The organism is Pedobacter humicola (assembly GCF_056490705.1).
The window spans coordinates 1-57,671 of the sequence record NZ_JBWJIG010000014.1 but is presented as its reverse complement, the minus strand read 5'-3'; the positions used below and the strand labels follow the sequence as shown (position 1 = coordinate 57,671).

Below are 57,671 nucleotides of genomic sequence, written 5' to 3'. Positions count from 1 at the left end.
TTCTAAGTTTTCCAACAGGATAATTACACCGTGTTTCCTGGCTACCTGACCCAGTTTTTTGCCCAGGGCTATGAAATCGGCTGTTGCCTTATTCACATCGTAATCGGTAGGAATACTACGTGCGCCCGAACTGCCCAAAACAATATATTTCACTCCGGCCTCCTTAGCCCTCGACAATACCGTTTCGGTATAGCTTAAAACCTTTGCTTCATCTACACTTGGTCCGGCAATTTTTAAGCTAGCCGGAAAAAACAGATTACAGCTAAGCACCTTACATTTAGAGGCTTTTATTTTTTTCAGGCTGGCACGAAACGCTTCATCGCCCATTGTTGGTACAAGTACATTTGGCACCGATTCGCCGATCAGTTTAAAACCAGCCGAATAGGCCAAACTGTCCTGAGCTAAACCGGAAACTATGCCCAACTGTGGATATTCCCGTTTATTTGAAATGAAACCAGAAAAAGACAAAACAACCAGGAAAGCAAAAAAAACTAAAGACCTATTTCTCATCATGACCATTATTTGAAAAGCAATTTAAGAATTTTAAGCCAACAAATATTTGGGACCTTGGAAAATGATCGCTCCAAGATCCCAAAAAACGGTTTATATCTAATTTATTACCAAATAGATTTCACCGAATAAACCTTTAGTTCTTTAACATCGATATTATTTCCCCAAAAGTGAAAACCTTCAGTATTTTTGGTATCCAACTTGCGTTCCATCGAATATGAATAGGCTCCGCCGTCAATAAATACCTCTATAGAAGTGCGGTCGATATAGATATCAGCCGAAATCTCCATACTCGTCATATCTTCTGGCGAATAAAAAACACCGTTTACCAGATTAAAATTCATGTCATAATCCAATAATTTCTGTCCGAAAAGATTTAAACCTGCACCTGTAGCATGAGAAAGTTTAATTTTTGTTTTGATCCGGATCCTATCGGTATTGTTATACGCTTTGAGCTTTTCGTTCGCATCTTTCGCATTCAGATTATTCCATTCTCCTACACTTTCAAAAAGCTGATCGGCTTCTTTTATAGGTTCGCTAAACAGGCGTATACCATCCTTTGTGGTTTTAAGTTTAAGTTCGGTGGGCAAAAGCATCATGCCGTTAAAAGGCATATCAGGATGGCCCACCCTGCCCCAACCAATCTGGATTCTCCTTCCGTCAGATTCTGGAATATTGGTAAAAGTTTGCGCAGCGTAAATGGTTCCGGTTACATAATAATGTTTGCCAGATTCGGGCGTGAATTTTTTACCGTCAAAGGTACCTGTCATATAAGTATTGGAAGCGCCATACATCACCCATTTGGTTTTACTTTTATCGCCATCAACAGGCAGTTCAAATAAATCAGGACATTCCCAAAAACCCGTCGTATGGCTTTCGAAAGTCCAATCCTTTAAATTTTTAGAGTTGTAGATCGAATGCCCATCTCTTTCATTTAACACCAATACCCAATGATTACCAGGCTTATACCAAAATACCCTCGGATCGCGGGTATCATTACTGTTCCATTTTGCCTTCGAATCGATAATCGGGTTTTTGCTGTATTTTGTCCAGGTACGTCCCTTATCTAAGCTATAAGCCACACACTGAACTTGTTTTTCATCCGAATTAGCAGTATAAGTAGCCACCATTGCAGGTACATTGCCTTTATTAAAACCTGCAGTATTATTGTAATCGATTACGGCTGACCCGGAGAACATAGTGCCAATAGGATCAGGGCTTAAAGCCGTTGGAAGCTCTTCCCAATGGATCATGTCTTTACTTACCGCATGGCCCCACGACATGTTTTCCCATTCCTTTTCGTAAGGATTGTGCTGATAAAAAAGATGGTATTCACCTTCGTAAAAAATAAGTCCGTTTGGATCATTTATCCATCCTCTTTTTGTGGTGAAATGAAACTGAGGGCGGTTCTTTTCTTTATATATCGTTTTTTGTCCTTCAATCTCATCGTTCTGATAAATTTTATCCAGTCCTGAACCATCGCCATCATAGCTGATTTTGATCGTTTTTCCTTTTAACGCGCTTACATCACAGAAAACCCAATATTCAGGTTCATCTTTAGCAAGCCTGATTTTAAAAACACGTTCCTGTTTGCCTGCAATTTCAAATTTCATATTTGCCCTATTCTGTTTTTGTGAAACAGGTAAATTGAGGTATCGCTTGTTTATTTTGATCACAATATCAGCTGCATTGGCAACTTGAAAAAGAACCAATAAGGCCCCGATGCCGAGCATCATTTTGAGTGTTGTTTTCATATCTTTTCAATAATAATAATTAATCTGTTGAGTAAATCGTTTATCCCTTTACTTTGGCAAAATAGTTTTGGCTTCTTCTTCCATCCCTGTAATATGATCGATGGCTTTTGCAAAACCATACCAATAGGTGGTGGCAGCAAAATCGGCAGTTCCGTTTTGCCAGCCCAGCATTTCCATATCCATTTTAAAAAAATTCGTAAATGGAATACGGTCGAGGTTGCGGGTTCTGGTAAAGGTATTGTAGCCAAATGAATCTTCATGATCGGCGCGGGGTGCATTTGCAAATGGTGTTTGGTATAACACCACAGGCGCCCAGGAAGTATTGTAATAATCTTCGGTTCCTGTTCCAAATTCGGAAGGGAATTTATCCTGATCGACCCATATTTTCTGATCGCCTTCACCATACCAGGTATGCATGTGGTTAAATACCGACATGCTATTGCCCAGGTAAACTCCTTTTCCGTTAATGGTGATGAAATTTAGTTCCTGTGCTTTGGGTGTATCAAATTTAAAAATGGCTTCCTCCCTTTTTTGTTTCCAGCTGGCATGAAAGTACATGCTCGATTTTGTCCACTGGTATTTACTGACCTGCGCAGATAAATCGGTTTCAACCGGTATATCACTTAAATTGATGAGAGAAATCACTGCCGATTTCTGATAAGGCATTATCCAACGGCTAATGATCTGCCCATCGGGGCTTACTGTTCTGTACCAACTTTGAAGCGCCTTTCCACCTACTCCACTACCCGAAAAATCGCCCACAGGGCACCATACGGTTTGCTCGCCATCAAACACAATCTTAATAATGGTAGAACGCAAGGCCTGATCCTGAAGCGCAGGTTGCTGTGCCGCTATTTTTAAGCGCATCACATCTATGGATGATGGTCCCTTGGGCAGGGTGATGGAAACTGTTTTTCCCGGCTGGATCAACTTTTTCAGTAAACTGGCAGTTATGCGATTTGCAACCGGTGGATTCCACAACAGCTTTTCTGTTTCGCCGATCAGATTTTTTGCCGCAGCAAGTTCTTTAAAATCAAACGTTTTGACTTTGGTTTTTGGCAGGTAAGTACGGTAATTGATCTGATAATACCTTGGCTGTTTTACCTGAATATCTTTTTCTTCCCAGGTAACCTTGCAATGTTTGGCATAAGGCAAAGGCAGATAAAGTGTGCTGCCACCTTTTTCATTTGGCTGATAGGAAGAATGCGGATTTAACAAGGCAGGCCCGAGCTTTAAACCACTCTTCAGCAGATCGTAAGCGGGAATCTTCAATGTTGCACTATCCTGATGATCAAAGTAAATCCGTAATATCCCATTTCGTTTAAAAGTGGTCAGCCAGAACCGTACAATTACACCCGGACCATCTACATCCAGCATCACCTGCTCAGCATGCCCCGATTTTTGTTCCGATTTTTGTTCCGTTCTGATGTACTGAGAAAAATCGGCATTATTGTACCATCCCGGCTGATCAGGTGATACAGATCCCCGGTCGTAACTGCTGGCCTGGTGGGTGGTAAAGTTATCCGCGGGCCAATAACTCATCGTTTTGCTGGCCGTCATTTCTTTGAGCAGGCCAGATAACGAAACCACTTCCTGGCTAATCGCATCAAAGCCCATTAGCAAAAACACAAAGCTGATCGCAACCGAATTAATAGCTCTTCTCATATGATTAAATTTAATAAATATTCCGGGGCAAAATATCAGCCCAGAATGATGATTACCAACCAGTATTTTGTTTGTACAATCCTTTGCTAAAATTGATCTGATTTAATGGGATTGGCAAATATTCATCTCTATTCTTTTTAAAAAAGGCATCCCGAAGGTGTGAAGCCCTGTTTTTCTCAATCGAAAAATAAGCATTGAGATAATCGGCAGCTATGCCCCACCTTACCAGGTCGAAAAAGCGGTACCCTTCCATGGCAAACTCCATTCTACGTTCGTACCTCAAGGCTTCACGCGCATAGGCCTGTGTCCAGGTGCAGTTTACCCCAGGCTGATAGGTTTCTATTTTGTAATTAGAGGTACTTGAACCATCAGCCTGCTTTAATAGCGTGGTACTGTTTCTTGCTCTTGTTCTAATCGAATTGATAATGGGAACAGCGTCATTAAACCTTCCGAGTTCGATTAATGCTTCTGCCTTAAACAGCAGTACATCTGCATAACGGATAATATCCCAGTTTTTAGCACTCGACATAAAAGGCGGAAACTTTTTAAAAGCCGGATCATCGGGCAGAACCGTTTCTTTCAAACTCATAAAGCGGCCATAAATCTGCGGCGCCCTGGTCCACGATACCTGAAAAATGAATGTGGGTTTATATTTGTAAGGATGACCCGGTATGGCCACGGAGTGATCTAAACGCGGATCGAAACTATTGGTTTTGAAATCATCGCCAGCGGCCGTATTAATGGTATTGTAAGAATCGAACAATGGTAATCCTGTTGAAGAGGTTTTAAAGGCATTTACTAAATTCTGACTTGGGGTATGAAAACCGCAGCAGCCATATTCTACATTCATAGGATAATTGAGCGAATGGCCGTTATCCGTTCTTCCATTGGGCGTGCCATCATCTTTAGAGTATTGGATTGCAAAAACCGATTCAGGCCCATTTTCAAATCTGGAAAGAAAGTTATTTGCATAATCGGCACTCAGGCTATATTTCCCTGAATTGATTACTTCGTCGGTAAGACTTACCACTTCATTTAATTTTGCCTGATTGATTGAGGTTACATTATTCTGGTTATCCTGCACATAAGCCTGGTATAACAATGCCTTGGCCAGATAAGATTTTGCGGCAAATTTGGTAATCCTGCCTTTATCTGCCTGATCTACGGGCAGGTTATCGCCGGCGAAACGGAAATCAGCAGTAATTTTATCCCAAAGCTGTTCATCTGTTAAATCCACATTTGAGATTTTATCATACTCTGTTTTAGGAATGGTTTCGTCGATATAAGGCACACGTTTGAATAGAATTTTTAACAGGAAATAAAAATGTCCTCTTAAAAACCGCAGTTCAGCCTGTCTCGAGAGCCTGGTAGAAAGCTGCGCAGCAGTTAAGTTATTTACTCGCGCTAAAGCGTCGTTAACCCTGCCAATGGCTAAATATAGTCTAAACCAGGTACCATCGGCATTGCCAATATCCACGCGGTTAAGGTTGAAGGTTTCGTAAGCATTAAAGTCACCTACATCGCCCGGGCCATCGCCGCCTTTATAGGCATCGCCACTGCGGATGCTGCCATAAGCCCACATGTTGCTGTAAGGTGTTGCCCAATAATCGTTACCCAAAGCGGAATAAGCGGCGATAACCATTTTTTCTGCATTTTCAGGTGTATTCAGGTCTTCGGATGATACTACCCCCTGAGGTTTTTCATCAAGTGTATTTGTGCAGGATACCAAAATCAGGCAGATTGCAGTTAAGATATATTGTGTAGTCTTTTTCATCTTTTTTGTTGATTTAGAATGAAACATTGATGCCCAAAGTGGTAATTAAAGGTATTGGATAGGCATTACCGGGATTCTCCGGATCGGTAGCGGTATAACTTTTACTTTTGAGGGTAAATACATTGCTCGCCTGTACAAAAACCCTTGCACGCTGAACCTTAAGATTCTTTAACACAGGTTGTAAATTATAGCCCAACTGAATATTCCTAAGTTTGAGGTATGAGCCGCTTTCCAGAAAATAAGTTGAGGTTCTTCCTTCATTATTCCGGTCTACCAGCGTAAGTGAAGGGATATCAGAACCGCTGTTTTGTGGTGTAAAAGCGTCTAACGTGCGGCTTCCGAAATTTGCTCCCGGAGCCAGCGAAGAAAAATCGGTCAGGTATTTATATCCATTGTTCACGTCAGATCCCTGTACGCCTTGCAAAAAGAAAGAAAGGTCGAAATTTTTATAACTGATGGATGTATTAAAACCGTAGATCCATTTAGGTGCAGTATTGCCTATATAATCTCTATCAAGCGCATCTATAGTGCCATCGCCATTCAAATCTTTGTATCGAATCCTTCCGATTCCTTTTCCAGGCTGTATGGCATGGTTATTTACATCCTCAGCAGTTTTAAAGATCCCATCGGCTACGTAGCCAAAGATGGAAGTGACCGGCCGGCCCAAAATGTTCTTGTCAGTGCCGTTCCCCGGGTAAGAAGTAAGGATTTCAGGAGGAAGAACCGTCACCTTATTGCTGTAGGAGGATGCATTTCCTGTTAAAGTAATGTTCCAGTCTTTACCCACCTGTTTCGACCATGAAAGCAGGAATTCGATCCCTTTATTCTGCATCGATGCACCGTTTGCAAATCTTGATCCGCCTTCGCCAATTACAGCCAGATAGGCCGGATTGATTAAAATATCAGAAGTTTTCTTGATAAAATAATCTACCGATCCCGAAAGTTCATTGTTAAAAAGCGCAAAATCCAAACCCACGTTGTGTTGGGCCGTTTCTTCCCATTTAAGGCTATTGTTGCCTTGTTGGATGAGCGCAAAACCCGATGGCAACTGTCCGGTATTGGCACCTGAAATATCATATGCGGTACCACCATCATAATTGCCAACAGCATTGGTTCCATAAATGGCAGAGTATAAGGTATAAGTGGCATTGTTGGCAATTTCCTGGTTTCCGTTTTTACCCCAACCGTAACGCAGTTTCAGATCGGAAACTACCGGAACAGCTTCTTTGATAAACTTTTCTTCACTGATCCGCCAGCCCGCAGAGAAGGCAGGAAAATAACCGAACTGGTTTTCTTTCCCAAACCGCGAAGAACCATCACGCCTGATGGTTGCCGAAAGCAGATACCTGTCGTTATAGCTGTAATTGGCTTTGGCGAAATAAGATAACAATGAACTTGCCGTACCATTTCCCGAGTTGTCTTTGGTGGTAGATCCGGCATCGAGGTAGGCATAATCTAAATTCTCGAGGGCTAAACCCTGCCTGCTTCCGCTAAAGCCCTGATAAATGGTACTGATCTGCTCCTGTCCGATTAAAAAGTCGGCCTGATGTTTATCTTTTTTTATTGCATAACTAAGGGTGTTTTGCCAGATGCGGTTTCCATCGTAATTACTATTGGTGTTTACTGCATTGGAAGGATCCGAAAGGAAACCAGAAGTGTATGATTTGCGTAGAGTCCTGGCGTAGTTCCCATTATAATCAATGGCATAACTGGTTTTTAAGAATAATTTTGGGATGATCTGCAATTCTGCATATGCATTACCAAATACCCGCCAAAAGTTATTGTAATTCTGTTTGTTATCCTCAATGAGGCGCACAGGGTTTTGCCTGTCGGCCATACCAGCTGCCGGACCGCCCCAACCGCCTGTTACGGTATAAATCGGCACAACCGAAAATACAATCTGCGATAATCCGGTAACATCTCCGGTTGGGATGAGTACATCCTTCATGTATGTACCCGAAAAATTTTCACCAATTCTTAATTTTCCGTTAAGTAGTGTATAATCCGAATTGATCCTGCCTGTTAGTTTTTTATCTCTTGTTTCTTTAATAATCCCTTTGCTATCATAATAGCTCAAAGAAAACAGACTGTTGCCCTTTTCATTTCCATTGGCGATGGAAACGTTATACGACTGTAATAAAGATTGCTGAGAAATTTCGTCGTACCAATCTGTGTCGGCCGACCGCATCGTTTTAGCCCCATCTATAAACTCGGGAATGATGACGCGGTTTAAAACAGGGTTATCAAAATTATTGTTCCAATCGTACTGATAAATCTGGTTTACATTCGGGTTCGAACGGTCGTTTACGGCCGCTTGCCAGTAGGCCCTTCCCCTCTCTTCAGCGTTAAGCGTTTTAATTTTTGAGGTGTAAAACTGCAGGGATGCCGAAGCGTCGAAATCGATGCGGCTATATCCGGCCTTGGCTCTTTTGGTGGTTACAATAATTACCCCATTGGCTGCCCTTGATCCGTAAATGGTGGCAGATGAAGCGTCTTTTAAGACCTGAATCGATTCGATATCGTTTTGGTTTAACTCCTGTAGCCCTCTTTTGGTCGGAATACCGTCAATCACATATAAAGGATCGTTATTGCCCAAAGTACCAATACCGCGTATACGGACACTCGCACCTCCATTTGGCGAACCATCGGCACTGATCAACACACCCGGAACCCTGCCCTGTAGCGCTTTAACAGGGTTGCCTAATGGGATATCCTTGATATCTTTAACATTAACAACAGCTACGGCACCGGTAAGGTCTTTTTTCCTTTCCTTCTGATAACCGGTTACCACCACATCATTTAAAGAATTTGTTAAATCGAGCTGCACGCTAATCACTGCATTTGCGCCAAGCTTTAAACTGTATGGGTTTGCCCCCACATAACTAAACTTTAAAGTTTGTCCGGCTTCGGCCTGAATGCTAAATTTCCCTTTAGCATCTGTTTGGCTCACCCTTCCAGATTCGACAACGCCAACAGAAACACCTTCAAGTGCATTATTCTGCTGATCGGTTACCGTGCCGGTTATTGTTTTAGCCTGGGCCACACTGTTTAGCGCTGCTATGAGCATCAAACAGCAATAAAAAATAACTTTTTTCATCATCTCATAATTGGTTTTATTGGTTAGTATTTGTTCGACCGATAATGCCCTTACCGGGAATATTGGCTCATTTTTGTAGAAAAAATCGTTTTAGCACCTAAGCATCAAAAAGCAGGTATTGGTCTAACTGATAATTTGGACAGGCACCTTTTTGGGTAGCAATAAATGCCCCCATCGCAATGGCATTTTTTAAAATTTCATTCGGATGTTTCTTTTGTTTGTGACCAGCAATGAAAGCGGCCAGGAATGCATCACCGCTTCCGATGGTATCTTCTACCTTAACCTCAGCACCGAAGTGATAAAACCGATCATCAGCCCTGTAGTATGCCGCTCCCGATTCGCCTTTGGTAATCAGGACTTCGGCCACACCAAAGCGATCCTGAATGAACTTTACTTTCTCCCTTTCTGTTCCGTACAATCCACCGAAAAGTGTCTGAACCACATCAAGCTCCGCCTCATTAAATTTAATGATATCGGCCTTTTCCATTAAAGTTTGCAGCACGGCACGTTTTACAAATGGATACCGAAGATTAATATCGAGCACTTTAATGACATCCAGTTCGAGAAAACGGTGCAAGGCCTCTTGCGTAGGTCCGTTTCGGGAAGATAAAGAGCCATAAATAAAATAGTCAGACGCAGCCACCTGTTCTATGGTCTTTTGTTCTACTTCGATAAAATCCCAGGCTACCGGGAATACAATTTCGTAACACACTTCATTTCCATTGTTCAAACTGGCCAGTACTTCACTGGTTGGGTATTTTTCATCCACCTGAAGATAATGGTGATCAATAGCCCATTCTTCCATCAGTTCCTGTAGCCATTTGCCGTTTTCATCATTGCCTATACGGCTGATAATACCAGCTGCTACACCCAATTTATTTAAGTGGTAGGCCACATTCAGTGGCGCTCCACCAGGTTGCGGACCATCGGGCAGGATATCCCAAAGTACTTCGCCAAAGCAGATTACCGATGTATTATTTGTTTTTAATGCACACATATTAATGGAGTATAATATTTGATTCTATTTGTTCGAGAGATCTTCCTTTTGTTTCGGGCATGATGCGCCACACAAAGATCAGCTGCAGCACCATCATGGTCCCGAAGAAGAAAAAGGTAACGGCACCGCCCAGGGTTTCGGTTAGATAAGGAAAGTAAAACGCAATCAACGCGGCCATGATCCAATGTGTTGAACTGCCTAAAGTCTGCCCTTTTGCGCGTACCTGATTGGGGAAAATTTCGGATATAAACACCCAGATCACTGCCCCTTGAGAAAAGGCAAAAAAAGCTATAAACAACATGATAAAAATGGGAATAGACAATCCACCCTGTATATGGAAATAAAAGGTAAACGCAACCGCAAATAAAGAGGCAATCAAGCCAACCGAACCGATCAGCATTAAAATTCTTCGCCCTACCCGATCGATAAAATTAATTGCAATGAGTGTAAATATGAAATTGATTACCCCAATACCAACTGTTGAAAGTAGCGAAGAGTGCTCTCCCAAACCAGCCATTTCAAATATCCTGGGCGCATAATAAATAATGGCATTAATACCCGAAACCTGGTTAAAGAAGGCGAACACCACCGCCAGCATTACCGCAAAATTATACTGTCCGGAAAATAGTCCCGGGCTTTTATCCTTGCCTTTATTCAAGGTATCCGATTGTTGTATGGCAGCCAGCTCTTCATCGCAATTTAGCGGATTTATAATCCGGAGCGTTTCGAGTGCCCGTTTTACATCACCTTTTTTCAGGATGAGCCAGCGTGGACTTTCGGGAATAAACCTGATCAGGATCAGAAAAACCAATGAAGGCACTGCCTGAACCCCTAGCATCCACCGCCACGAATGTTCACCACTTTGGCTGAGCAGGTAATTAGAGAGGTAGGAAATCAAAATACCCAATACCACATTGAACTGGAACAAACCCACCAGTTGTCCTCTTTTTTCGGCAGGCGAAACCTCTGAGATATAAATCGGAGCAGTTACAGATGAAGTACCAACACCTAAGCCACCCAGGAAACGGAAAGCCAAAAAGAGGTACCAGTTATCGGCAAGCGCGGTACCCAAAGAGGATAAAAGATAAGCAAGGGCAACAAAGGCCAGTGTATACTTTCTGCCAAAGGCATCGGATGGTTTGGATCCCAAAAGCGAACCTACAACGGTACCGATTAAGGCGATAGAAATGGTAAGGCCATGCTGAAATACGGAAAGCGACCAGAACTGCTGGATAGACTTTTCGGCACCGGAAATCACCGCGGTATCAAAGCCAAAAAGAAAGCCTCCAAGCGCAACAACCATGGACCAGGCCATGACAGAATTTTTTTTCATATAATTTGGTTAGGATAATTTTGGCTGCAATTTATGGCTACAAATTGCTAAGGGGTATAAAAAAAATATCAAAATCGTTAAAAAACAAATAATCAATAACGCATTAATATTCAGATAGTTAAAACTCATATACCTGACAAAAAACACCACACTTTAAATCTGGTATCAGATATCATTCGTTCTGGTTACAAATTTTAAAGATGACTACAGACAAGGATTTTCAAATACAGATTACATTTTATAGTTTTAGCTCAACTAACCAAATCAACTCACACATGAGCGTTGCAAATCCTATCGAATTACAGCCCTTCGCAAGCGTTAAACTTATCCGGATGATTGCCCTGTTTTGCCTGATATTGTTCATTTTTGGATGCAGCAAAAAAAAGGAAGATGAAAAGTTTGTAATTGGGTTTTCGCAATGTGTAGCCTCCGACCACTGGCGCCGCACCATGCTCGATGAAATGAAAATGGAACTGTCATTACATCCGGCTACATCATTTTTGTATAGTGATGCAGATGGAAACAGCAACCGGCAGATTAAGCAGGTGCGTGAAATGCTTAAGCAAAACATCGATCTGCTGATTATATCTCCAAATGAAGCCCACCCACTTACTGCGGTGGTAGAAGAAGCTTATAATAAAGGTATTCCGGTTATTGTGATCGACAGGAAAACATCATCGCCACATTATACCGCTTATGTAGGTGCCAACAATTATGAAATCGGCAAAATGGCTGCTGATTATATGGCTAATGCAGTACTCAAAAGAAAAGGTAGTGTGGCAGAAGTGATGGGATTACCAGGATCTTCGCCTGCCATAGAGCGCTCGAAAGGTTTTACAGATGAATTAAAAAAATATCCCGACATTAAAATAAATTTCCAGGTTTACGGAAACTGGCTTAGAGAAGGAGCACAAAACCAGCTTTATCAACATGCCAAACAACTTAAAAATGTAGATGCCATTTTCGCACATAACGATGTGATGGCCCTGGCCAGTAAAGATGTATTAAACCATCTTTCAATGGGCAACAAAATTAAGGTAATCGGTGTAGATGCCCTTCCAGGAAAAGGCGCAGGCCTGGAACTGGTTGGCAATAAAACGCTAACCGGAAGTCTTTTATACCCAACGGGTGGAAAAGAGGCTATCAATACTGCTTTCGCCATCCTTGGCAACAAATCGTTCGATAGGGAAAATATATTGCAAACCGTGGTGATCGACAGTACAAACGTTCAATTAATGAAAATGCAGTGGTCGAGGATCAGTAACCAGCAAAAAGACATTGAGCGCCAGCAGGAATTATTGGAAAATCAGCTCGAAATATACGACAATCAGCGTTTGGTGCTCAATGTGATTGTAATTACCCTGGTGTTGGTGGTTGTATTCGGTGGTATTGCCTTTCACTCGCTTTTAGAAAACAGAAAAATAAATAAAAGTCTGGAGCTCAAAAACAGTGAAATCCTTTCTCAAAGAAACCAGTTGATCGAGATGTCGGCCAAGGCAGAAGCCGCAACCGAAATGAAATTAAACTTTTTTACCAATATCTCCCACGAATTCCGGACACCTTTAACCTTAATCCTTTCTCCGCTGGAAGATCTGCTAAAAAATGAGAAATTAAGCGCATTAGCAGGCAATAACCTTAACCTGATCAATAAAAATGTATTCAGACTTCTGAAACTGGTGAACCAGCTGATTGATTACCGGAAAATAGAACATCAGAAATTCAACCTCAGTGCAGCCGAGGGAAATATCGTTGCTTTTTTACGCGAACTCATCGAAAACTTTAAACATATCGCAAAAAAAAGAAATATTGATTTACAGCTGTTGAGCGATAAAAATGAAATAATGGTATGGTTTGATGCCAATATCTTAGATAAGGTCATTTTTAACCTGTTATCGAATGCCCTCAAATTTACTCCTGATAATGGCCACATCCATATCAGGGTGCGGGCAGTTGAGGCTGAAGTTGAAATTTTGGTGGAAGATAACGGCGTTGGTATGACTGAAGATGAACTCAAAAACATCTTTGATCAGTTTTACCAGGCTGATTCAGGATATTCACGCGGCTCCGGATTAGGCTTATCGCTTTCAAAAGAACTGATCCAATTGCATAAAGGAACGATCAGTGTGCTCAGTAAAAAATGGGAAGGTACTACATTTACCATTAGTCTGCCAATGGGGAATAGACACCTTTCGGAACTGGAGCAAGACGGACGGCAAGAAAAAAGGATCCGTTTATACGATCAGTTAAAAATTTATACCACAGATCTGGAACCTCAGCAAGCATTCCAGAAAGAAGAAGTATTCAACCCGTTAAAAGAACAATCGATCTTGATTATTGAAGACAATCAGGATCTGCAAAACTATCTTCGCGAAAAATTTGAATACAATTATGAGGTTTTTACTGCAGCAAACGTTATAAATGGTACCCACGAAGCTTACGAAAAAATCCCAGACCTGATTATTTCGGATGTAATCCTGCCAGATGGTTCGGGGACCGAACTGGCCAATAAGCTAAAAAACGATTTTCGTACCTCTCATATCCCCATTATCCTGTTAACGGCAAGAGGAAGTATCGAACAGCAGATCAACGGCATCCAAAGTATGGCCGATCTTTATCTCACCAAACCTTTTAATTTTGACTATTTAACCGCCAATGTAGAAAACCTGATCAGGAACCGTGGCATCTTAAAAGAGCATTATACGAGCGATATCACCACTACGAGCGCCAAGAAAAGCACAGCAAGCCTGCTTGATAAAAAATTTATCAACGATTTTTCGGGAATTGTTGAACACAATCTCTCCAATGAAGATTTTAGCGTTGAAGACCTGTGTAAAGCCATAGGTATCTCCAGGATCCAGCTGTACAGGAAGGTTAAGGCATTACTGAACTGCAGCATTTCCGATTACATTTTAAACCGCCGGTTAAAAAAAGCCAAATACTATCTCGGAAATGAGGATTACTCCATCGCCGAAGTGAGTTATATGGTGGGTATTTCATCTGCAACGTATTTTTCTACCATTTTTAAAGCCAAATATGGTGTAACACCAAGTGAATTTAAGAAAACAAGATGAAGAGGATTGGGATAGATAATGTGAGATGGAAAATGGATGATGGAATCGCCTCTGCGTAAATCCGCGACATCAGCGGAGACGCCAGGTGATTGGTTTTTCCCGCAGATTAAGAAGATATACGCAGATTGATGTTTTGACTATACCGCCAAAAGCCCTGCGCTCTGCGCGCTCCTCTGCGATTAAAAGCAATTTCTGCTTTAAAAGAATTTACTTATGTTTGGCGCAAACAATAGGTGCAATAAAACTTAATTGCAAACAATACCTTCTAATCATCAATCAGCTTTAATATTTTGCAAATCCATCAGCATCCACATCATAAAACAGCAACCGAACAATGGAACGCTTTTAAAAATGGCAATGCCGAAGCATTCGAATCCCTTTATCAAACATATTCTGCAGGTTTGTACAATTATGGATCGAAATTTACAAAAGACAAAGACCTGATTAAAGAATGTATACAGGATCTTTTTGTAAACCTCTGGACCAAAAGAGCTTCAGTTGGAAAACCCGGGCATGTTAAAAATTATCTCTATAAATCATTCAGACATTCGATCTTCAAAAAAACTTTCCAGCTCAATAAAAACGAAAGTTACGAGGAAACGGAAAGTTATTCTTTCCAGGTAGTGCTAAATGTAGAAGAAGCACTTATCGATAACGAAAGGCAATTGCAGGTAAGCGAACAGCTTCAACAGGCCATTGCTAAACTTACCGCAAGGCAACGGGAAGCTATTTTCCTTAAGTTTTACGAACAACTTTCGTATGAAGAAATTGCCGAAGTAATGGGGATCAGCGTTAAGGCTGGTTACAAAATAATGGCCAGATCTTTAGATTACCTGCGGAACAATCTTTCTAAAGATGATTTATTATTGCTCTACCTGGTCTTACATTTAAAATTATTCAACTAATAATCAACACCTTACAAAATATTATATATTTTTATCGATTTGAATGGGGTAAAAAACTCAGGTAGCTGCTAATAGGATCAAAAGAAGAACAATGAAAAAACAGCTAAGCGATTATCAAGCTTATACTTTAGCAGATCTGATCAATGATGAAACCTTTATCCTTTGGGTGCTTCAGCCTGATGAAAATTCAAATGCTTATTGGCAGAACATTCAAAAAGCGCACCCTGCATTAAATCCATCAATTGCAAGTGCAAAGGAAATTGTATTGTCTATGCGTTTCGAAACCGATTCGCTTAGTGCACCAGAACAACAGCAACTTTGGCAAAACATTGCAGCGAAAACTGTTTCGATCAAAACAACAGGCAAAATCATCCCCATGTGGTACCGTTATGCTGCAGCAGCGGTTGTAGTTGGCATCTTGTGCTGTATAGGTATTATATATTCGGTTAACCAGAAAGTAAACATCCAAACGCCTTATGGCCAATTAAAAAATATCACTTTACCTGATGGATCGGTTGTAACCCTAAATGCCAACTCGAACATTAAGTATGATAAAAACTGGGATAAGGACGAAATCCGTGAGGTTTGGATATCAGGCGAGGCCTTTTTAAAAGTAAAGCACCTGCACCAAACCGGCAAAATACAAAACCACGAACGTTTTATTGTACATACAGGCGCGGTTAATGTAGAAGTTTTGGGTACATCATTCAATGTAAACGACAGAAGAGGCCGTACTGAAGTAGCCCTCCTGGATGGTAAAATCAGTTTAGGTTTAACTGCTGATTCAGCTAAACAGCTTATTTTGGCACCTGGCGATATTGCAGAGTATGCAAATGGTAAACTGATCAAAAAACCGATCAATGTGGTTGAATACGCCTCATGGAAAGACGGAAAACTCTATTTCCGCAATGTGCCTATGGCTAAGATATTCGACTATTTCGAAGATATTTATGGATATAAAGTGGTGGTAGATGATCCTGGAATTTTAGAAAAAAGATTATCGGGTGCTTTAAGTGCCAAAAACAGAGATGTACTTTTCAAAGCCATTGGCCTAACCTTGAACATCAATATTACGCCAAAAGAAGATTCACGCGAACTGGTGGTTACCTCTAAATAAGGCAAGATCATGAAAAAGAACTTAAAAACCAGCCTTATTCTTTTGTTATGCCTTGCCTTTTTTAATCCATTAGCACGTGGTCAACAAACAAAACAGGAAGAAACACAAGCTTTAACCCAGGTACTCAGCAAACTCAGCACAGCATATAAAGTCAATTTTTTATATGAAGAAAGCCAGCTCAAAGAAAAACAGGTAATTTATAATGCCAGTAATTATGCGGGCAAGCCCCTAAAGCAGATTTTAGATGCCATTATTCTACCCCTTAATTTATCGTGGTTTAAAGTGGATGATAAAAACTACTCCATTTTCCCCACGATTTCTAAAACCGCAACACCTTTAAAACCAAACACTGCCCCTATCAATGTAGATTCTCTTGCAAAGGATCAGGTAAACGGGCGATTGTTGGATGAACATGCCAAACCATTGGAATATAGCACAATAACCCTATTGGTGGCTGCCGATTCATCGCTTGTGATGAATGCGCTGTCAGATCTTGACGGAAAATTCACTTTTCCATCGGTTAAGCCAGGCACTTATAAAATCAGGGTTTCCTCTGTTGGCTACAGCCCTTACACTACAAAACCCTTCACAGTTGGTGGCAACATACCGGTAACCATTGCCCCTATTGCCATGCAACCATCTGGCGAGAATTTAAAAGAAGTTAAAATTACCGCAAGCAAGCCCTTGGTTGAGGCCAAAAGCGACAGGTTGATTTTTAATGTAGAAAACAGTGCCATGGCCGTTGGCAATTCACTACAGGTGTTAAAATCGGCGCCTTTTGTACGGATTTCGGCTGATAATACGGTGAGTTTGCAGGGAAAACGGACCATGATTTTGATCGATGGTAAACCTGTACCTGATGCGGCTTTAGAGAATATCTTACAAACCATGCCTGCGGGCAATATCCTAAAAATAGAACTCATTACACAACCCTCCGCAAAATACGATGCAGCTTTTGGGGCGGTGATCAATATCATCACCAAAAAAAGCCAGATCGAAGGTTTTACAGGAGATGTACGGGCGGATGGCTCGACGGGGAAATATGCGATCGGCAATGTAAATACATCGGCGACTTTTAAACGTAAAAATTTAACCATTTATGCCAACGGGGGTGCTACCAAAGGCGATAATGTTTTCGGCATCACTTCTGAGCGTTTTCAAGACCCAACCGATCCGCTTTATTATTTAACCAATAACTGGTCGCGGATCACACACAACAACCTTTATAATTTTCAGGCCAGTGCCGAGTTACAATTGGATAAAAACCAGAGTTTATCGCTTTTCGCAAATGGTGGCATATTCTATTTTAAGGGGCCATGGGCAACTACGAATGCATTCGGCCGGAAAAACATCGGTATCGATTCTGTGCTGCGCACGGATGCAGTTTTTAACCAGCATGCCAGTTCTTACACCTACAACTTTAATTACCATCTTTTGGCCGATTCGGGAAAGAATGAACTGGTTTTACTCGCCACATTTACCCCGTTTAAACGGAATCTCTTTCAAAATTTCCCTTCGGTACTTTACGATGGAGCTGGCAAAGTGATCAGAACACCTGCCTATTACCAAAACCGGAACAAAGCCGCCATTGATGTTTATATAGCCCAGGCCGATTATACCCACCAATTTAAAAAACAATGGAAATTGGAAACCGGATTTAAATTTCAATATACCAATTCCAACACCAGCGTAGAATACGAAGATACCCGCAACGGCCAACTGGAACCAAATGCCACATTTTCCAATCAGAGTAACCTCAGGGAATCGATCAGCTCGGTTTATGGAATACTCAGTAAAGACTGGAAAAACGACAAATTGCAGCTTGGTTTAAGGCTAGAACGCACTCAGGCTGATTTTGTTGACCATTTTAAGCAAAACTATAACAACATATTCCCAACTTTCCTTTATCAGCACAACTTTAACCAGAACAATAACATTTCACTTTCGTATAAACCCACCATTAACCGTGCACCTTATTACGAGTTGGTACCCTATACTGTTCTGCTTAATCAATATACCATTGAGCAGGGTAACCCTTCGCTTACGCCCCAATTTGATGATACATACTCCATAAATGCCAATATCCACAAGCTCAATCTTTCGTTAAGTTACACCAGAACAAAAGGCATGATCGGTTTATTCCCGTACAGACAGGATCTCGCTACAAAAGTGACTTATTATATGCGCCGGAACCTGGACCGGTCATCAGATATTTCTCTTTATGTATTTTATCCGATCAAAATTAACGATTGGTGGGAAACCCTAAACAGTGGCACGCCTGTAGGTTATAACCAGGCTGAAGGCCCTGTTTTAGGTGCAGATTACAAACTGGGTGCCTTCCACTCCGATTTTAAAAGTTCGCAGATCTTTAAAATCACGAAGAACCTGAAATTGCAGGTAGATGCCTATTATTGGACGGATTACGTACAGGATCTTTCGAAAAACAGTGGCTACAAAAATATAGACGCGTCCTTTTTACTTAATCTTTGGGAAGGAAAAGGACAACTGCGTTTAGGTGGAAACGAATTGATTTTTAAACGGAACGATTACCTCATCGAACGCAATTATGGCGCCTTTAATTCGTCAGAACGTATTACTAACGATAGCAAACGTGTTTTTGTAGGCTTCACCTATAAATTCGGCAAATCAAAAATTCAGAAATCAGACAATAAACTGGGTAATGAGGATGCGCTGAAGCGACTTTAAAACGGCTAAACGGGCATGAACAAGTACTGAATAATTAGAGTACCTTATTTTAGTTTTATTGTAAAAATGACTGGCATTAGGATGAAGTACCCACAGATTTACTTCGAACTTTGTTCGGATCCTACTGTCACAACTCCGTCTGAAAAGAAGTTGAGTTTTTAAATGCACTGCCCCCAAAAAGTAAGACACTTTATGGGGGCATTTTTAGGAGCAAAACTAATTATTCAGACGGTTCAATATGGATTAAGATATTACCAAGCTCGGGAATTGCTTTGTGAAGCGTATCCTGCAGTTTATGGGCCAGTTCGTGCCCGGCCCTCACCGAAAGGTCTCCATTTACGAGTGCATGTAGGTCTACATGGTATTTCATACCCGATTTCCGGATAAAACATTTTTCAGTACCGGCGATTCCCTGAACAGTAGCCGATACTTTTCGGATTTCGGCTATAATATCTTCATACAGATTTTCATCCATGATTTCGCCCAATGCAGGTCTGAAAATATGGTAACAGTTGTAAAGAATAAAACCGGCTGCAAACAGTGCCGACCAATCATCGGCAGCTTCATAGCCCTTGCCCATAAACAAGGCAATAGATATCCCGATAAAAGCAGCGACGGAGGTAATGGCATCACTTCTGTGGTGCCAGGCATCTGCTTTTAAAGATGAGCTATTGGTTTCTTTGCTACGCTTCATCACCAGTCTGAACGAAATCTCTTTCCAGATGATAATTGCCCCGAGTATAAATAAGGTAAAGGGCTTCGGAAGACCGTGCGGGGTTTTGATGTTCTGAATACTTTCGTAAGCAATTATAGTTGCTGAGGTAATCAGAAAGCCAACAACTAAAAAAGTAATCAAAGGTTCTGCCCTACCGTGCCCGTAAGGATGGTTTTCATCCGCAGGTCTATTCGAATATTTAATCCCAAACAGCACTAAACAGGAAGAAAAAATATCGGCGGTAGATTCGATGGCATCGGCAATTAAGGCATAAGAATTCCCAAAAATCCCAGCAGCACCTTTTATCAGCGCTAAGGAGGTATTTCCGATGATGCTAAAATAGGTTGCTTTTACTGCTACCTGTTCATTTGTTGTTGTCGCCATGTCAATATCTCGTGCTGCTAAATCTCGTTAATTTCGGGGACGTCAAAAGTAAGGAAATTATGGTTCAAAGCACACATGTTTATAAATATCTGATCATGAATCTTTGACGGGCACATCACTAAGAGATTTTGTCTGATTTTTACAATTACGGCGGCTATGTGAAGCTTAATTTTGTTTTTTAATCAATGAGATGATGAAGCAATTTACCGCTATCTGTACGATATTATTAGGTGCATACCTATCCCTACAGATACCTAAATCTTTAAAAAAGAAAGAAAACATGAAATTGAACGCAGGTTTTATTACACCAAAGCTAAAAGAAAGTAAGGCATTTTATAGCGAAGTACTTGGATTCGGATTAACATTCGAAAATGACTTTTATGTACTGATGCATAGCCCGAATGAGCAGGCAGAAATCAGTTTTTTGCTTCCCAACCATGCTTCACAACAGCCACTATTCCACAAAGCCTATACTGGTGAGGGTGCATACCTGACCTTAGAAGTGCCCGATGTGGATGCGTTTTATGAAAAGCTAAAAGAGAAAAAAGTAAACATCAGTTTTGCCATTAGAACGGAGCCCTGGGGAGACAGGCACTTCGCCATCGAAGATCCTAATGGTTTAGCGATCGATATTGTGAGTTATAAAAAACCGGATTAATTTTTACGACGTTAAATCGATATTTAAATTGTTAATTAAAACACCTCACCTGGATTTTTACCATAAAACCGTTTAAAATCTTTGATAAAATGGGCCTGGTCATAATAACCGGCCGTTGCAAAGTGAGTATTTGGAACAATGGCCTTCGTTTTTGGGCAGAATTGCAACATGTGCTGGAACCTGACAATGTTACTAAATACCTTTGGCGCTGCACCAATGTAAAAATTAAATAAGCGCTGAAGGTTTCTGGGACTGAAGCCGGTATCGAGATCTTTTTCTACCCTGATGTTTCCCGAGGCATTAAAAATCCTTTCGATGGCGAAGTGGAGCCTTGGGTCTTCGGTCTTTGGATCGATTTTTTGAAATAAACGCATCATACATTGATCAAACAGGGCTGCAATATCGATACCTGCCTTCCGCTGTTTAAATTCCGTACAAATTAACTGCGCAAACTGAGGGTAAATATCTTTTAGTGCTTCGGCTTTTCCGGTAAGTTCGGATGCATCTATATTAAACAAATGAGGAAACGCAGCTGGCCGAAACCTCAGGCCTGCATAACTAAAAAAATTACCAAGCTCAAAACTCACGAATCTTTCCGATAAGCCCATTACGGTACTGTCCTCCGGGTTCTGCAGATTATAAAACACATCAATGCAGCCATCGGCTACCACACCATAATCATAATGCTCAGCAAGCGGTACAGTACTTTCAAGCAGCCAGTAACAGAGGATATATTTTCCGAACAAAGGTGAAGGGAGGAACTCACGATAGGTTACATCTGGCACACCATGCATGGCCCAGGGCTGAAATGGCCTGTAAACCTGTTGAATGTTATGATTTAATTTCACTAGCAAAAAATTGACGCGTTAAACATGATGGCTATTAAGCAGTCCCATCATTTATCTATAATTCTATGGATCTGTAAATAAGACTCTGCGGCCTTTATCTGTAGGTACAATAAAACCGATAACAGGGATGTTTGTGCTTGTAGCTATATCTTGCCATTTGGACGGATAAATATAACATCTAATAATGGTTCGGGTAAATCAGTAGCAGGTATAAATTCAGTTTTTCTTTCTCCGGACAATATTTGATCTAGTGGGATAGTTAATGCTTTATTTTATAAGCTATTACTTCAAGTGATAAAAAAAATAACACGGCTAGTTATCGTGCAGATTATTCGGTCATTTCAGCTCCATTAAAAACATCATCTGGCAATAAGCATCTAATTATCATCTATATTTGAATAAGACTTTTAAAATTAAATCATGAATACACTGGTCATTTCAGGTGGTGGAAGCAAAGGTGCTTTCGCGGGCGGAGTAGCAGAATATCTGATCAATCATAGCCATAAAAACTATGATCTTTTTGTGGGAAGCTCTACAGGCAGCCTTCTTATACCCTTTTTGGCCATTGGCGAGGTAGAACGCATTAAAAAACTATATACAACGATTAAACAATCGGATATATTTACCGTTTGCCCATTTACGATCAAAACCAAAAACGGAAAGGTAAAACTCCGAATGAACCATCTGGGGATTATCATGCAGTTTATCAAACGACAGAAAACCCTCGGCGACAGCACCAATCTCCGAAATCTCATCAAAAAGAATTTTAAACGTAAAGATTTTGAGCAGATAAAAGAACTGAAGAAAGAAGTTGTGGTTACCGTTGCCAATTTAACTACACAGTTGATCGAATATAAATCATCAAATGATTGCAGTTATGAAGATTTTTGCGACTGGATGTGGGCTTCGTGTAATCTGGCCCCCTTGATGAGCCTCTGCAATAAGGATGGTAACGATTATGCCGATGGTGGATTTGGCAATCTTATACCCGTGCAAGAGGCTATTGTTAAAGGAGCAACTGAAATCGATACCATTGTTCTCCGGCAGGAAAAAGCTGTGTACAACAACCCTCCCTTGCAAAATGCGATTGAGGTATTTGCCCGCACCAGCGATTTTATGCTCAACCAAATCGCAAACGATGACCTGATCATCTCAAAACTGCAAACAGCAAGCAAAAACGTAAAAATCAATTTTTATTTCATAAACCGTGAACTGACCCCACATTCCTTCGTTTTTGATAAAAAGGAAATGAAAACCTGGTGGAAAGAAGGTTATGAACTGTTTAAAGATCAGGACTGTACCACTCAATTACTAGAGGTAAAACCGGATTCGGATATCCGTTAAATCGCTATCTGATTAAAAAAAGCCGTGATCCGCGGATAAAAACCTTTAATAGCGGTAAAAATATCAAATAAATTTAATGAATGGTTATTTCCTTCCCGTTTCAACACACGACACAATTAACACATTCATAACAATCATTTAACATTCAACACGATTTAAATCAGCTACTTATTCATTTATTTGAACTGAGCAGATAAGTGATCTGTACTACGAATACCCAAACTGATTTTATGCCGTCGTTCTGCACCATCATACCCTTTTTAGGGAACACCGACTTAAGTACCCCCCTTGCCCTTGTTTTTATTGTTTGCCTGCTTGCCGTAATTGGTTTCGAATTTGTAAACGGTTTCCACGATACGGCCAATGCGGTAGCTACGGTAATTTATACCAAGGCATTAAAACCTGTAATTGCCATCCCCTGGTCGGGATTTTGGAATTTCATGGGCGTATTTACAGGCGGCATTGCCGTAGCCATGGGCATCTTAAAACTGGTGCCCTTAGATGCACTAATGAATCTTCCCGTCGGTGTTGGGGCTGCTATGGTACTCGCTGTTTTACTGGCCTCCATTGCCTGGAATCTGGGCACCTGGTATCTGGGTATTCCCTGCTCGAGTTCGCATACTATGATTGGTGCCATGATTGGTGCTGGTTTAGCATTTACCTGGTATTATGGAGGTAAGGGCGTAAACTGGGGCAAGGCCGAAGAAATTGGCCTATCGTTAATTTTATCACCGATCATCGGCTTTGGATTGGCCATGCTCTTGATGTATTTCTTAAAACATGTAATTAAATATCATGCCCTTTTCCATATCCCACATGGAGAAAATGACAGACCTCCTTTATTGATCAGGGCTTTGCTTATTACTACCTGTACCTTGGTTAGCTTTTTTCACGGCAGTAACGACGGACAAAAAGGTGTGGGTTTATTGATGTTGATCCTGATCGCTTTTTTACCGGCAAAATTTGCAGTCAACCACCATATCCCTAACGGTAAGGTATTGTTCCAACTGAACCAAACCGAACAGGTGCTTCAAAAAACAGCAACACTTAACCACGGTAAAAGATTAGATATTGGCACTTTGATTACTAAAGTAGACAAAGCTAAATTTCATTTATCCCTCAAAAACGAAACTGATAAGAAAAATACCTATCTTTTCCGTAAGCAGATTGAAGAGGTAGTTGCTTCGGTAAAAACAATAAGAGAAGATAAAACTTTGGTTATTAGTGCAGCTGACCACCAGATACTTCATGATAATGCCACAGAGCTGTCGAAACTGGTAGAATTTGCACCGTTGTGGGTCATTTTATTGATTTCCATTTCACTCGGGCTGGGTACCATGATCGGCTGGAAACGCATAGCGGTTACCATAGGTGAAAAAATTGGAAATGAACATTTAAATTATGCCCAGGGCGCTACTTCCGAAATTGTTGCAGCCTCTACGATCGGATTGAGCACCGCTTTTGGTCTACCGGTGAGTACCACTCACGTATTATCGAGCGGTATAGCGGGTGCAATGGTGGCCTCGGGAGGCAGAAAAAACCTGAACAACAATACGCTTAAAAACATTGGTTTGGCCTGGGTGCTTACCCTACCGGTATCAATTGTATTGTCTATTTTGTTATTTATGCTTTTTCACCTGTTTATTTAAACAGTTTCAACTATTTCTTATTCTCTAAAAAAATGAAACAGATACTTGTAGCAACGGATTTTTCAAGAAGCGCTGGAAACGCTTTGGCCTATGCACTGGCGATGGCGAAAACACTGAAAATGGAAGTTGTGGCCATCCATGCCATCCATCCAACAGAGGGTATAAATAACAGCACCTATAATGCCATATTTATCGAATCGTACTATGAAAATAAAAGGGCAGCTTTGAAAGAATGGGCAGAAAACATCAGCAAAAGAGAAAATCTTACCGAGGTTAAACTCGAAACCATATGTGATGTAGGCTTTTTAAAAACCGTAATTACCAAACATACCGAAAGCAACCCTGTAGAATTGTTGGTAATGGGTATAACTGGTGCAACCGGGATTAGCGGAATTGTAGGGAGCAATGCCAGTATGGCGGTTACCAAAATGAGAATCCCCACCTTAATTGTGCCTTTGGAAAGCAGTTTCACCAATTTCCCGATCATTACATTGGCTACCGATTATGAAACGGTTTTATCGCCAAAAGATGTTACGGCACTGAACGAGCTGTTAAAAGCTTCGGGAACAAAAAAAATGCAGGTACTTTACGTTGCCGAAAAATCGGATGAAGTACATATTCAAACCGGCGAAAAAAGGATCAGAGAACTACTTCCAGATACGAAGATCGAATTTAATTACATGATGCACAATAGTGCCCCCAATGGCATTATGGACTTTATTAAAAGCAACCATACCGATATCCTTTGTTTAGTTAAACATCACCACAACATCATTTACCGCTTATTTACCAGCAGCACAGTTAACCAGGTGATGAACAAAACCGTAAAGGCAATATTGGTGCTGCACGAATAGTTTCTTTAGTCCAAAGCCGGTATTTTTATCGGAAGATGGAAAATGTAAGATGGATGATGGATTAAAATTTATGCAAATTTTAGCGGCGGAGGCAATGAACACCGAAAGTCTTGCCAGTTAGTCATCCTGAACGGAGTCGAAGGGCTTTTCATACTACCGGATAACGCCTCTGTTCTACTTCCTCACCTTCCTATAAAGTCTTGCTATTTTTTTCGCATCTTTTTTAAAGGTCTCCACATAATCTTCTATTTCTTTCCTTGATAAGGTTTCGATTTTAGCTTTAACTGCGTCTTTAAAACGACCTACAGCAAGGAGCTGATTTTTATGATCGCGAAATTTCACTTCAGGAAAAAGTTCTGTGATATGGCGTTTATTCCTTTCCCTGATTTCACTCAGTTTTGTAAAAGATTTTGACTTTGTATCGGCATTTAAATCTATAAGCGAATCATAATAATCATAATCGCCAATATAATTGATAACGCTTAAGGTAACAATGTTTGGATCCATATTCAATTTGTTTAAGCTAAATATAACAGTTTGTGTGCTCAATACACTATGCCCGACAAAAAATGTAAATCAACAAACAAATTTGAAAATGTTTATCACTTTTGAGCCATGACCAGCTAGCCCTGATCACATTTATTTCATAGCTTTAAGGCAATAAACCAGCAAAATAATTTAAACGGATATGGACAACACAGCATCTTTAAAAGATGGCGACCAATGCCTGGTTACGAGTGGAAGCCACAAAGGTAAATCGGGCAAAATAACTGATATACATGCCAGCAAAACTGGCCATATTACCATTACAGTAGTTCAAAGCGACACTACACGGTTCAAAACACTGATGAAAAACGTGGTATTGAAAGAAATTGAAAAATAAATTCGAATAACAATATGAAATTAGCAATGTCTATTATAGGATGGTCTGGTGTAGTGTTTTGTACACTTGGCTATCTTTTGTTGAGCATGAAATTCATCCGTGCAGACTCACTATCTTTCCAGGCACTTAACATACTGGGCGGCTTATGCCTTGCTGTAACTGCCTTAGATACACACGACCTGCCTAATGCAGCAGCAAATGTGCTTTGGATGTCAATCGGCTTATATGCCTTAAGCAGACAGTTTACTAAACGGGAACAGAAGCAGCCTTAACCGGCGATATGGAAAGTGCATCATAGGCTTTCTGTTTATAATAGGCCAAGCGTTCTGTATAGGCTTTTTTATCACTTTCCATCGAAAGATAAAAATAAGCTCCGTCAACCAGTACAAAGATAAAATCTGCAATGCCATGTGGATCTTCTACATGCGTTACACACCGCGCGTTGCATTGTTCAATCATCAGGGCAAGACCATTGCGCAAGGCATCCAGAATAAGTTTATACTTTAATTTGATCTTTTTTTCCCTAAAAGCCAGAGCATAAAAGGTATAGAACAAACCGTCATCAAAAAGCAGGTTCCATTTTTTGGAAAACAACATCTCTATGGTTTTCTGCAGATCATCCAAGGTTGCCTCACCCTTGTGTTTAACGGTATAGATCAATAGGTACCGATCGAGTATGTGGTCGATCAATTCGTAAGTTAATCCTTCTTTGGTTTCAAAATAATGAATAATAAGGCTTGGGTTAATATCCATCACCTTGGCAATCTTTGCGATAGACGTATTTTCGTAGCCCTCCTTTTTGGCTACCTGGTAAAATACTTTAATAATTTCCAGTCGTCTTGTTTCTTTTAGGCTTTTCCGTCCCATTCTGCAGTTAATTTAATTTGGCAAACTAATCAAAAGTAGCCGGATTCTGAAAATTTATTTTTATAAATAGATTGAATGAACGTTCAATTAATTTATTAATTTAGTTTTAACTTAACCTTAATATGATATGTTCAATTTAGCGCCGCTTAAAAGCACCTATCGTACAAATCAAACAACTGTATCATCTCAAATCAAACAATAATATCATCCCAAATCAAACAACTAATTCTTAAGTAACATGAAAAAAAAGCTACTATGGATCGTCAGCATGATGATCCTATCCGCTAGCGGCTTTGGTCAGGGAATCGCCATTAAGGGTACGGTTTCTGATGCAAAGACGGGGGAAACGCTTCCCGCGGTCAACATCACTGTAAAGGGAACAAATCTGCACGTCGCTACCAACGGTAGTGGTGTCTACATCATTAACAGTGCAAAGCCGGATGCCACTTTGATTGTTTCCTACATCGGCTACAAACAACAGGAAATTGCCGTGGCTGGCAGAACAAAAATCGATGTTTCCTTATCGCCTGACTATGCCAATCTCGACGAGGTAATGGTGGTTGGGTTCGGTACCAAGAAAAAAATCAATGTTGCCGGTGCCATTGATCAGATTTCGGGCAAGCAACTCGAATCAAGACCCGTAACCAATGTATTACAGGGTTTGCAGGGTATCAGCCCAGGCCTAAACATTACCTATGCCGGTGGTGCGCCGGGCAGTGTGCCCAATATCAACATCAGGGGCTATACTTCCATCAACGGAGGCTCTCCGTTAATCGTGATCGACGGTATTCCGGCAACCAGCAACGATGATATGCTGCGCTTAACACCTTCCGATATTACCTCTTTCACCGTATTGAGGGATGCGGCATCTGCAGCTATTTATGGTGCACGTGCCGCATTTGGCGTAATCCTGATTACAACCAAACAAGGCGTGGCAGGTAATAATGTAATAAGTTACAATACCTTCCAATCGTGGGCAAAACCCACTTTACTGCCTAAACCGGTAACAGATCCGTACATTTTCTCGAGGGTACTCGAAACTTCTACTGATAATACACCATGGGATTATGTAAACTATTCTGACGAGTATTACCGCTGGGCAAAAGAAAGATCAGAGAATCCGTCCATAGCCGACACCCGCCTAAACCCGACAGATCCTACAAAATGGGCTTACATGGGGAGCAATGACTGGTATAATTACTTTTTCAATAATTCCAGTTTATCTAAAAGCCACACCCTTACTTTTTCTGGCGGGGCTACTGTAAACGAAAAACCTTTAACCTATTACCTTTCAGCAGATTACTCAAGGGATAATGGTTTAAACAAACTTACTGCCGATTATTGGGACCGTTATGGATTGAGATCAAAAGTGGGTTTTTCTCCACTTTCCTGGCTTAAAATTGATAACAACCTCAATATTTATGAAACCAAACGGGCACTCCCGAATGGAAACATTACCGACCTGTATTACCTGATGCCTACAGACGTGGCCAAAAATCCTGATGGAACCTGGGCAAATACCGCAGCTGGTAAACTGGCCGCAAAACTTGTTGATGGTGGCAACAACCTTCAGAATATGTTCGGTTTTCAGAACATTACCAGTGCAACAGCCTTGTTTTTAAAAGGCGATTTACAAGTCAATGGCGATGCATCTTTTAAACGCGAACTTTGGAAAACACATAACGACAGTAAAAAATACAAAATTGGTTATGGCCCTAATGATATCCGCGAAGAAGGCGGAAATGGCTCCGTAACTGAAAACAATGGTTATCTATACAATAACGCCTTTAACTTATATACCACTTACAAAAAAACTATCGGCGACCATTTTTTCAGCGCCATGGTAGGTTTTAACAGTGAAGATTACAGTTACTCAACTGTAAATGCAAGCAAAGATATGCTGATTTCTTCTTCGCTACCTTATCTGTCGCTTACCAGCGGTGTGGCAACGGCTAGTGCAGGTTATTCGGCTTATGCTACCAATAGCGCATTTTCGAGGTTAAACTACACTTACAAAAACAGGTATATTTTAGAGGCAACCGGGCGGTATGATGGTTCATCGCGTTTTCCGGTAGAAAGACGTTGGGGTTTCTTTCCTTCAGCCTCTGCAGCCTGGATAGTGAGCGGTGAAAATTTCTTTAAATCCTTATCGCCTGCGGTATCTACATTTAAACTCCGTACCTCTTATGGCGATCTCGGAAATCAAAACGTAGGTGATTTTGGTTATATCCAATCACTGGCCACTGGTACTTCTGGCTACTTAATTGGTGGTGCCGGACAAAACCAGATCATTACCGGAGCCCCGGGATTAAACGTAGATCCTCAAACGTATACCTGGGAAAGGGTATCCACTTTAAATATGGGTACTGATATCGGATTATTGAACGACAAGTTATCTTTCACATTTGATTATTATATCCGCGATACCAAAGGTATGCTTACTGCCGGACAGGAACTACCTGGTGTATTGGGTACTGCCGTTCCGCGTCAGAACTCGGCCGATCTTCGCACCAAAGGGTGGGAGCTTTCGGTAACATACAGAGATAGATTTGATCTTGGCCCGAAACCTTTCAGCTTTGATGCCAAAATATTCCTGGCCGATTCTAAAGCTAAAATTACCAGGTTCAAAAATGATCAAAACCTATTTTCAAATTACCGTGAAGGACAAACCCTCGGAGAAATATGGGGGTTACAAAATGATGGAGTTTTCCGTAGCAAAGCAGAAATTGCCGCTTTAGATGAATCTGCACTTATTCCATGGGGTGCACTTTCTATTGTTGAAGGGTGGCCCAAATACGTAGATCTGGATGGAAATAAGAAAATAGAAACAGGACTGAGCTCGAACAACCCGAAGGATTTAAAAATTATCGGAAACAGCGCTGACCGTTATACCATTGGTGCCAACCTGAATATGGATTGGGCTGGGTTTGATCTTTCAGTTTTCCTACAAGGCGTATTAAAAAGAGATTTTTATCCTCACCACTATCTTTTTTGGGGCCCTTACCAACAGCCATACGCAAACGTTTATCCATGGAACCTTGATTTTTACCGTGGTGTTGCAGATTCGCCTGAGCAAAGGGCTAAACATTCGGCTTCATATATTGCTGCTGGCCTAGCCGATGCCAATACCGATTCGCAATACCCGGTATTACAATCGTGGCTTGCAGATGCCAATTATGGTTCAGGTTTAGACATTCCTCAAACCAAATATTTACTCAACGGCGCTTACCTAAGGATCAAAAATGTTTCGTTGGGCTATACCCTGCCGAGAAAATGGACCAAAAAGTTTAGTGTAACCCGCCTGCGTGTATTTGTTACCGGAGAAAACCTATATGAATTTTCTTCGATCAAAAAATTCATTGATCCGGAAGCAGTTAACCAGGGACCTAGTGCCTGGGCATATCCGTATCAGCGCAGATATGCGTTTGGCTTAAATCTAGATTTTTAATTTAAGGATCCATCACCTTCAAATCATTTGTAAATGAAAAAGTATATATATATCGTATTTATTGCAGCTGTGGCTATGTTCACAGCATGTAAAAAAGGCGGATTGGACCGTTTCCCGCAAACTTCCATCTCTCCTAACCTGTTCTTTAATACCGAAAGTGATCTTTCGCTTTATGTTAACGGACTCATTTCTCAACCAGACCGCAATACGTATCTCAACGATCAGAGTACAGATAATGTAGCCACCACTGCAGCAGTTGAAGTGAAAAATATCATGGCTGGTAATGCAAATGCACAGAACATTACCACGGGCTGGAGCTGGGGCAGATTAAGGAACATTAATTACTTTCTGGAAAATTATGGAAAAGCACAGGTTTCGGCCGCAGTTAAAAATCATTATGCCGGTTTAGCGCGGTATTACCGCGCCGAATTCTATCTGGATAAAGTAAAACGTTTCTCTGATGTACCCTGGTATTCGGGCACATTGGAACCTACTGATGAAGAACTGTACCGCCCACGTGATCCGCGTGCATTAATTGCAGATAGTATTATGGCGGATCTGGATTTCGCCTATAAAAACGTAAGGGAAAGTGTTCCGGTGGGTACTCCGGGAAAATGGGCGGTTGCTACCTTATATGCACGTGCAGCACTTTACGAAGGTACTTATCGTAAATACCATAACGAACTGAATCTAAGCAACTCTGCGAATACCTTTTTAGAAACCGCAGCAAGAGTTTCCGGTGAGATTATTGCTGCCAAAAAGTTTAGCATCTATAATACCGGAAAGCCTGAGCAGGATTATGGAGCATTATTCTCAAGTCAGGATTTAACAGGCAATGGCGAGGTTATTCTGGTCAACATCTTTGACATGAGTAAGAGCAAAAGCCAGAATGTGAATTCGACTGTATTCGGCGATTATGAGCAGGCGCCCGCTAAAGACCTCTTACAAACTTATTTAATGAAAGATGGAACCCGGTTTACCAATATTGCTGGCTATGCGCAAATGGGTTTTGTAGACGAATTTAAAAACCGTGACCCCAGGATGTCGCAAACGATGGTTTATCCGGGATGGATCAGGGTACCCGATCCTACACCATACATTCAGCGCTTGAACAAAAACTTTACGGGTTACCACCAGCTAAAAGGATATGTAAACAGCACGGATAATGCGATCTTAAACGGAGTAGATTTTCCGGTATACCGTTATGCTGAAGTATTGCTCACCTACGCAGAAGCACTTGCCGAATTGGGCACTTTAACACAAGCTCAACTCGATCAATCGGTAAACCTGCTTCGCAAAAGAGTAGGTCTGCCCGATCTTAATCTTGCAACAGCGAATGCCAATCCCGATCCAGCTTTACAGTTACAATATGCTAATGTGACCAGTAATGTTGGTGTGATATTGGAAATCAGAAGAGAGCGCCGTGTTGAATTTGCTTTCGAAAATATGAGATTTGACGATCTGATGCGCTGGAAGGCAGGCAAACTGCTTACCAAAAGCCCCGAAGGCATGTACTTTGCCGGATTAGGCAAATACGACCTTACCGGTGATGGTGTTGATGATATCATTTTGATCGACAGAACGGCAACTATTCCTGGCGAAGACCAGAAAGAGAAGAATTCATTAGGGGTAAAACTTAATTATTATCGCGCAGGAACAATTGGAACCGATGCCACCGTTTATTTAAAAAACGGTAACTCCGGGGGCAATATCGTAACTGAAAGCGTGACCAGAAATTTTGAGGAACCAAAATTTTACTATCGCCCTATCCCTCAACAACAAGTAATCCTGAATCCTAAATTGAAACAAATTTTTGGCTGGTAATCATGACAGAAATAAAAAGAAGGTCTTTACTAAAGGCCATAGGGCTCTCAGCAGGTGCCGCGTTTTCAGGTGTATTACCCGCACTGGCATCAGAAACACTGTTAGAAAAACCAAAGGGTAAAAAATTGATGCTTACTGTGCCACATATTACCGATGTGCACATTAGGGCGGGTGAAAATGCACCTGAACGTTTTAAAGCTTGCTTAAAGCAAATCATTAGCGAACATAAGGTGGACTTTTTTCTAAACGGCGGCGATTCCATCAACGATGCTTCTTATGATAATGTAATCCGTGATCAGGTAACCGAACAATGGGGCATCTGGGATGACTGTATCAAAACAATTGATAAATACGAGATTCACAGCTGTATCGGCAACCACGATACCTGGTGGAAAGCACCTGAAAAAACCGATGAAATGTACGGAAAAAACTATGTGGTAAAACGGTTGAAAATTCCGAACCGCTATTATAGTTTCTCCAAAAAGAACTGGCATTTTATTATCCTGGATGGAAATAACAGTAAAATCTCGCTTGATGATGAGCAGTATAACTGGCTTGAGCAGGAATTAAAAAACCTGCCTGCCGGCACGCCTACCCTGCTCATGTCGCACTATCCAATCCTGGGCACAACCCAGGTATTGGTTGGTGGCGGACATTCGGACTGTAAAAAACTTAAGGATCTTTTCTACAAACACCGTGATAAGGTAAAAATCTGCTTGAGTGGACATAACCACCTTTCTGATCAAACGGTTTACAATGGCGTTCGATATTGCTGCAACGGAGCCATGAGTGGTTTTTGGTGGGGCAAGGGCGACGCGGAATCGGCTGGTCCAGGTTATTATTTAGAAACGCCACCAGGATACGCTATTCTCAAAATGTACGAAGATGGAACGGTAGAAAATGAATATTTCCCACATACTTTCTAATAAAAAGACAGAACCATGTTATTAAGAACAATTATTTTCGCCTGCTGTATTTCTTTATCTCAGTCGGTACTTGCTCAAAACAGAACCCCTAAAGTCGTATATGTAATCGCTGATGGTATCCCTGCTGATGTAATCGAAAAACTGGAGTTGCCTAATTTCAAAAAGATTATCTCGGCAGGATCGTATTCGCGCATGCACGTAGGAGGTGATAAAGGGAGCTATAACGAAACGCCAACCATATCTGCAGTTGGTTACAATAGCCTGCTAACCGGCACCTGGGTAAATAAACATAACGTACCCGATAATGACATTAAGGTGCCCAATTACAACTATCAACATATTTTTAGGTTGTTTAAAAGCCAGTATCCTGAGAAAAAAACAGCAATTTTCTCCAGCTGGACAGATAATCGGACCAGGTTGCTTGGCGATGGCCTTTCTGAAACCGGAAATTTTAAACCCGATTATGTAGCAGATGGTTACGAATTAGATACGGCCCGCTTTAAACACGATAAGAACTCGGCATACATGCACCTTATCGATGAGGAAGTGGTTAAACAGGCTGTAAATACCATTCATGATCAAGCACCGGATCTTTCCTGGTTGTATCTGGAATATACTGATGATATGGGACACCGCTATGGAGATAGTCCTGAATTTTACAATGCCATTAACATGCTGGATAAACAGATGGGGCAAATCTGGGATGCGATTACTTACCGTCAGCAAAAGTTCAAGGAAGATTGGTTGATCGTCATCACAACGGATCACGGCCGCGATGAAAAAACCGGTCGCGGACATGGAGGCCAATCCGACCGGCAACGATCAACCTGGATGGTGAGCAATTATAAAGATCTGAATACTTACGCTCAATACTTTGATATTGGTGTGGTAGATATTATGCCTTCAATTGCACGTTTTCTTCATGTAAAATTGCCCAAAAGTGTTGTTCAGGAAATTGACGGTACGCCCTTTACAGGCCCGGTATCGATAGCTGGACTAAAAACAAATTATGTGCAGAACCATCTCGACATTAGCTGGAAGGCATTGGAAAAGAAAGGAAAGGTAAAGATTTGGTTAGCCACAACCAATGCATTTAAAAATGGTGGAAAAGATGACTACCATTTATTGGCTGAGATCGATGTTAACCAGCAACATTATTTTGCCGATCTTAAAGATTATCCCTCGCCTTTTTACAAACTCATACTTGAAGCACCAAACAATATGCTAAACAAGTGGATAAACATTAAATGATAAAGTTTAAAACAGAAAAGTCCAAGGGCTGGATTAGCATTGGACTTTTCTGTTTATCCCAAGAAAAATTAATTTAAACTTAAGGCGGCAACTTCAGTGCAGCTGTTTAATCAGTGCTAGGCAAGCTGGTTTAATTTTGTTCAATTTCCTTCAAGCTGTTCATTTTCTTATAGGCCAGGAAGCCTTTAATATCTTCAAAGTGTTCACGAACACGTTTATTACCAAACTCAAATACCTTATCAGCCAGCCCATCCAGGAAATCCCGATCATGGGATACCAAAATCAAAGTACCATCAAAATCTTTCAGGGCATCTTTAATAATGTCTTTGGTCTTCATATCCAAATGGTTGGTCGGCTCATCCAGGATCAACACATTTACGGGTTCTAAAAGCAATTTAATCATTGCCAAACGTGTTTTTTCTCCGCCCGAAAGCACTTTAACCTTTTTGGTGGTATCATCGCCACTGAACATAAAGGCACCCAAAAGATCTTTAATTTTTATGGTTCCATCTGTTAATGGAATCTGGTCGATGGTTTCGAATACGGTTAAACTTTCATCAAGCAAAGCAGCCTGATTTTGGGCAAAGTACCCAATTTTAGCATTGTGCCCAACTTTTAAACCACCTTCAAAATCAATTTCACCCATAATGGCTTTGATCATTGTCGACTTACCCTCACCGTTTTTACCAACGAAAGCTACTTTTTCTCCCCTTTCGATCACCATGGATGCTTTTTCGAAAACCACATGATCGCCATAGGTTTTGGTCAATTCTTCTACCATTACCGGATACTGACCAGAACGTGGCGATGGTGGAAATTTTAAGCGCAATGCCGATGTATCTACCTCATCGATCTCAATTACCTCAAGTTTCTCGAGCATTTTTACACGCGATTGTACCTGCAGGGTTTTGGAGTAGGTTCCCCTAAAACGGTCGATAAATTCCTGGTTATCGGCAATAAAACGTTGCTGCTCTTCGTAAGCTTTTAATTGATGGATACGGCGATCGGCACGTAGTTGGAGATAGTGTGTATATTTAGCCTTATAATCATATATCCTGCCCATGGTAACCTCAATGGTGCGGTTGGTGATGTTATCTACAAAGGTACGGTCGTGGGAAATAACCATCACTGCCTTGGCCGAATTGATCAGGAAATCTTCCAGCCACTGAATACTTTCGATATCCATATGGTTGGTAGGCTCATCCAGTAAGATGAGATCGGGTTTCTTTAATAAAATCTTCGCCAACTCGATACGCATGCGCCAGCCACCCGAAAATTCAGAAGTTTGGCGGGTAAAGTCCTTACGCTCGAATCCCAAACCCTTCAACACTTTTTCTACTTCCGCATCGTAATTGGTTTCTTCGATCGAATAAAATGTCTCGCTCAGTTCAGATACCCGCTCGATGAGTTTCATGTAATCGTCACTTTCGTAATCGGTACGGATGGTCAGCTGCTCATTCAGTTCGTCGAGCTCCTTTTGCATCTGGTTTACCTCCGCAAAAGCTTTCATCGTTTCTTCAAAAACAGTAAGTTTATCCTGAGTTAATAAATGCTGTGGTAAATAGGCAATTACAGCATCTTTCGGTCCGGTTACATTACCAGAAGTAGGTTTGGCTACATCAGCTATGATTTTTAACATGGTTGATTTACCTGCACCATTTTTACCCATCAGCGCGATTTTATCGTTCTCGTTGATGGAAAAGGTTACGTCGCTAAAAAGGGTTGTTCCGCCAAATGAAACGGAGATGTTATTTACATTGATCACGGTTGGGGGTATTAAATTAGCGGCAAAGATAAAATAAAGCGCGTAAATAATAGCCAGAGCATGAGCAAATAGAAATAAAAAAGCCTCCAGGAATGATCCTGAAGGCTAAAATCATTATTTAGCGAAATAATTACGGAGTTCCCCGCTGTTTTCGCCATAGTTCCAACGAACCTGATCTGCTTTTCCATCACCATTGATATCAGAAAAGTAAAATACTGTATTTTCGCTTTGTGATGTTCCGCGGAGCGAATAAACCGGACCATCGAATCCTGAGGTTGTGGAATAATACACTTTAATCTTACCTAAATAATTGCTTGGGTTCCAATAAATTTTATCTGCCCTGCCATCGCCATTTACATCAGCAAAATAAAACCTGGTACTATCCGAAACGCTTGTCGCACCACTATCGCTAAATGTTGCCGAAGCAGTAAAGGTACCATCACCATCCGAAAGATAAACCATTGGTTTTCCTGAATTTAAACCCGGATGCCAAAGTATTTTATCAGCTCTGCCATCGCCGTTTACATCCTGATAATAAAAAGTAGTGCCGCCCGTGGTACTGGCGCCTTCGCTACCCGCCACAACAGTACCGCTAAAGTTTCCGTTTGAGGTAGCGAGATAAACACGGGTACGGCCCGAATCGAAAGTTGCGTTCCAGTAAATTTTATCCGCTTTTCCATCTCCGTTTACATCAGCGAAATGATATACTGTTGTACTACCGGCACTGGTTCCTTCCGGATTTTCTATCGCGGTTGTACTGAAATTTCCATTTGTAGTAGCCAAAAACACCCGTGTGCGACCAGAATTTGTTGTAGGGTCCCAAAGGATTTCATCTGCTTTTCCATCACCGTTTACATCAGCATAATGATAACGGGTGGTAGCCAGGGTTGATGCTCCTGCCGCATGTTTAACCGCAGGCGAAATGAAAGTACCGTTCCCGCTCGAAAGAAAAACCTGTGGTTTGCCATCATCAAAATTAGGTCTCCAGTAAATTTTATCTTTTTTCCCATCACCATTTACATCCGCAAAATAAAAATTTGTCGCAGCTGAAGCACTTAAGCCATTGGCATCAACATGTGCGCCTCCAAATACTGAAGGCAGGTAGCTTGCCATTACCGGCCAATGATCTGAAGGCCAGAAACCACCATAACTGGTTTTGATGATTTTTGAACTGGTATAAGCCATGTTACGATCGCTCATCATCCAATCGAGTTTATTCGTTCCCGTAGCGGTCCAGCCGTGGAAAGTAGGTTCTCCATCGCTATCGCCCAAGGCATCTACCACATCCAGGCCGCTTTTTAAGATTCCGATTTCCGTAGTTCCCGGAATGGCATTAAAATCACCAAAAACAATTAATGGAAGGTTTTGAGTGTTTTTTTGATTGATTCCAGCCACCCATGCATTTGCATTATCAATCCGTACAGCCTGCGAATCGAACTGCCAGTGGCTGTTGCTAACAAAATATTGTTTTGAATCTGTTTTATCTGTCAATACCACCCAGGTTGAAGTATTGGTTGGACCGATATCCAGCGTACCGCTGCTGTTCAGCGTAAAACGGCTGTTCTTAAAGAAAATAGCTTTGGGTGTACCTGTAATGGCGGTATCATAATATTCGCCATAACCTAAAGTTGCCATTTGCCCTCGAAACCAGGTTTCGAAACTGTTATCAGAAAATTCCTGCAGACCGAATACATCGGGGTTATTATCTACAATAATCTGCCGGATGTTATTTTGTCTTTGTGTAATGCTTTGTGGATCGCCAGGATCGTTATGCCTTACATTAAAAGATAAAACCTTGATCTCGGTCTGACCTGCTAATAAGCTTGCATTGGCATCGGCAAGCGAGGCAGGTTTTGCACTAAACGTTTTGTCGATTTCTGCCAATTGTGGGTCCTTGCAAGCTGTAAAAACGGATCCCGAAAGGAATAAACCCAATGCCAGAGGCTTTAGGCGACCTAGATTTTTAAATCTATTGGCCGTTAACTGATTTTTTTTCATGGTGGATTGTTGAGAATGAATTGTTTTTATGGTTCGTGATGAATAGGTTTTCTTTTTACTTAGACTGAAGGAGCAGCAACCTTGCTCCTGGAAGGATATTCACCAGGTCGGCTACAGTTCCTTCGCCAACATTGATCACCGAATTATCCTGCAGGTAAATTTTGCCCGACCGAAGCACCGCAATAGCCGTTTTGCCACCTTTTTTATAATTCCCGGGAAGGGGAATATCGCCGGGCTTCCCAAAAAATACAGGGGTATTAAATCCGATCAGCCATTCTCCTGTTGAGGGACGGAATACGGCCATATCGGCTTTCCCATCGCCGTCGTAATCGGCGGGTACAGGGATATCGCCAGGTATATGTTTTACCTGTAAAGGGATATTACCCAGGCTCGTTTGCCACATCGAATTGTCTTTACGGAAAAAACCAACATCCAGTATACCATCGCCATCATAATCGGCCGGAACAGGAACACCATTTTTATGTCCAAATTTGATACTGTCAAGTCCATCGAAATACCAGGTGAGTGTTGATGGACGGTAAACCGCAACATCGGCAAAACCATCGCCATCCCAATCGCCACAAACCGGAACATCGCCCGCCTGCCCAAGTGCAACTTCTTTTCCGCCCTGGATATGGAATTTACCTTCTGAAGGTCTGAATACGGCCATTTCAGTTTTGCCATCGCCGTTGTAATCAGCAGGAGCTGCAACATCGCCAGTTTTACCGAACGTTACATCAGGCTGACCAGCCACTTTCCATATGCCGTTCGAAAAGAATGAAATTTCACTAATGCCATCATTGTTATAATCCTGATACCTGGCTACTGTAGTATGGTGAAACCAGGGAAGTGTGAATTTGCTATCTGCATCTGTTTCTTCTTCGCCTGTTACCGGAGAAAAAGTACGCACGCTGATCAGGTCTTTTGATTTAGAAAATTTCATCAAACGCATCAGGCCATGCCCACCCTCTGGACGGCTCTGATAATCAGACAACAAAGATTTAATTACATTACCCGCATAACCATCCTGGCGGTAACCTTCGCCATTATCGCCTACATGGCCGGATAAGGTCATAAATACGTTCGGGTAGCTTTTTAGCCTGTCGAAAACCCGCTGCCCCTGTTTTGAGAATTTAGGAAATCCCTTTTCATTAGTGCCCGTTTTCTTGTTAAAATGAATGATGGAATGGCTCACTAAAATGGCTTTACGATCGCTGAATTTTTCTAGAACCGCGCTGGCCCATTTGTTCATGCCTTCGATATCTTCATCATACGAATCGTACTCTAAAAAGATGGTAATGAACCTGTAACCTCCGGCTTCGAAAAGATCAAAGTGGCTATCGTTATCATTTTTATAATGCCCTCCGTACCATTTCTTATCCTTAAAATGGGCCAGGCCGAAGTATTTATTGTATTGATCGGTTTTACCGCTCAAAGGGTACTGGCTTTTGGTTTGATCATGATTGCCCACCGCCATGCCATAAGGAATGCCCTGCGGATAACCCGTCTGAGGTTTTTCGAGCTTGTACATGGAGTTTGATGCATTTACCCATTGCTCCGGAAACATTTCTCCGTTATCGGAAATATCACCCAGATGGATCACATATTTAATATTTTCCTTTGCAGCATTTTTTACGATCCAATCAGTCTGTGCCGTAAACATTTCCTTTTTCCCACCATTTTTTTCCGAAGTATAATATTGGGTATCAGGTAGCACTACAATGGCAAATTCATCATCGGCCAAACGTTCTTCCTGATTAGGGATTAGCGTGGCGCTGGTACTGAGCAATAATTGCGCACTGAGAAAAACACAAAAGCTTTTCTTTAAAAGATTTTTGTTCAAAGTCATTATTGATTAAAATTTATTTGAGTCTGTTGAAAACGTGATTAAACTATTCTTAAGCTGCACGGGTCATGATTTAACCACAGATGAAAAACCTGCCCTGCCGTTCAGGTGGGGATGCACACAGATATTTAATACTTGTTTATCTGTGTGCATCTGTGGGTAAAAACTATCTTAACTTTATCCTAACGCTTAAAAGTAGCCTGGGTTTTGAATCACTTTCGGGTTTAAGCCCACTTCGTTCTGCGGAATCGGGAACACCAGATGGTGATTATCGATCACATAGGCATCCGAAGAAAGATATGGAAGCTGCTGCCTGATTTTAACGCCAAAAGCATTAATTACATTAAGGGCCTTTCCTGTTCTTAATAAATCTGTCCAACGGCTGTTTTCAAAAGCCAGTTCCACACGGCGTTCGTGCAAAATGATGGTTTTAAGTTCGGTTTGATCAGCTGTAACGATATCAGCAAGTCCGGCTCTTTTTCTCACCCTATTTAATGGTGCCAGTGCAAGTGCCGATTTTCCCTGTTCGTTTAGCGCTTCGGCCAATAACAATAAAGCATCTGAGAAACGGTAGATTGGGAAATCATCACTCGATCCGGTGGTGGCCACTAAAGGCGAATGCAAATACTTTTTAATATAAGGCACACCGATCTTTCCGGTGGCCGGTACATAATTGATGATGCTTTTCGCTGCCGAATACACAAAATAACTGCTGGCATCGTAGGTACCTTCGGCGATGCCGATAGAAGCATCAAGGCGTTTATCGTTGGGTTCAAAATCCGCAATCAAATCGCTGCTAGGGGTATTCCAACCGCCTGTGCTGGTATTATCAATCGCAATTCCGGTGAGTATTCTGGTATCCTTACTACGTGGTATAAAGTGGAAAGAAAGCACATTAGGGGTAGAACCCGTAATGGAACCACCTAAAAACTGAATCTCAAAGATGGATTCTTTTCCATTTTTGTTCGTTGGTAAAAAGGCATCGCCGTAATTGGCATTCAGATCATAGCCCATGGTGAGCAGGCTGTTTAATACCGTTTCGGCTTCAGCCCATTTTTTCTGAACGGCATATACATTGGCCAACAACATGGCCGCCGAACCTTTCGTGGCCTCTCCTGTTTGCGGAAATTTTGCAGGTGCAGCAAGCTCGTTCATGGCATCCTTTGCATCGGCCACAATCTGTGCATAAACCTCGGCTTCTGTAGCACGTGGTTTAAAAGCATCTTCAGCAGTTTTAACTTCGGCTATGGATAGTGGAACACCGCCATATAAACGCACCAGTTTGAAATAATTCAGCGCCCTTAAAAATTTGGCCTGACCATCTAAATTTGCTTTTACAGCCTCATCTAAATCAGAACCTTTTAACCTTTCGATAATGATATTGCAACGCGAAATGCCCGTATAACTGTGCTGCCAGGTTGCCGAAACATAAGCATTGGTAGAGGTATTGGTAAAATCTGAAATATTCTCGCGTTCTACGTATGCTGTTCCCCTATTGCCCGGAATAGGTTGATAAACCGTATTATCAGAATGCATTTCGGAAGTGAAATAATCATTGATGAGCACATCCCTTAGTGGTGCATAAGCTGCAACCACAGCCGATCGGAACTGTTGCTCCGTTTTATAAAATACCCCATCGGTATACGAATCTTCCGGATTGAGTTCGATGAAATCCTTTTTACATGCGCTTAGGCCAATGGTTAACAGTACAATGGCTATATATATCTTTTTCATTTTGTTACGCTTTAATGGTTATCTGAATGTAGTAGAGATGCCTAGTGAAAATGTTCTCGGAATTGGATAGGCATTTTCGTCAATACCAACGCCTAACGTTGGGTCTGATCCGCCTACATTGATTTCAGGGTTCATGCCCGAATAACCGGTAATTACAAAGGCCTGCTGAACCGAAGCAAATACCCGGAGGTTTTTAAGCATCAGGTTTTTTACCGGAACGGTATAACCCAGCGAGATATTTTTAGCCGCCAGATAAGACCCGTTTTCTATCCACTGTGAGTTTACCGAACGGCCAATACCGGTAGTACCCGATTTGGTTCTTGGATAAATCCCCGATCCCGGGTTTTCAGGCGAGCGCCATCTGTCTGCCGCTGCTGCCAATAATACCCTCGAACCATCCATGTTGGTTTGATAAGCCCATTTGGCTGCGTTTAAAATTTTACCCCCAACAGAAAAAGTCATATCGATGGTAAGATCGAAGTTTTTGTATTTAAAATTGTTTACCATCCCACCTGTAAATGTTGGTGTCGGGTCACCGATAAAAGTACGGTCGTTCACATCATCAATTACACCATCGCCATTAATATCCTTCACCTTGATGGTACCAATATCAGAACTTCCGTTAGGTTTTGCAGGTGTACTTAAGTATTTGGCAGAATTGGCCAAATCAGCTGCATCTTTGTATAAACCATCGAAAACAAAACCATAAAACTCACCCAAATGGTGGCCCACCTGCTGGCGGAAATAATCAGAACTTACTGTAATGTTTCTTCGGATATAACCCGGATCAACCAGATTGGTGATCAAATTGCGATCGAAAGAAAGACTTAGGTTGGTATTCCATTTAAAGCTACCTGTTAAGTTTTTCGAACTAACTGAAAACTCATGCCCCCACATTTTTAGTTCGCCCACATTGAATATGATCTGCGAAAAACCAGATGATGTTGGTATGGCACGCTGCTGGATCAATCCGTCGGTAAGCTTTCTGTAATAATCGTAAGTAAAGGTAATCCTGTTATTCAACAGCCCTATTTCGAAGCCCAGATCCAACTGTTTATTACGCTCCCATCTCAGCTCCTGGTTAGGCAAACGGTTAATGGTCTGCCCCTGGGTAATGGTGTTGTTAAAATTGTAATAGTAGGTACCAATAGTGGCCTGCGAATCGTAATTGCCTGCGAAAAAGTTATTTCCGGTGATGCCATAACTTGCACGTAGCTTTAAGAAACTGATGTCTTTTAGATTTTTCATAAAGGCTTCATCACTCACAACCCATCCGGCAGACAACGAAGGGAAACTGCCCCATTGTTTATTAATACCAAACTTCGAAGATCCATCTCTCCTCACTGCAGCGGATAAAAGATATCTGCCTTTGTAGGCATAGTTAATGCGGGCAATTGCCGATAACAAGGAATAAGAACCCGCGCCACTGCCACCGGTTATGCTGGTAGCCGCATTTAAATATTCGATATCATCGCTCGCAAAGCCCAATCCGGTTAAGTTATTGCTATAGGTATTAAACTCCTGTGCCGAATAACCAATCAAGGCATCAATGCTATGGTCTTTTCCAAAGGTTTTCGTATAGGCCAGGTTTCCTTCGGCTGTCCACGAACCGTTATCAACTGATGAGCTGGTTCCGGTAGTTTGTCCCTGCGTACCCGTTACCAATCCGCCCTGAAAATATTTGCGCATTTCGGCACCTTTATCTACCCCTAGATTGGTTTTCACGCTTAATCCAGGTAAAAATTCGTAGTTCAGGTAGGCGTTACCCAGAATACGCGTGGTACTGTAATCATCATTGGTGAGCATATAAGTGGCCAGCGGATTAATGTAGGCCACCATGCCCGGAGAGGCCACGCTTCTGGCGTAAGTCCCGTCGGGATTATAAGGTGATGCCAATGGACTGGCCTCAAAAAACCTTTCGAAATAGCCACCTACCCCATCACTGGTTAGCCTGTTGTTATGGTCCATTCTATAACTTGGCGCCAGGTTAAAGCCTACTTTTAGCTTGTTGTTAGCAGAGGTAAAATCCTGGTTAAACCTGACCGAAAACAACTTGGTTCCGTTATTGATCACAACGCCTTGCTGTTCCTGATAACCCGCAATAACAGTAGACGAGGAATGCCCGCGTGCCGATTGAATGGTTAAATCGTAACTTTGAATGGGTGCTGAGCGGGTAAGCAGATCGAACCAGTTGGTGCCATCGCCATATTGTTCGGGATGATCATAAGCGGCATGGTAATCGGCCGCGATGGTGTAACCTGGCTCATACTTCAAGCCGTCTTCTCCACGCTCTTTCATAAATGTGGCAAATTCTCTTGCCGTCATCATTTTAGGCAGTTTTCCAGTCGGTATTTTCTGGATACCGTAATACGTAGAGAAATCTATTTTCGAATCGCCAGGTTTTGCATGTTTGGTGGTGATTAATACCACACCATTGGCTGCCCTTGATCCATAAAGTGCCGTTGCCGAAGCATCCTTTAAAAAGCTAAAGCTTTCTATCTCCGCAGGATTGATATTGTTGATACTTCCGGTTATCGGTGTACCATCAATTACAAACAAGGGCTGGTTGCTCGAGTAAAAAGAAGCTGCACCACGGATAATAAAACCCATACCCCTACCTGGTTGTCCGCTGGTTTGCGCAATCTGTACCCCGGCCACTTTTCCCTGCAGCTGCTGGGCAAATTGCCCAACCGGCATATCCTGAAGCTGACTTGCATCGATGGTGGCAATAGATCCTGTAACATCTTTCATCCGTTGTTTTCCATAACTTACCACGACTTCCGAAAGCTGGTTATCGCTAGGTTTCATCGAAAAGCTTAAAGTAGTTGTCTTTCCTTCCCTAACACTAACGTTATTCATTTTTTGAGCAAGAAAGGAGATATAAGAAACTTCAATGCTATAGTTTCCTGGCTTTAGCGAAATGCTGTAGTTTCCATCAGGATCACTTTGAACGGTCTGCCCAGTTTCCATTACTTTAACTGTAGCACCGGGTAGCGGACCTCCTTTTTCGTCGGTAATTCGACCTGCTATATTGCCCGGCTGTTGTGGAACAGGCTTTTGGGCGATTACCACATATCCTTCTACTATTTTATATTCGAGATTAGTGCCGCCAAGTACCTTTTCAATCAGGTATTTTACGGTTTTGGTCTGTTCACCCAGCGTAATTTCCGTTTTAAGGCCGCTGAGTAGTTTTTCTGGAAGTACGAATTTAATACCACTTTTCTCCTGAATACCCAGCAGACTCGTTTTCACACTCGAATGGTCTAAATTAATATGAATTACCTGATCGAGGTTCTGACTATGAACACTCCCGGCCAAAAGCACGCCGATAAAGGTAAGCTGTGTGATTAAAAGCATAAATGAACACCTCATCATAAACTTAATTGTAGGATGTAATCCTTTTTGCATAAATTTGTATATTAATGGTTTGCCCGGCGATAAGCCGGAATAATTATTGATTTTTTCTTCATTTAAACCGCTCTGTCGTCGAAAAGCAAGCGGTTATAATGTGATAAAAAGACTACTTCCCCTCCTTAGGGTTGGGGAAGTTTGTTAATGTCAGTCCATTGTTTTCCTTTCTTATTTTTTGAATGTTAACGGATAATGATTTCGTTATTTTTAATTTGGTAATGGAATTTCCCCGCAGCAGCGAGTACATTCAATAGTTTGTTTACCGATACTGTCGCATCGATAGTCAATGTCATACGGTCATACGATTTGCTTTGGCTTTTGAAACTGATTTTAACATTATACCAACGCTCCAGCGTTTCGCAGATTTCGAGCAGTGATGAATTGTGGAAGGCCAGCTGTGAAGTTTTAAAACCCGTAACATCGGCTATGGCTACATCTTGGGTACTGGCTTTCCCCTCGAAATAAACCACCTTTTGTCCGGGGATGAGGATGGCCAGCGATTGTATCATATTTGCTTTTACCTCATCTACACGAACCTTTCCGGTGGCGACCTCTACACTAAGCGGCTTATTTTTAAAAGCTTTAATTTTAAAGGAAGTACCCAGCACCTGAGTCCTTACCGTTCCGGTATGGATGATAAATGGTTTTTTGGGATTTTTGGTCACTTCGAAAAAAGCTTCTCCGTACAGGGAAATTTCTCTCTTATCCCCCAAAAAGCGTTCAGGATACCGTAACCTGCTGCCCGCGGCAAGGTATACCACACTACTATCGGATAACATAATTTTAGAGCGCTGGCCGTTGGGATTACTGCGCTCGATATAGGCCAAAACCTGTTGTTGTGGTTTACTGAAATGCAAGATCAGATAAACACTCAGTGTAGCAATAACTAAAGCCGTCCAAATGGCTGCATATTTAAAACTAAATCCTTTTTTAACTGACTGTGTTTCTTCATTTTCAGCCGCAATCCGCTGGTTGATTGCATTCCGCCATTCTGCCTGTTTGATATGTGGCCTATCATTTTCTTCGAATATAGCCCAGTCTTTAGTTTGGTTAGCCGACAGGATTTCGTTTAATACCGCTTCAGATCCCGGATTTTTCAGGAATAAACGAACCACTTCTTCTTCCTTTGGGGAACACCCACCACGGAGAAATTTTTCTATCAATGCTTGATCAACCGGTTTCGGCATGTTTGTTTGGTACGGCACAAATGGAGCGCCTATCTAACAAGGGACAAAAAAGCTATTGAGGGGCTAACGAATTTTTTAATAAAAACACATCACACTGATTTACAGCCAAATAATTTTAAAATCTTTTATAAAAGATAGGTTGATTAACGCGTAAACAGTAAAAAGGCGATCATTAAGGCCGCATCCTTATACCTTAAAAAACCTTTACGAAAATGGTTCAACGAAAATTTAATGTGATTTTTTACCGTGTTGATGGAGATATCGAGGCTATCGGCAATTTCAGCATGGCTGAGTTCTTCTTCCCGGCTCAGTTGAAAAACAATTTTACGCTGAGGGCTCAAAAGATCGAGTTCTTCCCGATAACTTTGTTCCAGCTCGCTGGTCAGAATGCCATGATCGGCAGTATGACTGGTAAAGGAAATATGGTTTTCAATGTTTTCAATCGGATCGGTTTGGACTGCCTTTTTCCTGATGGCTTTAATAGTGGCGTTTTTCGCAGCCCTAAAAATGTAATGTTTAAATTCTCCCTCAATTTCAAGTGTGTGCCTTTTCTCCCAAACCCACATCATCAGGTCCATCATGGCTTCTTCTGCGAAACATTCATCATTGATATAACCAAGCGCATATCTGAACAGCCTGGTAAAATAACGATCGAATAAAACATTAAAAGCTTTCAGATTGTCGCGGGAACATTCCACTAATAACTGTTGATCTGAAAGTAAGGGATATTCCATAAAAATGGATGCTTTTGTTTGCAGCAAAACTAGAGCCTCCACTTTATGCTTTGATTAATTACATGTTAAGGATTCGTTAATAAAACAGGTATTACTTTCGTCATCCCTATGGGTCTTAAGTATTGCTAAGACCTTGTTTTTTGCCAAAGGCTGATCTTTTAAGACATTATCAAAGTATTTTCGCCAGATTTCCCAGCTGTTTCAATTTAAAATCGATTTCATCCGTCCAGGGCATGCCCATACATATCCGCAGGCAGTTTTCGAACTGATCCTGCAGGGTAAACATACGTCCTGGCGAAATGCTGATGTTTTGTTTCATCGCCAGATCATAGAGTTTTACGGTATCGACTCCCTTCTGCAACTCTACCCAAATGGCAAGCCCTCCCTGTGGCCTGCTGATCTTGGTCCCCTCCGGAAAATAAGTGGCAATGGCATGGCTAAAACGCTGGTAATTGCCCATCAAAGTACGCCGCATTTGGTGAATATGAACATCGTATCGCCCGCTTTTAAAAAAGTTGCCCACCACCTCATGAACGAGCGAAGGCGTGGCAATGGCGTGTACCAGTTTTAATTTCAATATTTTATCCTTGTACTTCCCAGGGGCCACCCAACCTACCCTATAGCCTGGCGCCAGCGTTTTCGAAATGGCACTGCACCACAATACGTTTCCTTCGGTATCGAAAGCTTTACAGCATTTTGGCCTTTGCTGACCAAAGTACAGATCCCCATACACATCATCTTCAATTAACGGAATATCATGTTTGGCCAATAGTTTTACCACTTCCTTTTTGTGTTCATCAGGCATGCAGCTGCCCAAAGGTGTATTAAAATTTGGAATAAGCACACAGATATCGATTTTGGAAACCAGTTTCTTCAGCGCATCAATTTCAATACCGGTAACCGGATGGGTAGGCAGTTCGAGTACTTTGAGTCCCAGACTAAGGGCCAATTGAAAAATTCCAGGGTAACAGGGACTTTCGATGGCAACAGTATCGCCTGGTTTGGCCAAAGCCATTATACAATAAGAAAGTGCGCCCATGCCACCACTAGTAGTAATCAAATCATCTTCACTCAAATTCCCGCCCCAGCCCAGCGAGCGTACCGCAACCATCCTACGCAGTTGCACATTGCCCTGAAGTGGTTCGTAAGCTGTGCCCCCCTGTAGTAATCTGCTCGCCTGAAGAATTTCTTTTTGGAGTTTAGCCAATGGCAAGAGGTTGCCAGAAGGAATGCCAATCGAAAAATTGGTGATATTATTATTTCCAAGACTTGAATATACCCTGGTAATCAGTTCTTCAGGTTCCTTACTACCAGGCATCAATGTGGGTTTGCTCGACCCGGGAAGCGGAAGGCGCTGTAGCGATCGGTTACTTACAAAAAAACCAGATTGCGGTTTCGGATCAATCAACGACTGCGCTTCGAGTTCTAAAAAAACTCTTTTCGCAGTATTCATCCCAATGGCATGTTCTTTACAGAGCATCCTCACCGATGGGAGTTTATCACCAGCCTTCAAAATGCCATTTCGGATCTGAGCAGCTATGCCATCTGCAATTTCATTGTACCTGTAAACTTTTTCCATAAACGAACTGTATCCATCCAAATATACAAAACTGATACTGTATTTACTTATTTCTCTTCAGCACTTTTGATTTAGCAAATTTTAGATATGATGACTACAATAACGGGTAGCCCTGCTACCAGGAAAATTTCGAGCGGATGGCTGAATGGTTTTACAGGTGTCTTGATTTTCAGCGGCTCCATGCCAGCCACTAAAATAGCCGTGATGGATATGAGTCCGGTGTTTGTAACCGTTGCACGGGCAACAATTGCGGGTTTACTCGCGCTTATCGTATTGTTGGTGCTTAAAGAGAGGGGCCCAGCCAAGAACAGTTTATGGTCGCTCATTATTGTTGCCTTTGGTGCGGTAATCGGCTTTCCTTTGTTAAGCTCTTTAGCGCTGGCACACATCAGTTCTGCTCATTCGCTGGTATTTTTAGGCTTACTGCCCTTGGTAACTGCTGTATTTGCGGTTTTACGCGGAGGCGAAAGGCCAAAACCCATATTCTGGTTTTTCTCCATATTGGGCAGTGTATTGGTAATCGGTTATGCCGTTTATCAGGGTATAAATGCCTCACCTATCGGCGATTTGCTGATGCTGGCAGCCATTGTACTCTGCGGACTGGCTTATGCAGAGGGTGCCAGGTTATCAAAAACAATGGGCGGCTGGCAGGTCATCTCCTGGGCGTTGGTGATTTCGCTTCCACTCATGTTTCCGCTTGTGTTTGTTTTTAAACCTGTTTCGCTTTCCACAATAGGTACGGGTGCATGGCTCGGCCTTGCGTATATCTCCCTGTTCAGTATGTTTATCGGCTTTATCTTCTGGTATAAAGGATTGGCTCAGGGCGGCATCGCTACCGTGGGGCAATTGCAATTGCTTCAGCCTTTTTTCGGACTGGCACTTGCCGCTACGCTGCTGCGTGAGGAAGTTAGTTTAAACATGATCGCCGTAACTATTGGGATTATTCTTTGCGTCGCCGGCTCAAAAAAGTTTGCCAAATAAATAAATCAACATAAAAATTAAAAATATGCAGATTAGCAACAGCACTCCAGCAGATATCACAGAAATTTTCCGCCTTTACGAAAGCGCAACAAATTTCCAGAAAACGAAGTACATCCTTCATTGGCCAAAATTTGAAACATCATTAATTGAAAATGAAATAGAAGAGCACAGACAGTGGAAAATCACCATTGATGGAAAAACCGCCTGTGTATGGGCAACAACGTTCGACGATCCACAAATATGGGAAGAGCGCAATGCCGATCCTGCTGTTTATATCCACCGCATTGCCACCAATCCTGAATTTAAAGGACAAAATATGGTAGCCACCATCGTGGCCTGGGCCAGGGAATATGCGAAAGAAAATGGTAAAAAATACGTACGTTTAGATACCGTCGGCAAAAACGAAAGACTGATTAATCATTATACCAAAATGGGGTTTACCTTTCTGGGTTTATATGATTTAAAAAATACCGATCAATTACCTGCTCATTACCATGGAAATCCGGTTAGTCTGTTCGGGCTATCGGTTTGATCATGCTACCAGTATTTAATAATGTAAATTTAAACCCGGCCTAATACATCAGGTCAGTTTTGAAGAGGTCTTTATTTTTTCTACTTTCATCTTTTGAAAGCGCAAATGGAAAAACTAAGGAAACATCTTGATGAAATCATCGAAGTAAGTGATGAAGAATTCGCCTACATACAAACTTTTTTCACCACCAAAAGGGTAAAAAAACACCAATACCTGATACAGGATGGTGATCAGGTAAATTTTGAGTACTTAATCTTATCCGGCATTTTCAGGATGTTCTATTTAGACAGCGATGGAAAGGAACATATTGTTCAGTTTGCAGGTGAGAACTGGTGGATGGCCGATTATCAAGCCTATTTTAAGGAGAGAAAAGCCACGCTCCACATCACTTGTATGACAGATGCCGAAATACTGTGCCTCACCCTACAGGGCAGGGAAACCCTGGCAGCTGAAATGCATAAAATGGAACATTTTTTCAGGGTAAAACTCACCAATGGTTACATTGCCCAACAGCGGCGTATCATTTCCCTGCTCTCAGGCAAGCCGCAACAACGTTATGAAGAGTTTGCACAGCTTTATCCCCATTTGATCCAACAGATACCCAAAAAATACATTGCCGAATATCTTGGCGTAAGCCGCGAAACGTTAAGCAGGCTTTATTCGGCAAATAAATAGGTAAAAGTGTGATCGCAATCACACTTTTTTTGTGACTTGCCTCCTCGTACAGCACTGTGCAATTGAGGAGATTTGAAATGTCAAAACAACAAACATTTTAAATTAAAAAGTCATGAAAAAGAAAATTTTAATCATTGTTTCCAATGCCAATGCCATCGGTCCGAAAAATAGAAGAACAGGGACCTTTCTTCCGGAAGTTGCCCATCCTTATGCCGAATTTGCCCGGGCAGGTTACCAGATCGACTTTGCCAGTTTATCAGGCGCCACCCCGTATCTTGATGCGCTCAACCTGGCTTCAGACCCTGATAACCTTCAATTTTTAACGGGAAAAGGTTGGGAAGATATGCAGCAGGCAGTAAAACTTTCAGCTGTAGATGTCAGTAATTATGATGCCATTTTTGTTCCGGGAGGCCTTGCCCCAATGGTTGATATGCCTGAGGCACCTCTACTTAAAAAGGTAATTGCCGAAACCTATGAGCGAAATGCCGTTGTAGGCGCCGTTTGCCATGGCCCGGTATCGCTGCTCAATGTAAAACTGAGTGATGGCTCGTTTTTGGTAAACGGTAAAAACATTACCGCTTTTACCACTGAAGAAGAGGATCATTATGCAAGACCAGATGTACCTTTTGATCTGCAGACCGCACTTACTGCTCAGGGGGCAATCTTTCATACCGCAGCACCATGGTCGGCCAACAGCATCGCCGACGGCAATCTGGTAACTGGTCAGAATCCAGCTTCAGCAAAGGGTGTAGGAGAAAAAATCGTTGCTATTTTAAACACCATTAACGCTTAGCAGATGAAAAACGAAGCTATTCACGCATTTGCCACCTGGCAGATCAAAGACGGGCAGTTGGAAACTGTACTAAACTTACTCACTGAGGTCAGGAAACAGAGCCTTGCAGAAGAAGGCAATCTTTTTTACGAGGTACACCAAAGCCAAACGGATGTAAATACCTTAATCCTTTTTGAAGGATATAAAAATGAAACCGCGCTGGATGCACACCGGAGCTCGCATCATTTTCAAACCCTCGTAGTTGGAAAGATTGTTCCCTTGCTGCAAACTCGCGAGGTTGTGTTGACTTCCCCACTTAATTTGGATTAAACAGTTTATAATAAATTGTCATCTACAGATTAAGTTATTCTATTAAAATCAATATAAATGATATGAGGGCATTTAGTGAACTGCAGGTGTAAGGAGTCGTCATTGCGAGAAGGCTTTTTCAGTCGAAGAAGCAATGACGACTTTTCTACAGGAGGTATGTTTTTGATAGCTTACCTAAGGGCCTTTAAAAATGGTGTGTTAAAGAAAAAAAGTTATTTGAATCCTTATTTATTGCTAATTTCAAAATACCTTTTCATTTAGGGCTAAACATTCCTGAAATTTCTTAAGATCAATCATAGTGGAGAAAACAATCGATTTAGAACTAAGACCGACAACAGTTGCAGATCTCGAAATCCTATTCGAATTTCAAACCGATAAGGAAGCAGGATATCTTGCTGCTTTTATGCCAAAAGACCCTACAGACAAAGCGGCATACCTGAGCAAGTATACCAAGTTATTGAGCGATCCAACGGTTAATAACCAGACCATTTTGGCAAACAACATCATTGTTGGCCATGTGGCAAAGTTTATCATGCATGGCGATACGGAAATTACCTATTGGATAGATAAAAAATTCTGGAGCCGGGGAATTGCCACAAAGGCGCTTCAGGAATTTCTGTTAACCGAATCCAGCAGACCAATTTTTGGGCGGGTGGCATTCGATAATTTTGGCTCGCAAAGGGTTTTAGAAAAATGTGGATTCGTAAAGATCGGAACGGATAGCGGTTTCGCAAATGCACGGCAAGCTGAAATTGAAGAATTTATTTACAAACTCAATGTTTGAAAATGATTTCGTTTATCAAGATTAACCTGAATCTGTAAACGTTTATTTTGGATTTGCTTAGTTACGATTTAAAATCAATGGCTTTATGATGAATTGATCGAAATCCCACCTATACATTTTTTTTTAAAAAAAATTATTAATGTGTATCTTTATATCATGACGACAATGACCATACAAGTTCCTGATGCCCTTGAGCGAGAGCATGATGAAATCACGCGTCTCATTGCAGCCAAACTATATGAAGCGGGTAAGCTTACCTTAAAACAAGCCGCAGATATGTGCCAGATGAAAAAATGGGATTTTGCGGAAATCCTGATCAAGTACAATGTACACTATCTAGATGAAAGTGCCACTGAAGATCTTGAAACATTCAGGCATGCCTCTAAAGGATAAAATTGTCATTACCGATGCCAGTTGTTTTATTATACTGGACAAAATAGATGGTATGCATTTGCTTCACTCACTGTACAAGCAAATAATAACAACTCCTGAAATAGCAGCTGAATTTGGTAAAAGGCTCCCTAATTGGGTGGATGTAAAAGCGGTTCAGAATCGCAACCTGTTATATGACTATGCTGAAACTGTAGATATAGGCGAGGCCAGTGCGATGGCTCTTGCTTCAGAAATTCATGCAGATTTACTTATTATAGACGATGCAGCTGGCAGAAGATTCGCTAAAAAGCTTGAACTTAAAATTATAGGTACGATTGGAGTAATACTTGGTGCAAAGCTTAGTGGTATCATTCCTTCTGTTAAGCCATATATGATTAAAATACAACAAACCAATTTCAGGATTTCGGAATGGTTAACTATACAGATTATTAAAGATGCAGGAGAATAATCTCTGGTCATTCACAATTAATCCAATAGATGGTTAGGAGACAGTAATCTTACATAATTCGAATCTAGCGATGGAGAAAGCAAATTAAAAAACGACCTATTCACGAAATCTTCGCTATAAACGCCAAGTTGATTAAAATCTACCCGATTATTTAAATTTCAAAAGGATTCACTAAATTAAGGACTTAATGAGTTTTACTCCTTCTGCTTTAAAAACCTAAGGGACTCCTGAATATTCTGATCCAAAAGTAAATCATCAAAATTATCCTGCTTAGACACAGCAATATCAGGGATTATGCGTTCGTAATCGTTACCATTCCTATCGCTATCATACGAAGTGGTCAAAGCCATCGTAATACCAAAAGGTAGCGGCCAAAAAACATTTCCTGTAGTATACCCCAATGTGCTTTCTCCAATAAAAATGGTATTTGGCCTTCCTTTAAAGGCCATTGCAGTTACTTCTCCCGAACTTCCTGTAAAGATACCCGTAATAACTGCTAGTTTTGTCTTATCCAGTAATTCACCTGCAGGATTAACCCAGGATACTTTTTTACCGTTATCCAAATAATTCCCGTTTGTCAATTTTATGGTATTCATCCGCTTTTTATTTACATTAAGTGAACCTCCTATATCATGATCACCCAATAAATCGTACAATGCGAGCAACATAGGCCAGGAATTGCCACCTGTATTAAAGCGCAAATCCAAAATCCATCCTTCCAATTTATTTTTGGTCTTGATATCAGCGATCTGATCATACATCACCTGGGCGATTTGATGTACATTATCTGAGCTGGTATCAAAAAACACCATGCCTGGCATTAAAATATAGCCGTATTTCCCATCAAGTACCTTGGCTTCAAAACCTGGTTTGGCAGCATATTTCTTTCTCCACTGCTCCGAATAATCCTCCTTTGAAATGGATTTTCCCGTAGCGGAATATTTAATCCCCTGATCATAAACGATGCAATGTGTTGCGCCTATTTTATCGAAAAGAATTTTTATCTCACTTAGCGATGTTTTAAAACTATTGTATGTCGTTAAATTCTGTCTAGTTTCTGATTCTACAAGCCGCCAATCAACAGCTTTCCTATGTAAGTATCCATTTTTCAAGGCAGAAAAAAGTCCATCATAAAATATTTTAATGCTATCCCGGGCTGTTGTTTCTTTTTGAGCATATCCGTTAAGAGACAAACCCAAAATAAAAAATATCACCAATATCCTTTTCATTTATGCTGTTTAATGATGTTTCCGATTTAGGCATGATCAACTGCCGATTTCATTTGCGTTAATGGGCAAAAAAAATGGAAGAAACGAAAATCTGATTATACCATAGACGAATTTCGACAAACTATAGTTGCATCCTGCTGTGCCATTTCAATAATTTATTCATAAAACACTCTTTATCAGACACAAGAAACAAAATAAATGAATAACATGATTAGAAGGTAATTCCCGCAGGTATGAAGGTGGAAGATTTTAGAATAGCCGGGCAAAACACCCGGCATATTTATAGCATAAAAAGATTTCGTTAATCCGCATCGTTTAAATTATATTTTTTCAGCAGCATTTATTTTCCGTTGCTTTCTAAACTGATAAATAGAACCTACGATAAACAATATCAACAAAACAAGCAGTGTTTTACCTATAATTGGATCAGTTGGGGCTTTCGCCAAAGGATGTCCGATTGGAACACGGGTTAATGTTTCGTTAACCGTAGGAATCCACGATAGAAAAAAGCTGAATGACAGGAGAAAGTTTTCGAAATACCGGCTTCGGATATTTCCTTTTTTCCTGGAATAAAGAAAATAAGCCACCAATGCTAATATTAAAATCAATAATGAGAATACATGCCCGGGGTTAAATCCTCCATGTTTAGATATGCCTAATGCCGTTAAGCATGTAATTACAGTACCATAAAAGTATATTTTCCCTGATGATTCAGCCAAATTGATTTTACCATATCTGATATAAGATACAATGGCAGCTACGATGGCAATAACGCCAACAACGGTGTGAAAAATGCCTAAATTTGATAATCCCATGATTTTAAGAGTTTTGATTTTTTAATTGTAAGTGATAGTACTGTTAAAGAAATGAAGGCCAATAGTATAAAAAAGCGGTAATTTGTTTTTTTAATTAATATGCTCAGCTCTTTCCTTTTCATATCACAAATCTCTTAAAGAAAACAAGGTTAAACTTTGTAGATTAGTTCAATTTTTTGGCAATTTGGTTCATAAAAAGGCATCTTTACAATATATGGTAAACGACTATAAAAAATTCGATTTATTTGGAAAATCATTGATACAGAAAATTGTGTTAAAACCACCTTTCAAATTTGATTTTCCTGTTGCTGACCAGGCTTGTTTTTTATATTTATTGAAAGGTGAGATTGAATATCAAACGGATCATGAACAAATAAACATCCCAGCCAACTATTCATTACTGCTAAATTGCATCAACTCGGGAAACCAGATACATCAATCGGATTCGAAAAGCAATTGTGAAATTGTAATCGTTACTTTCTACCCGGATATATTAAAGAAAATTTATGAAAGGGAACTGCCTGTATTGCTTCAAAGCCCTCAGCATTTAGAATCAAATAAGTCGAGCGAAAAAATCAGCAACGATTTTTTAATCCTCAAGTATATCGAAGGATTATTGTTTTATTTTGAAAATCCATCATTGGTTAGTGAAGATGTTTTGATTTTAAAATTTAAAGAAATTATACTTTTACTTTCTCAAACACAGAATGCCGAAGCTATACAAGTAATTTTATCACAGCTTTTTTCGCCAAATACCTACACTTTCAAGCAAGTTATTGAAGCGCATCTGTTTTCACAGTTGAGCATCGAAGCGCTGGCGCAGCAAAATAATTTAAGCGTCTCGTCATTTAAACGGGAATTTGCAAGATTATACAACGATACACCTGCCAATTATATTAAAGCCAAAAAGCTCGAAAAAGCAGCCGAACTCCTTTTGGTTTCCAACGAACGCATTAGCGACATTGCCTTTGATTGTGGCTTTAACGATCTGGCAAATTTCACGAAAAGCTTTAGCGAAAAATACCATACTACCCCTACAAATTATCGTTTGCAGTTTAAGAACAAATAACCACGAGTTATTATATTCCGGTTTGCTTCAATTTTGTACACAAATAAAACAGACATACATTCCTGGAACCAATATTTAAAAAAAATTGACTTGATATTTTCCTAAATCCAATTTTGTATCCCCCTACAAACATAAAACATTAATCGCTTTATTTTAATTGAAAGCTTTGCCATAGAATGGCCGATTTCCCCCCAGATGTTGTCTTATATGCATAACTGACGCGAATACAAACTTGCTAACTTTGCATCTGCAGATAAATAGCTCATGAAAATGGAAAAAATCGAACACATCAATTACATTAAATCGCCTATTGCAGATGTATATGCAGCATTAACAACACAAGCAGGCCTTGGCGCTGTTTGGACAGAAGAATTGATTGTTAAACCTGAACTGGGTTTTATCAATGTGTTCGACTTCGGGGATAATTATGGAACAAAAATGAAGGTGCTGGAATTGTCTCCAAACAAAAGGGTACTATGGGAATGTGTAGGTTCAGATCCAGAGTGGATCGGCACGGGTATTTCATTTGACCTCTCTGAGAAAGATGGAATAACGTCAGTTGTCCTCAAACATTTCGATTGGCGTGAACTAACGGAGTTTTATCAATGGTGCAATTATAACTGGGCAATGTTCCTGTTAAGCCTCAAAGCTTACTGCGAAGATGGTCAGGGAACGCCGTATCAAAAACGAAAGTTTTAGCGGAATCGGATTAATCACTTTCTATCGGCCGGTGAGACACAGACTAATAGAAAGTGATTTTTTTTGAATCATGCTATCCAACGTCAATAGCAGTAAAAGCCTCCCGATTT

The 57,671-nt window shown here is 41.1% G+C and carries 45 protein-coding genes (1 of these 45 running past the window's edge); 24 read left to right on the top strand and 21 right to left on the bottom strand.

The window, feature by feature from the left end:
• The 7 genes from AC04Q1_RS20020 to AC04Q1_RS19990 all read right to left on the bottom strand — a co-directional run.
• Positions 1-513: the 5' portion of a sugar phosphate isomerase/epimerase family protein gene (locus AC04Q1_RS20020; protein ID WP_478366338.1), read on the bottom strand. 360 nt of this gene lie to the left of the window's left edge; 513 of the gene's 873 nt are visible here — the first part of the coding sequence; it begins with the start codon at positions 511-513; its stop codon lies beyond the left edge, outside the window.
• A gap of 104 nt (positions 514-617) precedes the next feature.
• Positions 618-2,264, bottom strand: a complete 1,647-nt coding sequence (locus AC04Q1_RS20015; protein ID WP_478366337.1) for a glycoside hydrolase family 32 protein — start codon at positions 2,262-2,264, stop codon at positions 618-620.
• A gap of 48 nt (positions 2,265-2,312) precedes the next feature.
• Complete coding sequence (locus AC04Q1_RS20010) at positions 2,313-3,929, bottom strand: glycoside hydrolase family 172 protein (RefSeq protein ID WP_478366336.1); 1,617 nt, start codon at positions 3,927-3,929, stop codon at positions 2,313-2,315.
• 52 nt (positions 3,930-3,981) lie between these two features.
• The gene (locus AC04Q1_RS20005) at positions 3,982-5,703 is read right to left on the bottom strand and encodes a RagB/SusD family nutrient uptake outer membrane protein (protein ID WP_478366335.1); all 1,722 of its coding nucleotides are present in this window, start codon (positions 5,701-5,703) and stop codon (positions 3,982-3,984) included.
• A 13-nt stretch (positions 5,704-5,716) separates the two neighbouring features.
• On the bottom strand, positions 5,717-8,803 hold the full coding sequence (locus tag AC04Q1_RS20000) for a SusC/RagA family TonB-linked outer membrane protein (protein ID WP_478366334.1): 3,087 nt from the start codon (positions 8,801-8,803) through the stop codon (positions 5,717-5,719).
• A 94-nt stretch (positions 8,804-8,897) separates the two neighbouring features.
• Positions 8,898-9,797 (bottom strand): carbohydrate kinase family protein, encoded by a 900-nt coding sequence (locus AC04Q1_RS19995; protein ID WP_478366333.1) that lies wholly within the window; start codon positions 9,795-9,797, stop codon positions 8,898-8,900.
• 1 nt (position 9,798) lies between these two features.
• Complete coding sequence (locus tag AC04Q1_RS19990) at positions 9,799-11,130, bottom strand: sugar porter family MFS transporter (RefSeq protein ID WP_478366332.1); 1,332 nt, start codon at positions 11,128-11,130, stop codon at positions 9,799-9,801.
• 275 nt (positions 11,131-11,405) lie between these two features.
• Here AC04Q1_RS19990 and AC04Q1_RS19985 point away from each other — a divergent pair, with 275 nt between their 5' ends.
• The 4 genes from AC04Q1_RS19985 (at position 11,406) to AC04Q1_RS19970 (ending at position 18,929) form a co-directional block, all read left to right on the top strand.
• Positions 11,406-14,201 carry a substrate-binding domain-containing protein gene (locus tag AC04Q1_RS19985; protein WP_478366331.1) on the top strand — a complete coding sequence of 932 codons (2,796 nt, stop codon included), beginning with the start codon at positions 11,406-11,408 and terminating at the stop codon, positions 14,199-14,201.
• A gap of 290 nt (positions 14,202-14,491) precedes the next feature.
• Positions 14,492-15,106: an RNA polymerase sigma factor gene (locus AC04Q1_RS19980; protein WP_478366330.1), complete on the top strand. Its 615-nt coding sequence runs from the start codon at positions 14,492-14,494 to the stop codon at positions 15,104-15,106.
• 91 nt (positions 15,107-15,197) lie between these two features.
• Complete coding sequence (locus AC04Q1_RS19975; protein ID WP_478366329.1) at positions 15,198-16,223, top strand: FecR family protein; 1,026 nt, start codon at positions 15,198-15,200, stop codon at positions 16,221-16,223.
• 9 nt (positions 16,224-16,232) lie between these two features.
• Complete coding sequence (locus AC04Q1_RS19970; RefSeq protein ID WP_478366328.1) at positions 16,233-18,929, top strand: outer membrane beta-barrel protein; 2,697 nt, start codon at positions 16,233-16,235, stop codon at positions 18,927-18,929.
• A gap of 220 nt (positions 18,930-19,149) precedes the next feature.
• Here the strand turns inward: AC04Q1_RS19970 and AC04Q1_RS19965 are convergent, their stop codons facing one another.
• Positions 19,150-20,028 carry a cation diffusion facilitator family transporter gene (locus AC04Q1_RS19965; RefSeq protein WP_478366327.1) on the bottom strand — a complete coding sequence of 293 codons (879 nt, stop codon included), beginning with the start codon at positions 20,026-20,028 and terminating at the stop codon, positions 19,150-19,152.
• A gap of 190 nt (positions 20,029-20,218) precedes the next feature.
• Between AC04Q1_RS19965 and AC04Q1_RS19960 the strand changes: the two genes are divergently transcribed.
• Positions 20,219-20,686, top strand: a complete 468-nt coding sequence (locus AC04Q1_RS19960; protein ID WP_478366326.1) for a VOC family protein — start codon at positions 20,219-20,221, stop codon at positions 20,684-20,686.
• Positions 20,687-20,721: 35 nt separating this feature from the next.
• Here AC04Q1_RS19960 and AC04Q1_RS19955 read toward each other — a convergent pair whose 3' ends face one another.
• Positions 20,722-21,534: a DUF6597 domain-containing transcriptional factor gene (locus AC04Q1_RS19955; protein WP_478366325.1), complete on the bottom strand. Its 813-nt coding sequence runs from the start codon at positions 21,532-21,534 to the stop codon at positions 20,722-20,724.
• A 420-nt stretch (positions 21,535-21,954) separates the two neighbouring features.
• On the opposite strand from AC04Q1_RS19955, the gene AC04Q1_RS19950 reads away from it, so the two are divergent.
• The 3 genes from AC04Q1_RS19950 (at position 21,955) to AC04Q1_RS19940 (ending at position 25,381) form a co-directional block, all read left to right on the top strand.
• On the top strand, positions 21,955-22,878 hold the full coding sequence (locus AC04Q1_RS19950) for a patatin-like phospholipase family protein (protein WP_478366324.1): 924 nt from the start codon (positions 21,955-21,957) through the stop codon (positions 22,876-22,878).
• Between the two features lie 230 nt (positions 22,879-23,108).
• On the top strand, positions 23,109-24,527 hold the full coding sequence (locus AC04Q1_RS19945) for an inorganic phosphate transporter (protein WP_478366323.1): 1,419 nt from the start codon (positions 23,109-23,111) through the stop codon (positions 24,525-24,527).
• Between the two features lie 32 nt (positions 24,528-24,559).
• Positions 24,560-25,381: a universal stress protein gene (locus AC04Q1_RS19940; protein WP_478366322.1), complete on the top strand. Its 822-nt coding sequence runs from the start codon at positions 24,560-24,562 to the stop codon at positions 25,379-25,381.
• Between the two features lie 174 nt (positions 25,382-25,555).
• Here AC04Q1_RS19940 and AC04Q1_RS19935 read toward each other — a convergent pair whose 3' ends face one another.
• Entirely contained in the window at positions 25,556-25,888 is a 333-nt protein-coding gene (locus tag AC04Q1_RS19935; RefSeq protein ID WP_478366321.1) for a hypothetical protein, read from the bottom strand.
• A gap of 181 nt (positions 25,889-26,069) precedes the next feature.
• Here AC04Q1_RS19935 and AC04Q1_RS19930 point away from each other — a divergent pair, with 181 nt between their 5' ends.
• Positions 26,070-26,264 (top strand): KOW motif-containing protein, encoded by a 195-nt coding sequence (locus tag AC04Q1_RS19930; RefSeq protein WP_478366320.1) that lies wholly within the window; start codon positions 26,070-26,072, stop codon positions 26,262-26,264.
• A gap of 14 nt (positions 26,265-26,278) precedes the next feature.
• Entirely contained in the window at positions 26,279-26,536 is a 258-nt protein-coding gene (locus tag AC04Q1_RS19925) for a CBU_0592 family membrane protein (RefSeq protein ID WP_478366319.1), read from the top strand.
• Here AC04Q1_RS19925 and AC04Q1_RS19920 read toward each other — a convergent pair.
• Positions 26,511-27,131: a TetR family transcriptional regulator gene (locus AC04Q1_RS19920; protein WP_478366318.1), complete on the bottom strand. Its 621-nt coding sequence runs from the start codon at positions 27,129-27,131 to the stop codon at positions 26,511-26,513. The genes AC04Q1_RS19925 and AC04Q1_RS19920 overlap by 26 nt on opposite strands.
• Positions 27,132-27,369: 238 nt before the next feature.
• Here AC04Q1_RS19920 and AC04Q1_RS19915 point away from each other — a divergent pair, with 238 nt between their 5' ends.
• From AC04Q1_RS19915 to AC04Q1_RS19900, 4 genes are read left to right on the top strand one after another with little or no spacing between them, the layout of a single operon-like run.
• Positions 27,370-30,579 (top strand): SusC/RagA family TonB-linked outer membrane protein, encoded by a 3,210-nt coding sequence (locus AC04Q1_RS19915; RefSeq protein WP_478366317.1) that lies wholly within the window; start codon positions 27,370-27,372, stop codon positions 30,577-30,579.
• A gap of 33 nt (positions 30,580-30,612) precedes the next feature.
• The gene (locus AC04Q1_RS19910; RefSeq protein ID WP_478366316.1) at positions 30,613-32,403 is read left to right on the top strand and encodes a RagB/SusD family nutrient uptake outer membrane protein; all 1,791 of its coding nucleotides are present in this window, start codon (positions 30,613-30,615) and stop codon (positions 32,401-32,403) included.
• A 2-nt stretch (positions 32,404-32,405) separates the two neighbouring features.
• Complete coding sequence (locus AC04Q1_RS19905) at positions 32,406-33,329, top strand: metallophosphoesterase family protein (protein WP_478366315.1); 924 nt, start codon at positions 32,406-32,408, stop codon at positions 33,327-33,329.
• A gap of 15 nt (positions 33,330-33,344) precedes the next feature.
• Entirely contained in the window at positions 33,345-34,580 is a 1,236-nt protein-coding gene (locus AC04Q1_RS19900; protein ID WP_478366314.1) for an alkaline phosphatase family protein, read from the top strand.
• Positions 34,581-34,710: 130 nt separating this feature from the next.
• Here AC04Q1_RS19900 and AC04Q1_RS19895 read toward each other — a convergent pair whose 3' ends face one another.
• The 8 genes from AC04Q1_RS19895 to AC04Q1_RS19860 form a co-directional block, all read right to left on the bottom strand.
• Positions 34,711-36,345, bottom strand: coding sequence for an ABC-F family ATP-binding cassette domain-containing protein (locus AC04Q1_RS19895; protein ID WP_478366313.1), 1,635 nt, complete (start codon positions 36,343-36,345; stop codon positions 34,711-34,713).
• A 114-nt stretch (positions 36,346-36,459) separates the two neighbouring features.
• Complete coding sequence (locus tag AC04Q1_RS19890; RefSeq protein WP_478366312.1) at positions 36,460-38,343, bottom strand: FG-GAP-like repeat-containing protein; 1,884 nt, start codon at positions 38,341-38,343, stop codon at positions 36,460-36,462.
• Positions 38,344-38,398: 55 nt separating this feature from the next.
• On the bottom strand, positions 38,399-40,192 hold the full coding sequence (locus tag AC04Q1_RS19885) for a metallophosphoesterase (RefSeq protein WP_478366311.1): 1,794 nt from the start codon (positions 40,190-40,192) through the stop codon (positions 38,399-38,401).
• A 186-nt stretch (positions 40,193-40,378) separates the two neighbouring features.
• Positions 40,379-41,923, bottom strand: coding sequence for a RagB/SusD family nutrient uptake outer membrane protein (locus AC04Q1_RS19880; RefSeq protein WP_478366310.1), 1,545 nt, complete (start codon positions 41,921-41,923; stop codon positions 40,379-40,381).
• 18 nt (positions 41,924-41,941) lie between these two features.
• The gene (locus AC04Q1_RS19875) at positions 41,942-45,331 is read right to left on the bottom strand and encodes a SusC/RagA family TonB-linked outer membrane protein (RefSeq protein ID WP_478366309.1); all 3,390 of its coding nucleotides are present in this window, start codon (positions 45,329-45,331) and stop codon (positions 41,942-41,944) included.
• A gap of 185 nt (positions 45,332-45,516) precedes the next feature.
• Entirely contained in the window at positions 45,517-46,521 is a 1,005-nt protein-coding gene (locus AC04Q1_RS19870) for a FecR family protein (protein ID WP_478366308.1), read from the bottom strand.
• 143 nt (positions 46,522-46,664) lie between these two features.
• Positions 46,665-47,255 carry an RNA polymerase sigma-70 factor gene (locus AC04Q1_RS19865; protein ID WP_478366307.1) on the bottom strand — a complete coding sequence of 197 codons (591 nt, stop codon included), beginning with the start codon at positions 47,253-47,255 and terminating at the stop codon, positions 46,665-46,667.
• 169 nt (positions 47,256-47,424) lie between these two features.
• Positions 47,425-48,834 (bottom strand): aminotransferase-like domain-containing protein, encoded by a 1,410-nt coding sequence (locus AC04Q1_RS19860; RefSeq protein ID WP_478366306.1) that lies wholly within the window; start codon positions 48,832-48,834, stop codon positions 47,425-47,427.
• Between the two features lie 87 nt (positions 48,835-48,921).
• On the opposite strand from AC04Q1_RS19860, the gene AC04Q1_RS19855 reads away from it, so the two are divergent.
• The 8 genes from AC04Q1_RS19855 (at position 48,922) to AC04Q1_RS19820 (ending at position 53,749) form a co-directional block, all read left to right on the top strand.
• Positions 48,922-49,815, top strand: a complete 894-nt coding sequence (locus AC04Q1_RS19855; RefSeq protein ID WP_478366305.1) for a DMT family transporter — start codon at positions 48,922-48,924, stop codon at positions 49,813-49,815.
• 25 nt (positions 49,816-49,840) lie between these two features.
• Positions 49,841-50,347, top strand: a complete 507-nt coding sequence (locus AC04Q1_RS19850) for a GNAT family N-acetyltransferase (RefSeq protein ID WP_478366304.1) — start codon at positions 49,841-49,843, stop codon at positions 50,345-50,347.
• A 105-nt stretch (positions 50,348-50,452) separates the two neighbouring features.
• Positions 50,453-51,022 carry a Crp/Fnr family transcriptional regulator gene (locus AC04Q1_RS19845; RefSeq protein WP_478366303.1) on the top strand — a complete coding sequence of 190 codons (570 nt, stop codon included), beginning with the start codon at positions 50,453-50,455 and terminating at the stop codon, positions 51,020-51,022.
• Between the two features lie 112 nt (positions 51,023-51,134).
• Complete coding sequence (locus AC04Q1_RS19840) at positions 51,135-51,815, top strand: type 1 glutamine amidotransferase domain-containing protein (protein WP_478366302.1); 681 nt, start codon at positions 51,135-51,137, stop codon at positions 51,813-51,815.
• Between the two features lie 3 nt (positions 51,816-51,818).
• Positions 51,819-52,124 (top strand): putative quinol monooxygenase, encoded by a 306-nt coding sequence (locus AC04Q1_RS19835; protein WP_478366301.1) that lies wholly within the window; start codon positions 51,819-51,821, stop codon positions 52,122-52,124.
• A gap of 298 nt (positions 52,125-52,422) precedes the next feature.
• A complete protein-coding gene (locus tag AC04Q1_RS19830) occupies positions 52,423-52,908 on the top strand; it encodes a GNAT family N-acetyltransferase (protein WP_478366300.1) in 486 nt (161 codons plus the stop codon).
• A gap of 165 nt (positions 52,909-53,073) precedes the next feature.
• On the top strand, positions 53,074-53,301 hold the full coding sequence (locus AC04Q1_RS19825; RefSeq protein WP_478366299.1) for a UPF0175 family protein: 228 nt from the start codon (positions 53,074-53,076) through the stop codon (positions 53,299-53,301).
• Positions 53,285-53,749: a PIN domain-containing protein gene (locus AC04Q1_RS19820; protein ID WP_478366298.1), complete on the top strand. Its 465-nt coding sequence runs from the start codon at positions 53,285-53,287 to the stop codon at positions 53,747-53,749. The genes AC04Q1_RS19825 and AC04Q1_RS19820 overlap by 17 nt, the downstream gene beginning before the upstream one ends.
• Before the next feature lie 194 nt (positions 53,750-53,943).
• Here the strand turns inward: AC04Q1_RS19820 and AC04Q1_RS19815 are convergent, their stop codons facing one another.
• A complete protein-coding gene (locus tag AC04Q1_RS19815) occupies positions 53,944-54,978 on the bottom strand; it encodes a S41 family peptidase (RefSeq protein ID WP_478366297.1) in 1,035 nt (344 codons plus the stop codon).
• Between the two features lie 320 nt (positions 54,979-55,298).
• The gene (locus AC04Q1_RS19810) at positions 55,299-55,793 is read right to left on the bottom strand and encodes a hypothetical protein (RefSeq protein WP_478366296.1); all 495 of its coding nucleotides are present in this window, start codon (positions 55,791-55,793) and stop codon (positions 55,299-55,301) included.
• A gap of 214 nt (positions 55,794-56,007) precedes the next feature.
• Here AC04Q1_RS19810 and AC04Q1_RS19805 point away from each other — a divergent pair, with 214 nt between their 5' ends.
• A complete protein-coding gene (locus AC04Q1_RS19805) occupies positions 56,008-56,862 on the top strand; it encodes a helix-turn-helix domain-containing protein (RefSeq protein ID WP_478366295.1) in 855 nt (284 codons plus the stop codon).
• 270 nt (positions 56,863-57,132) lie between these two features.
• Positions 57,133-57,561 (top strand): SRPBCC family protein, encoded by a 429-nt coding sequence (locus AC04Q1_RS19800; RefSeq protein ID WP_478366294.1) that lies wholly within the window; start codon positions 57,133-57,135, stop codon positions 57,559-57,561.
• The last annotated feature ends 110 nt before the right edge of the window (positions 57,562-57,671 follow it).

Bases quoted from the DNA above. Each gene is read 5' to 3' on its own strand.
- AC04Q1_RS19850 (WP_478366304.1), top strand. From the start codon at position 49,841: ATGCAGATTAGCAACAGCACTCCAGCAGATATCACAGAAATTTTCCGC.
- AC04Q1_RS19940 (WP_478366322.1), top strand. From the start codon at position 24,560: ATGAAACAGATACTTGTAGCAACGGATTTTTCAAGAAGCGCTGGAAAC.
- AC04Q1_RS19870 (WP_478366308.1), bottom strand. From the start codon at position 46,521: ATGCCGAAACCGGTTGATCAAGCATTGATAGAAAAATTTCTCCGTGGT.
- AC04Q1_RS19845 (WP_478366303.1), top strand. From the start codon at position 50,453: ATGGAAAAACTAAGGAAACATCTTGATGAAATCATCGAAGTAAGTGAT.
- AC04Q1_RS19945 (WP_478366323.1), top strand. From the start codon at position 23,109: ATGCCGTCGTTCTGCACCATCATACCCTTTTTAGGGAACACCGACTTA.
- AC04Q1_RS19960 (WP_478366326.1), top strand. From the start codon at position 20,219: ATGATGAAGCAATTTACCGCTATCTGTACGATATTATTAGGTGCATAC.
- AC04Q1_RS19970 (WP_478366328.1), top strand. From the start codon at position 16,233: ATGAAAAAGAACTTAAAAACCAGCCTTATTCTTTTGTTATGCCTTGCC.
- AC04Q1_RS19985 (WP_478366331.1), top strand. From the start codon at position 11,406: ATGAGCGTTGCAAATCCTATCGAATTACAGCCCTTCGCAAGCGTTAAA.
- AC04Q1_RS19935 (WP_478366321.1), bottom strand. From the start codon at position 25,888: ATGGATCCAAACATTGTTACCTTAAGCGTTATCAATTATATTGGCGAT.
- AC04Q1_RS19800 (WP_478366294.1), top strand. From the start codon at position 57,133: ATGGAAAAAATCGAACACATCAATTACATTAAATCGCCTATTGCAGAT.
- AC04Q1_RS19875 (WP_478366309.1), bottom strand. From the start codon at position 45,331: ATGCAAAAAGGATTACATCCTACAATTAAGTTTATGATGAGGTGTTCA.
- AC04Q1_RS20010 (WP_478366336.1), bottom strand. From the start codon at position 3,929: ATGAGAAGAGCTATTAATTCGGTTGCGATCAGCTTTGTGTTTTTGCTA.
- AC04Q1_RS19950 (WP_478366324.1), top strand. From the start codon at position 21,955: ATGAATACACTGGTCATTTCAGGTGGTGGAAGCAAAGGTGCTTTCGCG.
- AC04Q1_RS19865 (WP_478366307.1), bottom strand. From the start codon at position 47,255: ATGGAATATCCCTTACTTTCAGATCAACAGTTATTAGTGGAATGTTCC.
- AC04Q1_RS19990 (WP_478366332.1), bottom strand. From the start codon at position 11,130: ATGAAAAAAAATTCTGTCATGGCCTGGTCCATGGTTGTTGCGCTTGGA.
- AC04Q1_RS19860 (WP_478366306.1), bottom strand. From the start codon at position 48,834: ATGGAAAAAGTTTACAGGTACAATGAAATTGCAGATGGCATAGCTGCT.
- AC04Q1_RS19880 (WP_478366310.1), bottom strand. From the start codon at position 41,923: ATGAAAAAGATATATATAGCCATTGTACTGTTAACCATTGGCCTAAGC.
- AC04Q1_RS19965 (WP_478366327.1), bottom strand. From the start codon at position 20,028: ATGGCGACAACAACAAATGAACAGGTAGCAGTAAAAGCAACCTATTTT.
- AC04Q1_RS19820 (WP_478366298.1), top strand. From the start codon at position 53,285: ATGCCTCTAAAGGATAAAATTGTCATTACCGATGCCAGTTGTTTTATT.
- AC04Q1_RS20015 (WP_478366337.1), bottom strand. From the start codon at position 2,264: ATGAAAACAACACTCAAAATGATGCTCGGCATCGGGGCCTTATTGGTT.
- AC04Q1_RS19855 (WP_478366305.1), top strand. From the start codon at position 48,922: ATGATGACTACAATAACGGGTAGCCCTGCTACCAGGAAAATTTCGAGC.
- AC04Q1_RS19905 (WP_478366315.1), top strand. From the start codon at position 32,406: ATGACAGAAATAAAAAGAAGGTCTTTACTAAAGGCCATAGGGCTCTCA.
- AC04Q1_RS19930 (WP_478366320.1), top strand. From the start codon at position 26,070: ATGGACAACACAGCATCTTTAAAAGATGGCGACCAATGCCTGGTTACG.
- AC04Q1_RS19920 (WP_478366318.1), bottom strand. From the start codon at position 27,131: ATGGGACGGAAAAGCCTAAAAGAAACAAGACGACTGGAAATTATTAAA.
- AC04Q1_RS19835 (WP_478366301.1), top strand. From the start codon at position 51,819: ATGAAAAACGAAGCTATTCACGCATTTGCCACCTGGCAGATCAAAGAC.
- AC04Q1_RS20000 (WP_478366334.1), bottom strand. From the start codon at position 8,803: ATGATGAAAAAAGTTATTTTTTATTGCTGTTTGATGCTCATAGCAGCG.
- AC04Q1_RS19995 (WP_478366333.1), bottom strand. From the start codon at position 9,797: ATGTGTGCATTAAAAACAAATAATACATCGGTAATCTGCTTTGGCGAA.
- AC04Q1_RS19885 (WP_478366311.1), bottom strand. From the start codon at position 40,192: ATGACTTTGAACAAAAATCTTTTAAAGAAAAGCTTTTGTGTTTTTCTC.
- AC04Q1_RS19925 (WP_478366319.1), top strand. From the start codon at position 26,279: ATGAAATTAGCAATGTCTATTATAGGATGGTCTGGTGTAGTGTTTTGT.
- AC04Q1_RS19975 (WP_478366329.1), top strand. From the start codon at position 15,198: ATGAAAAAACAGCTAAGCGATTATCAAGCTTATACTTTAGCAGATCTG.
- AC04Q1_RS19900 (WP_478366314.1), top strand. From the start codon at position 33,345: ATGTTATTAAGAACAATTATTTTCGCCTGCTGTATTTCTTTATCTCAG.
- AC04Q1_RS19825 (WP_478366299.1), top strand. From the start codon at position 53,074: ATGACCATACAAGTTCCTGATGCCCTTGAGCGAGAGCATGATGAAATC.
- AC04Q1_RS20005 (WP_478366335.1), bottom strand. From the start codon at position 5,703: ATGAAAAAGACTACACAATATATCTTAACTGCAATCTGCCTGATTTTG.
- AC04Q1_RS19805 (WP_478366295.1), top strand. From the start codon at position 56,008: ATGGTAAACGACTATAAAAAATTCGATTTATTTGGAAAATCATTGATA.
- AC04Q1_RS19810 (WP_478366296.1), bottom strand. From the start codon at position 55,793: ATGGGATTATCAAATTTAGGCATTTTTCACACCGTTGTTGGCGTTATT.
- AC04Q1_RS19890 (WP_478366312.1), bottom strand. From the start codon at position 38,343: ATGAAAAAAAATCAGTTAACGGCCAATAGATTTAAAAATCTAGGTCGC.
- AC04Q1_RS19915 (WP_478366317.1), top strand. From the start codon at position 27,370: ATGAAAAAAAAGCTACTATGGATCGTCAGCATGATGATCCTATCCGCT.
- AC04Q1_RS19815 (WP_478366297.1), bottom strand. From the start codon at position 54,978: ATGAAAAGGATATTGGTGATATTTTTTATTTTGGGTTTGTCTCTTAAC.
- AC04Q1_RS19840 (WP_478366302.1), top strand. From the start codon at position 51,135: ATGAAAAAGAAAATTTTAATCATTGTTTCCAATGCCAATGCCATCGGT.
- AC04Q1_RS19910 (WP_478366316.1), top strand. From the start codon at position 30,613: ATGAAAAAGTATATATATATCGTATTTATTGCAGCTGTGGCTATGTTC.